We start from the raw sequence: 56,104 nt of genomic DNA on the forward strand, positions 1-56,104 counted from the left end.
GAAAGCTGCCCGGCCAAATATTGTCCCTCGGGCTCATCAACACCGATCACCGCCCGATCCGGCCCGCCTTCGGCAAAGAGCCGTCTCTTGGCCGCGAAATACCCTCCCATGCCGCCATGTCGGTCCAGATGATCGGGGCTGAGATTGGTGAAAACCGCAATATCGGGCGTCAGGCTGCGCGCCAGTTCGGTCTGATAACTCGACAGTTCCAGCACCACCACTTCACCATCATGCGGCGGCTCCATGTCCAGAACACCACGCCCGATGTTGCCGGCAAGCTGACAAGGCCGGCCTGCTTCCTGCAGGATGTGATGGATCAATGCGGAAGTGGTCGATTTACCATTGGAACCGGTAACAGCGATCACGCGCGGCAAGACGTCAAAACCGTTCCAGGCAGCCGTGGCGAAGGACTGGAAAAACAAGCCGATGTCATTGTCCACCGGGACACCCGCAGCCAAAGCGGCAGCAACAACCGGGTTGGCCGCGGGGTACAGATGCGGAATGCCGGGGCTGACGATCAGGCAGGAGATATCGTCGAAATCACGCGCATCGCGAAATGCAAGGCATTCGAACCCTTCTGCTTCGGCATGTTCCCGTGCGGTTGTAGTGTCGTCCCAGCAAAGCGGCACCGCACCACCAGCAACCAAGGCGCGTGCTGCACTCATTCCCGAGCGTCCCAAACCCAGAACGGCCACCTGCTGCCCCTGCATCCCCTGAACCGGAATCACCTGCTATCTCCTTTTGGAAACCTTGTGCGACACTGGCGTTCCATCGCGAAGAGAACAAGCAGCATCCGTTGATCGTGAGCCAGTTGCATGAGAGTCCAACGAAGGGCGCTTCACGCCTTTCTACCGTACTTTCAGGGTGGCCAGACCAATCATCGCAAGGATCAGCGAGATGATCCAGAAACGGATCACAATCGTCGATTCCGCCCAGCCCTTTTTCTCGTAGTGGTGATGGATCGGTGCCATCAGGAACACCCGTTTGCCAGTGCGCTTGAAATAAAGCACCTGAATGATCACGCTCATGGCCTCGACCACAAAAAGCCCACCCACAATCGCCAAAACGATCTCGTGTTTGGTTGAGACGGCTATGGCGCCGAGCGCGCCGCCCAAGGCGAGGCTGCCAGTGTCACCCATGAAAACCGCAGCGGGCGGGGCGTTATACCACAAAAAACCCAGCCCCCCGCCGAAGATACCAGCTGTGAAGATCAGGATTTCCCCGGTACCCGCCACGTAGTGCACGTCCAGATATTCGGTGAAATCGACCCGGCCGACGGCGTAGGAAATCACCCCCAACGTTCCTGCCGCGATCATCACCGGCATGATGGCCAATCCGTCCAGACCGTCCGTCAGGTTGACCGCATTCGCTGCCCCTACGATGACGATGATGGAAAACGGCACAAAGAAATACCCCAGATTGAGCAGCGTGTCTTTGAACACCGGCAGTGCGAGGCGGTTCTGCAGCGGGTCAGGGTGATATTGCGCCGCCCAATATGCGGCCACGGCTGCGATGGCGAACCCCAAAAGCAGGCGCACACGTCCCGGCACGCCGGCGCTGCTTTGCTTGGAAACCTTGGCATAGTCATCCATGAAACCGATGGCGGCAAAGGACATGGTAACGAACAAAACAATCCAGATGAATGGATTGTCGAGCCGCGCCCAGAGCAATGTGGAGGTCAACAGTGCCCCGACGATCAGCAACCCCCCCATGGTCGGCGTGCCCGCTTTGACAAAATGCCCCTCGGGCCCATCGTCGCGAATGGGCTGTCCCTTGCCCTGCCGCTTGCGCAGCACAGCGATCAAGGGCCTGCCGAAGAGAAAGCCGAACACAAGCGCTGTCAGAAATGCGCCCCCAGCGCGGAAAGTGATATAGCGAAAGAGGTTGAAAAAATCGCCCCCGTCCGACAGCAGCGTAAGCCAATAAAGCATCCGTTATCCTTCTTCGACGTCGAGCGGGGCATGTCCCATTTTACGTATGGCGTCAACGATAAGCGCCAGTTTTGTGCTGAGTGACCCCTTGGCGAGCACGACATCACCGCTGTCGAGATGCCGCTTCAGGTGCGGTGCAGCCTCTTGCGCGGTCGCATACCAGTCACCCCGCTGCGCATCCGGCAGCAATTCATAAAGCGACCGCATCAATGGCCCGATGCAATGGATCACGTCGAGTTTTTGAGTGGCAGGCAGATGCGCGAGCCCTGCATGCAGGGCGATCTCATCGGTCCCCAGCTCTTTCATATCGCCCAGATAGGCTATCCGGCGTCCCTTGGAGACACGTCCAATGTCATTTGTCACAGGTGCCGCCGCCAGAACCTCGATCGCTGCGGCCATGGACGTCGGATTGGCATTGTAGCTGTCATCAATCAGATCGAGCGACAGACGTGTGTCCACGGCGTCCAGATATATGCGCTCCCTCTGCCCCCGCCCCTTGTAGGGCTTCCAGCGGCCCAGGGCACCGACGGCCAGCGCCATATCACCCTTCAGTGCGGCCACAACGGCGAGGGCTCCGAGCGCATTCATCGCAAAATGCCGCCCCGGCGAGGCGATTTTGAACAGGAGCGGCGCGTCGCCCATCTGCGCCTGAACGACCGTGGTCTCATCGCGCAAATCCGCGCGGATCAGTTTGAAATCATAACCTTCCGTGCCAAAACTGATGTCTCGCAACTTGCAGTCCAGCGCCTTGGCCATGACGATGGCAGCCGTGTCCATATCGGCGTTGAGCACTGCCACGCCACCCGACTCGACCCCCTCAAAAATCGACGCTTTTTCAACCGCGATCCCGGTGATGTCGTCAAATGCTTCCAGATGCGCCGCCGCCACAATTGTCACAAGCGCGACATGGGGCCGCGCCATTTTGGCCAGCGGTGCAATTTCACCGGGATGGTTCATGCCGATCTCGATGACCGCAAATTCAGTGTCTTCCGGCATCCGCGCCAAGGTCAGCGGCACACCCCAATGGTTGTTGTAACTGGCCACGGAAGCATGGGTGCGCCCCTGGGCTGAAAGCATTTCAAGCAGCATTTCCTTGGTGGAGGTCTTGCCCACACTGCCGGTCACGGCTGCAACCTTGCCCGACATGCGCGCGCGCGCCGCCCGGCCCAAAGCTTCCAACCCCGCCAGAACATTCTCGACAATCAGCAGGGGTGCATCTGCGGCCAGCCCCTCAGGTAAATGATCGACAAGGGCAGCTGCGGCACCCTTTTCCAACGCCTGAGCGACAAATTCATGACCGTCGCGCTGGTCTTTCAGGGCGACAAATAGATCGCCGGGTTGCAAGCTGCGGGTGTCGATGGACACGCCCGTTGCCGCCCAATCGCCTTGCAGACGCCCGCCGGTCGCCTCGGCAGCAGCGCTGGCTGTCCACAAACTCATGGCATCCTCCCGTCAAGAGCCGCGACCGCAACGCTGGCCTGTTCGGCATCATCGAACGGCAGAATATCACTGCCGACGGTCTGCCCGGTTTCATGGCCTTTGCCGGCAATCAACAGCGCGTCGCCCGGCCCCAACGCGTCGACACCGCGCAGGATCGCCTCCGCCCGGTCGCCCACTTCCAGCGCGTCAGGCGCGCCCAGCAATACCGCCGCGCGGATGGTTTCGGGGTCTTCGGTGCGCGGATTATCATCCGTCACAATCACCATATCCGCGTTTTCATCAGCCGCCTGCCCCATCAACGGGCGTTTGGTGGCATCGCGGTCACCACCGGCACCGACAATCGCAATCAGCCGGCCCAGCACATGCGGTCTGAGTGCCTTGAGCGCAGTCGCAATCGCATCCGGCGTATGCGCGTAATCGACGAAAACCGTCGCGCCATTGTCGCGCTTGGCGACCAGTTGCATGCGTCCCCGCACGGTTCTGAGATCCTGAAAAGTGTCAAAGACGTGATTGGGTTTTTCGCCGCAGGCAATCACCAGTGCCGCCGCGAGCATCACGTTTTCGGCCTGAAAATCGCCAATCAGGTTCAGGCGGCGCACATAGGATTTTCCCAGATGCAGGAACCGAACGGTCTGGCCGGTAGCATCCACCTGAATATTGCCCAGATGAAAATCACCGATCTGACGCCCCACACTGACCACCGGACATCCACGCGCCGTGGCAATCGCGGCCAAATCGACGCCGCGTTCTTCTTCGATATTGATGACGGCTTTGGCGTCTTCGGGCAGAACCCGTGCAAAAAGCCCCGCTTTGGCATCGAAATAAGCCTCGAAACTGTCGTGGTAATCCAGGTGATCCTGCGTGAAATTCGTGAAACCGGCGGCCTTGAGCGTCACCCCGTCGAGCCTGCGCTGATCCAGCCCGTGGCTGGAAGCTTCCATCGCCGCATGGGTCACACCGTGGTCTGCCGCCTGCGCCAAAGCCCGGTGCAGGGTTATCGGTTCCGGCGTGGTATGCATCAGCGGCGCGGTCCAGGCACCTTCCACCCCGGTTGTGCCCAGATTGATCGCGTTATGCCCCAGCAAGGTCCAGATCTGACGCACGAAGGTGCTGACGGAAGTTTTGCCATTGGTGCCCGTGACGGCGATCATGACAGGCGGCTGACGCCCGAACCAGAGCGAAGCCGCGCGCGCCAGAGCCTCGCGTGGTGCGGTGGTGACAATCAGGGCAGCATCACTTTCAGCCAGCACGTCCGCCGCGATCCGGGCACCTTCCGCGTCCGTCAGGATCGCTGCCGCCCCCATCCGTAGTGCATATTGAATGAACTCGGCCCCGTGCATTTTCACGCCCGGCATCGCCGCGAAAAGAAACCCCTCCTCCACGTCGCGGCTGTCCACGGCAAGACCGGTGATGTCGGGGTTCCGGCCCCCGATCGCGGTGAGCCCCAAGGATGAAACTGTCTTTACCTGATCGCTCATTGCCCCCGCCTTTGTCGGCTTAGTTCTTGGTGAGCTTTATATCGGTCAATTCCTGAGGTTCAACGGTTGGTCGCAACCCCAGAAGGGGTGCCACACGCTTGATCATCTCTGCCGCCACGGGCACGGCGGTCCAGCCTGCCGTGCGGCGCGGCTTGTCGCCGATGGTATCCACCGGCTCATCAAGCGTGACAATCAGGACGTATCGCGGATCATGCGCGGGGAAGATCGAGGCAAACGTCGCGATAACCTTGTCGTCATAATACCCCCCCTGCGGGCGCGGTTTGTCCGCCGTGCCGGTCTTGCCGCCCACCGCATAACCCGCCACATCGCCAAAGCTGGCGGTGCCATCCGTCACCACGCGCCGCAACATCTTGCGCGCGGCTTTGGAGGAAGCTTCGGAGAACACGCGCTGCCCAAGCTGTGGGCCATCCTGTCTCAGGATTGTCGGCTGGACCTTCAGCCCGCCATTTGCAATCGCCGCATAACCTGCCGCCAGATGCATCGGCGAGGTCGACAGCCCATGACCGTAGGAGATGGTCATGGTGCTCAACTCGGACCAGTTGCGCGGCAAAAGCGGTTTTCCTGTCGCCGCCTCGACGATTTCGAAACCCGTCGCCTCCAGCATGCCCAACTCTTTGAGAAAACCGCGCTGCCTTTCGGCACCGATCTGCATGGCCAGACGCGCCGTGCCGATATTTGACGATTTTTCTATGATCTTCGAGACGGTGAGCGTATCGCCGTAGTTGCGGAAATCACGAATGCGGAATTTGCCCCAACGCAGCGGGCCTTTGGTGTCGATCACCGTTTGCGGGTTCACCAACCCCAGATCCATCGCCTGTGCGACCGTGAATATCTTGAAGGTCGAACCCAGTTCATAGACGCCCTGAACCGAACGGTTGAAAAGCGGGCTGTCGGATTGATCCCCTTTGGTCGCCGGGCGGGGCCGGTCGTTGGGATCGAACGTCGGCAAGGAGACGACGCTGATCACCTCACCGGTGTGGACATCCATCAGAATTGATGTGGCCCCTTTGGCGTTCATCAGTCTCATACCGCCATAAAGCACACGCTCAGCAGCTGCCTGCACCGTCAGGTCAAGTGATAACGCCAAAGGTCTGTTACCATTGGCCGGATCGCGCAGATGATCGTCGAAATATTTCTCGACCCCCGCCACGCCGATGACTTCGGCGGCATGCACGCCTTCGCGACCGTAGCTGGCGCCGCCCAGCACATGCGCCGCCAGACGCCCGTTCGGATATAGCCGCATGTCACGTGACCCAAAGAGCAGACCGGGATCGCCAATTTCATGTACAGCCTGCATCTGTTCCGGGCTGATCTTGCGCTTGATCCAGATGAATTTGCGCGCACCTGTGAAATCTTCGAGCAGTTCCTTTTCTTCCAAATCGGGGAAAATTGCTGCGAGTTCGCGCGCCGAATGGGCCGGATCAATCATATGGGGCGGTTGCGCATAAAGCGAATGGGTTTCGAAGTTCGTGGCCAAAAGGCGGCCCTGCCTGTCCACGATGTCGGCGCGCGAGGCGTGTATGCGACTGCCAGGCGCTTCGACCTGCGGCTCTACCGGTTCCGCCGTTGCCAGCATGCCCATACGCGTGCCAACCACACTGAAGGCAACCACGAAAAACAGCCCCAGGACCAGCAAGCGGCCTTCGGCGCGCTGACGGGCTTGATCGCGCATCTGCTCATGGCGGATGCGAATGTTTTCGCGCTCGATAGCGTCGGGGTTTTCCCCCTTTGCGCGGGCCTCCAGAATGCGGGCCAGCGGACGAAGCGGTGTGCGGATCATGGGCGGGCCTCCCCGGTCAGGTTGATCACATCTACCGGATTTGTGATCGGCAGCAGAGGATCAGGCGGATACGCCACCTGATCGACATATCCAAATTGTTCCGGATGCAATTCCAGCAAACCGAGCCGGTCGTAGTTGATTTCCGCCAGATCACGCAGCCGATCAGGACGGTTCAGATAAGCCCATTCAGCACGCAGCACCGCAAGGCGTTCATGCGCCGCGCGAATTTCCTGCCGCAGGTCTCTGGTCTCGGAAAGAGCTGCCTGCGTGGCGTAGTTTTCACGGTAGGCCCAAAATGCCAGGCTGATCACGCTCAGCGTCGTGAGAATATATAATAACGTGCGCATCAAATAACCTCTTTCACCATCGGCATGCCAATGGCTTTCGCTTCTATATCTTTCGCCGGTGCGTCCGTGCGGATCGCCACGCGCAGCTTGGCAGACCGCGCGCGCGGATTGGCGGCAATTTCTTCTGCATCCGCCACAATCGCCTTGCGCGATTTCAGGGCAAATGCCGCCGGTTCCTGCTTGGCCTGCGGCGCGTACCGATTTGCGTTTCCGCCTGCACCGGCCCGTTGGGTCAGAAACCTTTTCACCATCCGGTCCTCAACAGAATGAAACGTGACAACGGCGAGATAACCACTCGGTTTCAGAGCGCGCTCCGCCGCCATAAGCCCTTGGAAAAGCTCACCATATTCGTCATTCACAGCGATTCTCAACGCCTGAAAACTGCGCGTGGCCGGATGCGACTGACCGGGTTTGACGCGTGGCAAACAGCTCTCGATGATACCCGCCAACCGCAAGGTGGTGGTGATTTTTTCGGATGCCCGTTCCCGCAAAATCGCTTTGGCGATGCGACGGCTTGCGCGCTCTTCCCCGAACTGAAAAAGGATATTTGCGATCACCTCTTCGGAGGCTTCATTCACGATATCCGCCGCCGAAATGCCCTCCTGACTCATGCGCATGTCCAGCGGACCGTCGCGCATGAAGGAAAACCCGCGCTCTGCCAAATCGAGCTGCATGGAAGAAACGCCAAGATCAAGCACCACACCATCCAGAGCGCTGGCATAGCTGTCCATTTGGGAAAACACCCCAGGCTGCTGAACCAGACGCGCACCGTAGTCGGCCGACCAATCCGCCGCCATTTCAAAAGCCAGAGGATCACGATCAACAGCAATGACAGTCTGAGCCCCCGCATCCAGCAGTCCCCGCGTGTAACCACCGGCGCCGAAAGTGCCGTCCAGCCATGTGCCTGCTACCGGACCAACCGCTTTCAGGATCGCGGACAACAGGACGGGAATGTGGGGGGCAGAAGGGTCGGAGGAGGCCGCAGCAGCCATGGTTTACGCCCCCTGTTTGCCGTCCAAAAACGCCATGGGATCAAAATCTTCCGGCAGATCATCGAGCCAGGCTTCGGTCTTGGAAGCCTCTTCCGCTTCATAGGTTTCCGGCCGCCATATCTGGAACGTGTCGCCTGCGGCGATGAAAAACGCTTCCTTGTCGAGGTCGATCTTCTGGCGCAGTTTTGCAGGCAGAACGAGCCGACCGGTTTCATCCACCGACGTCGGAAAGGACTGTCCGTGAAACAGCCTCTGGAGCATCTTGCGCTCCATTGATCCCCGCGGCAGGGCGTCGATCTTGTCGTCCACCTCGTTGATGGCTTCCATGGTGTAGCATTCAAGGTAGTTGCGACGGTGGTCCCCATAGACGATGACCAGTTCCGGTGCATCTCCAGAGGTCCAATTTGGATCAGCAGCCTCGATCACACGCCGAAAAGAGGCCGGGATAGAGACCCGCCCCTTTGTGTCGACCTTATGATGGCTTTCGCCTCTGAACCTGCGGTTCACTGCCTTATCCCAATCTTTCGCGCCACATTAGGTTTGACGCTTATCCCCCTGCCGTGAAATGGAAACGGCGGGTTGATCTGCTGCCACTGATCAACCCGCCGCCCTCGTCCCGCACTTGCGGGGAAGTCCAGCTGCGCGCGCCACCTGGGGGGATGTCTGCTCGCTCGCGCGCCGGATCTCTTGGTCTGATGAAAGCGAGGTGCCTGTATGAAACCTGCTAGAGTTTTTTGTCTTGCCTGGGGTCGTTTGGTGCCCCTGTCTCGTTCTCATCTGATGCCATAAGGTATAGCGTGGGAATTCATGGTACAGCAAGGGATTTTTAGTTACCAAACCTCTAACTCTCAATTCATGCGTTAAGAAATGCTGTGTTTTCTGCAAGAAATCGCCGAATATCGAGAACAAGTTGTATAAACTGCAGCCAGAACTACTAAATATAGACAACGCCTTAGAGGCATTGGTTTCCCCCGATTTCCCAAATTATTTCCATATTCTTTGCAAGCCAAGCATATGTTCTCTCTACGTTCCAAAAGCCAAGCGGCTATTCAAACGCATTACTTGCCAAAAATTCGGAGTTTGATTCGTTTTGAACCTTTGTTCATGGCATCTCGCCGCACATAAAGCCGGTGCGTCCCATCATTTCCCATGACCGGTAGCCGAAAGAGAATCTTCATATGGGTGTGTCACCCACAGGGATTACGCGATACAGCAGTCGGCAAATCAAATCGGAAAGTTACGAATCTGTGAGTAAACCCATCGATATCCTCGGCCGATCCTTCAGGCTCATCTTCGCTGAACCCGGTCGGACGCTGAAAGTCATCGCGCCGGGCGTGGCCCTTGTTGCCGTCGCCACAGCCTTTTTGTTCGGCAGCCTTGCCAATATGTCAGACAATGATTTGACGCCTCCTGAACCGGTCAGCTGGCCCCTCGTTGTTGTGGCCATCATAGTGGGGCTTCTGGGCGCGATGGTCTTCGCAATTTTCTGGCACCGCCACGCTCTTTTGGAAGGTGACCAACGTGAAGACGTCATGCGACCGACCTCCGCGATCTATGGTGCGTATTTCAAATGCGCCTTGATTGTCGGTTTCGTGTTCTTCGTCGTGGCCTTGCTGGGATCAATCGCGACCGGCTTTGTCGTGGCAATCCTCGCCGCCGCAACGGGCCCCGTCGGCGCCGTGATCTCTATCATCCTGTTCCTCGTTCTGGCGATCGTCTTGTCCTGGGTTTTGCTGAGGATCAGCCTGATCCTTCCGGCTGCCGCGACAGGGCACATCATGACGTACTCAGAAAGTTGGGAAGCAACCCGAGCATCGTCGCGGGATATTTTCTGGACGGCCGTTCTGCTTGGCGTGATCAATGTGGTTCTGGAGCAACTGGCCCAGGGATTGATACTCGCCGTTCCCAACCTCGCGATCTTCTTCGCCGTCTTGCAGGGGTTACTTCAATCCCTGATCTACGTCAGCGTATTGAGCACGTTATACGGTCATTTGGTTCAAGGTCGCCCTTTGACGTGACAACGCTTGGGCGGCACTAGGCCATGCCGCCCTTGATCAACCGATCAGCAATACGGGCATAGGCTTCGGCCATGGGACCTTCACCCACCGCAATGGGCGTACCGCCATCCCCGGCAAGGCGCGTTTCGAGGTCAATCGGTAGCGCCCCCAGAAGCGGCACACCCATTTTCGCGGCCTCGGCAGCGACCCCACCCTGACCAAATATCTGATGCTCTGAGCCGCAATCGGGGCAGATAAACAAGGACATGTTTTCGATCAGCCCCAAGACAGGCGTCTTGAGCGTGGCAAACATATCAAGAGCCTTGCGCGCATCAATCAGAGCCACATCCTGAGGGGTCGAGACGACAATAGCACCGGTGAGTTCTGATTTGGTGCACAGGGTCAGTTGCACATCACCCGTGCCGGGGGGCAGGTCGACGATCAGCACGTCAAGCTCGCCCCATTCCACCTGCCCCAGCATCTGCTGCAGCGCGCCCATCAGCATCGGCCCGCGCCAGACGACGGCCTTACCCTCCTCCAGCATGAACCCGATCGACATCAGCGTCACACCATGTGCGTGCAGCGGGATAATCGTTTTGCCATCCGGCGAAGCCGGACGTTTGTTGACCCCCATCATGCGCGGTTGCGACGGGCCATAGATATCCGCATCCAGCAACCCTACTTTTCGGCCAGCCTTCGCCAAGGCGACGGCAAGGTTGGAGGAGACAGTGGATTTGCCCACACCGCCCTTACCTGACCCGATGGCCAGAATGCGCTTCACACCACTGGGCTTGCTGGGCCCGTCCTGCGGTTTAGGATGACCGCCGATTTTCAGACTGGGCGGGGCTGGTTTTTCGGCGGGGCCGTGCGCCGTCAACGCAACCGACGCCTGCCCAACACCTGGCAGTTCCGATACCAACTTCTCTGCGGCATCCCGTATCGGGCCCATTTGGCGCGCCACTTCAGGTGTCGGGGCCTCTATCACAAAGCGCACCTTATCGCCGTCAACGGTCAGCGCCCGAATCAAATCATGCGCCAGCAGGCTTTTACCGTCCGGCAACGAGATCCGTTCCAGCACGGCTTCAATTTCGGCCTTTGTCACAGACATGCTCAATTTCTCCTCATGCGCGCCGATTTTTCCGGCATGCGCTTCCGCTAACACTAGTTAGTGCGTCCAACTGCCTAACCCTATAGCGACACGCATAAATTTACGCTAGGTCGCCCATGCAATTGCTGCATAGCAGCATTGACGAGCTATCTATTGTGCAGATGCAGCATAAACCTACATAACGATCACAACACGGTAACGAACGAAAGTACGAGGCACCAAGATGGCCTATTACACACAGACAAACACAGCATCCGCCAGCCTGTTCGAACGGGCTCTGGCTTTCACCGCATCGCTGCTGAACGCAGCGGCCCAACGCTACGCAACCCATCGCGTCTATCGCCAGACATATGATGAACTGGCCGGTTTGAGCGAGCGCGAACTGAATGATCTGGGCCTCAGCCGCTCGATGATCAAAGGTTTGGCCTGGGAAACTGCGCAATCCTATACGGGCAAATAAGCCCGTCAAAGATCACACGCCCACCTCCTCCCTAGGGCGTGTGTGACCCCGCGGCGGCATCTTCTCCTCCCCTGATGTCGTCGCAAGAATTCCAGCCCGCCGAAAATTACGGGCACCTGACCGAAACTGGCCAGGGAAACGAAATCAGACGCGCCTTTCCTCCTCCCTGGGGCGTCTGTGGTAAGGCGGTGGCATCTATCCTCCTCCCGGATGTCACCGTCCCTTTTTATTCGAGCCGCAGGCTCAATGTCATACGTCCAAGGGCCTCCTCCTCCCTGACCCGGCAGACGAACGCGAAAGGCGGCTTCCTCCTCCCGGAAGCCGCCTTTTTCTCTTTTCGTGATCCAGAAACAGTTTTTGAAATCGGATGACGGATCAAAATTCTCTGCTTCAATTCGATGCATTTTGATCAATTCTATGGCCCATCAACCCTGCGCTGGCGCATTCTGGGCTAAAAGCGGCTCAAATTGTCAGGGTCCATATGACCTTGGGTCAGATCATGTTATGAAATCATCAGACGGCGCGGGCTCGAAACAAACCGATTGTGGAACCCGCTTTCCCACGTCAATCGAAAAAGACGAGCGTGTGGCATGCCAGTATTCATCAGATTAACAAACGCAAACATTACCGATCCATCTTTCTGGGCAGGCCTTGATATAGGGCCCAACAGCACGATTGATGCCCGTGGCATCAATGATCGCTTCCAAATCACTCTGAACGCCAATTCAATTACGTTCACGGATACCGAAAATGGCGGGGTCACGACATATCTGGACACTGACATCGCAGGTGGTTCATTCAGCGAATTTGTTGAATTCAGAGGCAATGATGCGAACAACAATGTCAGCGGCTCCGTCGGCCTGAACGCACGTGGCTACAGAGGTGGCTCTGGCGATGACACGTTCACTGATGATGGCTCGTTGGGCGGCACGATCCGCGGGGGACGTGGCGATGATGTCCTGATCGGGGGCACAGGTAATAACAACATCAGGGGCGGCGCAGGCGATGACATTCTGCGCGGCGGATCGGGAAACAACAATCTCAGAGGGGGTTCAGGCGATGACATTCTCTTTGCAGAAGACGGCAGTGGCAATCTGGAAGGAGAAGGCGGCGACGACACCATTTTTGCCGGACTGAACACGACATTCGTGCGTGGCGGGTCCGGCGACAATTCGTTGACGGTTCCCGCCGGCTCCACCGTCACACCGTTTTTCCCCGGATCAGACGGCGGGGAAGTGCTTCTGCCAAATGGCAATCAGTTTACCTATCTCGACATATCGAACGTTACAGTCGCCTGTTTCGCGGCAGGCACAATGATTGATGTGCCTGGCGGAGCCACGGCCATTGAAAACCTCGCCGTGGGTGATCTGGTTGAAACACTGGATCATGGCCCCCGCGCCATCCGTTGGATCGGGTGCCGAACCGTGCCGGGATTGGGCGGATGCACGCCCATCACCTTCATGCCCGGCAGTATTGGCAACCGGCAAAAGATCAGACTGTCGCCACAGCACCGTGTGCTATTGTCAGGCTGGCGGTGTGAGCTGATGCTTCAGACACCAGAAGTTCTGTGCAGCGCAAAGCACCTCTGTGACGGAGATCAGATTTTTGCCGCACCCTGCCAAATGGTCACGTATTTTCATTTGATGTTCGACAAGCACGAGATCGTCTTCTCTCAAGGCGCGCGACTAGAGAGCTTTTTTGTCGGCGAATACATCTCGCGTGAGGATCGGGCGACATTCAACGAATTGGTCGCAATTTTCCCTGAGCTTGGCGCGGGCAGCGGTCGCGGGCATCGCCCAGCACGTCCCATCGTCAAGAGCTTCGAAGCAACCGCCCTTTTAGGCAATGAAACTTACTAAAAGGGTATATCGTCACACCCGGTCACGAACTTCGCGACCACCTTTTTCACGCCAGCTTTCTCAAAAGCAATCTCCAGCTTGTCACCCTCGATACCCTGGATGGCCCCGTAGCCGAATTTCTGGTGAAAGACCCGCTCCCCCATAACAAAGCTCGACACGGCGGACATGTCGATAACCGTATTTTTATGCTCACGCGGCTGACTGACCGGGCGGTCCTGGCTGCGGGCCTGCAAGCGCCGCCAGCCGGGGGAGTTGTAGACATTCGCCTCTGCCGCAGCCTCGTGCAGGTTTGAACTTGGCGCAGCCGCCCCATAGCTGCCACCGTAAAGGCCGGGCGGGGTCAGAACTTCGACGTGCTCTTCGGGCAGCTCATCAATAAACCGGGATGGCATGGCGCTTTGCCACTGGCCATGTATCTGGCGGTTGCCCACAAACGAGATCGTACAAACCTGTTCGGCGCGGGTGATCCCCACATAAGCCAACCGGCGCTCCTCTTCGAGCCCCTTCATGCCGCTTTCATCCATAGAGCGCTGCGAGGGAAACAAGCCATCCTCCCACCCCGGCAGGAAAACAATCGGAAATTCCAGACCTTTGGCGCCGTGCAGCGTCATGATGCTGACTTTCTGTTCCTCGGCCGCGCTTTCATTGTCCATGTTCAGGCTGACTTCTTCTAGGAATCCCTGAAGGTTGGTGTAATCTTCAAGACCACCAACCAGTTCTTTCAGGTTTTCGAGCCGTCCTGGGGCTTCGGGCGTCTTCTCGTTCTGCCAGAAAGCGGTATAACCACTTTCATCAAGAATGCTTTCGGCGACTTCGATATGGCTGATGGTGTCGTCCTTGAGCATACGGTGCCAGCGCGCAATATCAGTGACAAATTGCTTGAGCTCCGCGCCGCCTTTTCCTTTGATCAATCCGCCATCAACCGCCAGCCGCGCCCCTTCAATCAAACTGACACCGTTGGCACGGGCAGTTAACTGAATGGTCTGTTGCGCTTTCGGGCCAAGCCCCCGTTTGGGCACATTGACGACCCGTTCAAAGGCCAGATCGTCTTCGGCGCTGACAACCAGACGGAAATAAGCGATCGCATCGCGACACTCCAGCCGCTCGAAGAAACGCGGCCCGCCGATCACCCGATAGGGCAAGCCAATCTTGAGAAACCGGTTTTCAAGAACCCGCATCTGATGCGACGCGCGCACCAGAACGGCCATCTGATCCAGGCCAAAGGCAGGCATTCCACGGGTCCCACGTTGCGCAGCCTCGATCTCTTCGCCGATCCAGCGGGCTTCCTCTTCGCCGTCCCAATGGCCGATCAGGCGCACCTTCTCGCCGTCATTGACCTCCGTAAAGAGGGTCTTTCCAAGACGGTTTTCATTGCCTGCTATCACGCCGGAGGCCGCGGCCAGAATATGCGGCGTCGAGCGGTAATTCTGTTCCAGCCGCACCACATGCGCGCCCGGGAAATCCTTTTCAAATCGCAGGATATTGCCCACTTCTGCCCCGCGCCAGCCATAGATCGACTGATCATCGTCACCCACGCAACAGATGTTCTTGTGCCCCCCGGCCAACAGGCGCAGCCACAGGTATTGCGCCACGTTGGTGTCCTGATATTCGTCCACAAGGATATAGGCAAACCAGCGCTGGTACTGCGCCAGAACATCCGGATGGGCCTGAAAGATCGTGACCATATGCAAGAGCAGATCGCCGAAATCTGTTGCGTTGAGTTCTTTCAGGCGCTGCTGGTATTGCGCGTAAAGCTCAGTGCCACGATGATTATAGGCCCCGCCGTCGCTGGCGGGCACTTTATCGGGTGTAAGAGCGCGGTTTTTCCAACCATCGATGATGCCCGCAAGCTGCCGGGCGGGCCAGCGCTTGTCGTCGATCCCGTCCGCCGCAACAAGCTGCTTGAGCAGCCGCAACTGATCATCCGTGTCCAGAATGGTGAAATTGGATTTCAACCCGACAAGTTCCGCATGGCGGCGCAAGAGCTTCACACAGATCGCATGAAACGTGCCCAGCCACGGCATCCCTTCGATCTGATGACCCAGCATCTGACCAACCCGGTTTTTCATCTCCCGCGCGGCTTTGTTGGTAAAAGTCACCGCAAGGACTTCATTCGGACGGGCGCGACCAGTATTGAGCAGATGCACTATTCTTGCCGTCAACGCGCGGGTTTTGCCAGTGCCCGCCCCTGCCAGCATCAGCACGGGGCCATCCAGTTGTTCCACCGCCGCCCGCTGCGCCGGGTTCAACCCGTCCAGATAGGGTTGGGGCCGCGCCGCCATCGCGCGCGCGCTCAGCGATGCTCCCTCGAAAGCGTCCATTTCATCAAAGCTGCTCATTTTCGAGAGCATAGCTCTGGCAAGCGCGAAAGAAAAGATATGTTCGACTTCTGTTCTATCATGAAACGCCTGTGACATTTGATCAGTGGCGCCTTTGCTGTCTCAACGATCGCGGTCGTCGATCCTGAGCGGCATTGGACCTTCTGCGCAACCAGCTTGCACCACACAGACCACGCTTCTAGGGTGCCGTGGATCATCGCACAAAAACGGCTGAAATGACCGATCTTCACTCGAAATACCCTGCGATCAGCGATTTGAGAGACGCAGCGTATCGGCGCATTCCCCGTTTCGCCTGGGAATATCTCGATTCCGCTACCGGCACCGAAGCCACAAAGCAGCGTAACCGCGCCGCCTTGGATCGAATCGGACTGGTGCCATCGATCCTTCATGGGGAAATCGAAGTCGACTTGAGTGTCAATCTGCTCGGACGCGAAGTACCGCTTCCATTCGGTGTCGCGCCCGTGGGCATGTCCGGTCTGATGTGGCCGGACGCGGAAGGCCATATTGCGCGGGCAGCGGCCAAGGCTGGCATTCCCTACACGCTCTCCACCGTCGCCAGTCAGTCGCCCGAAGACCTCGCCCCGCATCTGGGTGCCGAGGCATGGTTTCAGATGTACCCGCCGCGCGATGAAGATGTCCGTCGGGACATGCTGGCGCGCGCGCGCTCGGCAGGATTTCACACGCTGGTGTTAACCGTTGATGTCCCCGTGGCGTCGCGCCGTGAACGGCAGACGCGTTCGGGGTTGACGCAACCGCCGCGCCTGACACCGCGCCTGCTGGCGCAGGTTGCCGCCTGCCCCGCATGGGCCCTGGGGATGGCGCGGCGCGGGATGCCGCGCATGCGGGGGCTGGACAAATACACTGCCAAGACCGCCACCGCGCTGTCATCGACACAGCACGCCGGTTACCTGCTGCGCACCTCGCCGGATTGGGATTACGTCAAATGGCTGCGCGACGCCTGGGAAGGCTCTTTTGTGATCAAGGGGGTGTTACGTATTGAGGATGCCGCAAAACTGGAAAACCTGGGCGTTGATGCGCTGTGGGTTTCCAATCACGCCGGACGGCAATTTGATGCAGCCCCTGCAGCCATTGACGTCTTGCCCGGCATGCGCAAGGCGAGCAAACTCCCGTTGATCTTCGATTCCGGTATCGAAGGCGGGTTGGACATTCTGCGCGCCATCGCATCGGGCGCCGATTTCGTGATGCTGGGGCGGGCATTTCACTTTGCGCTGGCCGCACTTGGACCAACGGGCCTCGACCATCTCATTGACCTGCTGAAGAAAGACCTGGAGGCAAATATGGGCCAACTGGGAGCCAGATCACTGGCGAATCTGCCCCCAACCCTGCGGTTCGACTGACAAAATACAAGGCTGACACGCGCATAATCGCCCGAAAAATCTCGGCGTCCTTGCCGCAAGGTCACTTTACATTTCCGCCTCAAAATGCTGCGGTGCGGCGGAAAGCTCGGGTTCCTACCCAATACTACGCGTTTACGTGGCGCAATAATGTTTCTACACAGGCGCAACTGCCCAACAGCGACGAGGCCCTTCATGACCGAATTCCGCAAAATCCTGATCGCCAACCGTGGCGAGATTGCCATCCGCATCATGCGCGCCGCAAATGAGATGGGCAAGAAAACGGTCGCGGTCTATGCGGAGGAAGACAAGCTTGGCCTGCACCGTTTCAAGGCGGATGAGGCCTACCGGATCGGCGAAGGTCTGGGGCCGGTAGCGGCTTATCTGTCGATTGACGAAATGATCCGGGTCGCCAAAGCCTCCGGCGCGGATGCCATCCACCCCGGCTATGGTCTGCTCTCCGAAAACCCCGATTTCGTGGATGCCTGCGATCAGAATGGCATCACTTTCATCGGGCCGCGCGCGGAGACGATGCGCGCGCTGGGTGACAAGGCAAGTGCGCGACGCGTCGCCATGGAGGCGGGTGTGCCGGTGATCCCGGCTACCGAAGTGCTGGGCGATGACATGAAAGCCATCCGCGCTGACGCCAAGGAGATCGGCTATCCGCTGATGCTCAAAGCCTCCTGGGGTGGCGGCGGACGCGGCATGCGCCCCATTGAGGCCGAAGCGGAGTTGGAGGAAAAAGTGCTTGAAGGCCGCCGCGAGGCTGAGGCCGCTTTTGGCAATGGCGAGGGCTATCTGGAAAAGATGATCCTCCGCGCGCGTCACGTCGAAGTGCAGATATTGGGCGACAAACACGGCGGGATGTACCATCTCTATGAACGTGATTGTTCGGTTCAGCGCCGCAATCAGAAGGTCGTCGAACGCGCGCCCGCGCCCTATCTGACCGACACACAGCGCACCGAAATTTGCGATCTGGGCTACAAGATCTGCAAACACGTGAATTACGAGTGCGCCGGCACCGTCGAATTCCTGATGGATATGGAGACAGAGAAATTCTACTTCATCGAAGTCAATCCGCGCGTTCAGGTCGAACATACTGTCACCGAAGAAGTGACCGGCATCGACATCGTACAGGCGCAAATCCTGATCGCTGAAGGCAAAACCATCGCCGAGGCCACGGGCAAGCCGACGCAAGCGGATGTGCATCTGACCGGGCACGCCCTGCAAACGCGGATCACCACCGAAGACCCCCAGAACAATTTCATCCCCGATTATGGTCGTATCACCGCGTTTCGCGAAGCAACCGGTATGGGCATCCGTCTGGACGGCGGCACCGCCTATTCAGGCGGGGTCATCACCCGCTATTACGACAGCCTGCTGGTCAAGGTCACGGCCAAGGCGCAAACCCCTCAAGCCGCGATTGCGCGGATGGACCGGGCCTTGCGTGAATTCCGCATCCGGGGGGTCAGCACCAACATCGCTTTCGTCGAGAACCTGCTGAAACACCCGACGTTCCTCGACAATACCTACCACACCAAATTCATCGACCAGACACCGGATCTGTTCCAGTTCACACGCCGCCGTGACCGGGGCACCAAGGTGTTGACTTATATCGCGGACATCACCGTTAACGGACACCCGGAAACCAAGGATCACCCGCGCCCCGGCGCGCATGTCAAAGACCCCAAACCACCAGCCCTCAAGGCGGAACCCATGATGGGCACGCGCAATCTGCTGGAGCAGAAAGGTCCGCAGGCGGTTGCCGACTGGATGAAAGGGCAGCGCCAGTTGCTGATCACCGACACGACAATGCGCGACGGGCATCAATCCTTGCTGGCCACGCGGATGCGCAGCCACGACATGATTAAAGTGGCCCCCGCCTATTCCGCCAATCTGCCGCAACTCTTTTCGGTCGAATGCTGGGGCGGTGCGACCTTTGACGTGGCTTACCGTTTCTTACAGGAATGCCCCTGGCAACGCCTGCGCGATCTGCGCGCGGCCATGCCTAACCTGATGACACAGATGCTGCTGCGCGCCTCTAACGGCGTGGGCTACACCAACTATCCTGACAACGTTGTGCAGGAATTCGTGCGCGTGGCCGCGAACACCGGCGTCGACGTCTTCCGCGTGTTCGACAGTCTGAACTGGGTTGAAAACATGCGCGTGGCAATGGATGCGGTCATTGAGAGCGGCAAGGTCTGTGAAGGCTCGATCTGCTACACCGGCGACATCAATGACCCTGATCGCGCCAAATACGATCTGAAATATTATGTCGATATGGGCAAGGAGCTGCGCGACGCAGGCGCGCATGTGCTGGGCCTCAAGGACATGGCGGGACTGCTGAAACCGGCGGCGGCCCGGCAGTTGATCAAGGCGCTGAAAACCGAGGTCGGCCTGCCGATCCACTTTCACACGCATGATACCGCTGGGGTTGCCTGCGCCACGATCCTCGCGGCGGCTGAGGCTGGAGTAGATGCCGTCGATTGCGCCATGGATGCGCTCTCGGGCAATACCTCTCAGGCGACGCTTGGCACCGTTGTCGCGGCACTTAAAAACTCCGACCGCGATACCGGGCTGGACATGGCGGCAGTGCGCGAAATCTCCGATTACTGGGAAGAAGTACGCGGCCATTATGCTGCATTCGAGACCGGCATGCAGGCCCCATCATCGGAAGTTTATCTGCATGAAATGCCGGGCGGCCAGTTCACCAATCTCAAGGCGCAGGCGGCCTCTCTGGGCCTCGAAGACCGCTGGCCGGAAGTGGCCCGCACCTATGCGGATGTGAACCAGATGTTTGGCGATATCGTCAAGGTAACGCCCTCTTCCAAGGTGGTGGGCGACATGGCCCTGATGATGGTAGCGCAGGGCCTCACCCGTGATGAGGTGGAAAACCCCGAGACCGAAGTGTCTTTCCCCGACAGTGTCGTCGACATGATGCGCGGCAATCTCGGCCAACCCCCGGGCGGGTTTCCGGAAAGCATCGTGAAAAAAGTTCTCAAGGATGAGAAACCCAACACCGCGCGCCCCGGCAAACATCTGGCCCCGGCCGATCTGGAGGCACTGCGTAGCGAAGCATCCGACGCCATGGAGGGGCGTGTCGTGGATGACGAGGACCTCTCCGGCTATCTGATGTATCCCAAGGTCTTTCTGGACTATATGGGCCGGCATCGCATTTATGGTCCGGTGCGAACGTTGCCGACGCGCACGTTTTTCTACGGCATGGAACCCGGTGAAGAGATCGCCGCCGAAATAGACCCGGGCAAGACGCTCGAAATTCGCCTGCAGGCTGTGGGCGACACAAATGAAGATGGCGAAGTGAAGGTATTCTTTGAACTCAATGGCCAACCGCGCGTGATCCGGGTGCCGAACCGTCTGGTCAAAGCCACCACCGCACAACGCCCCAAGGCTGAGGTGGGCAATGCCAACCATATCGGCGCGCCAATGCCAGGCGTCGTGGCCTCTGTTGCCGCAACGCCAGGTGCCAAGGTGAATGCGGGCGATCTGTTGCTGACCATCGAAGCCATGAAGATGGAAACCGGCCTGCACGCGGAACGGGACGCCATCGTTAAAGCTGTGCACGTGGCACCCGGCGGCCAAATCGATGCAAAAGATTTGCTGGTCGAATTGGAATAGCAATTCGTTCGCGCCGGGAAGTTGCGTTGACGGGCGAACCGGTGGTGATGATGACGCATCTAACAATGAACCGGGCGGGGCCTGTGCGCCCCACCGACCATGAGGAGCCGGAGTTATGAAAATCGCTTCATTCTCCTTCATCGTGCCGGAATATGATCCTGCAATCCGGTTCTTTTGTGACGTGCTCGGATTTGAGTTGATTGCCGATATTCCTCAAGGCCACAAACGTTGGGTTGAAGTCCAAGCGCCGGGGGCCGAAACTTCCGTCATACTCGCCCGCGCCGACGGCAAGCGCCAGGAAACGATGATCGGGAACCAGGGCGCCGGCCGGGTCTGGCTCTTCCTTGAGACACATGATTTTGATCGAGATCATGCACGATTGCAGGACAAGGGCATCGTATTTGAAGAAGAGCCCCGCGCCGAAACTTACGGCAAAGTGGCGGTTTTCCGCGACCCATTTGGCAATCGTTGGGATTTGATCGAGAAATACATGTGACCCGGCCAAGCCGCCGATGAAACGGGAACAATCCGTGAGAAGTTTTTTACCTAATTGCGGTTTTTCCTCTTGCAGGGCGGAGACCGCAACGCTATCTCACAGCCACCGAAGGAAGCGGGCGTAGCTCAGGGGTAGAGCATAACCTTGCCAAGGTTAGGGTCGGGCGTTCGAATCGCCTCGCCCGCTCCAATCGGTTTCCTGCAAAATCAACTATGCAGACAGATGCTGCCATTCTTGTCAGCCTCAAAAACAATAACCCAATTATCCCCAACAGCTTGGCAAGTGAGCTCCGAAAGGCGGGGCCGCTGGCGGGTATGATGTGCGTGAATGACTTTCAGTCGTCGGCATGAGATCAAGTGTCGCTTGGCCAGCCATGGGCATCAATGTCAAATCATCAGCAGTCAAGATATCTTTGCTCTCCTAGGTCACGCCGCAAACCTCTGCTTGTCGTTAAGGAAACGGAAGTAATCTGCTGTTTAGACTGCGGAATGCGTGAAATTGAAAACGCGTCCGATCATTGTCTGATAACGGCCCCGAATTTGCCACTATACCGGTTCATACGATCATCAACCAGTCCTGTGGGCCCCAAGTACCGATCTCCGTTGGGTTACCCACAATAGAAACTGGCGCAGCAACGGTTAAGGGATGAGGTGCCGCGAATGAAAGATATGGATGTAAATTCGGAGTGGTTGATCGAAGACGCCGCCTGCCCGATGTGCGGCGGTACGGAGGCTGGGGAGACGCCTTATTCTCAACCCCCGTTCAAAGTTAAACGTTGCAAATCCTGCACGCTCAACTTTCTCAGCCCCCGTCTCGCGGCCGAAGAAGCCAACAGGTTTTACCAGAGTGACACCTATTTTTCAGGCGGCGACGGCGTATCCGGCTATGATGACTACGCAGTTCAGGAGCAGAGTTTGCGGGCAACTTTTCGCAAACTGCTCGATACAATTGAGGCTCAATGCGCGACAGGCGGCTCGCTTTTGGAGGTCGGCTGCGGACCTGGATATCTGCTGGACGAGGCACGCGACCAGTTCGACACCCTGTCAGGTGTTGAGCTTTCCGCCAGCGCTGCGAAAAGCGCGCGCCAAAGGACGTCTGCCCGGATTTACCTGAGTATCGACGAGATCGAAGACGCCCCGGCTTTCGATTGTATCGTAGCCACACATGTCATTGAGCACATTTATGAGCCCGTAGCGTTTGTCGAAAGCCTCGCCAAACGTTTGAAACCGGGTGGCAGCGTTATCCTTGCGGCCCCCCATATGGGAAGCATTTTCCGACGCATCATGGGGCGACACTGGCCGTCGTTCAAATACCCGGAACATGTCTCCTTCTTTGACGAAAAAACCCTACCGGATCTCTTTCGTCGCGCCGGGCTCGACGTGGTGGAACGCGTCCCTTACCCCCATGTTTTCCCCTTGTCGCTCGTGCTCGCGAAGTTTGGCCTTCGCGGTCCACGCTGGACAGACAGGATTAATGTCACCCTACCAGCAACAACCATCAGCTTCCGGGCACAGCATCGGAGCAATGGATGACAGATACGCCGCTGCTATCTGTCGTTATTCCTGCTTATCATGAGCAAGAAGGGTTGGTTGAAGCGCTTAATACCATCCGCCGTTTTGCGGATTCGCTGGGCTCGGTTGAATATATCATTATCGATGACGGCTCTACGGATGCGACCTGGCAGGTAATCCAGCAGATTTCATCTGGGCAAAGCAGTGTAACGGGCCTGCGCCTGTCCAGGAATTTTGGCAAGGAAGCTGCGATTTCAGCCGGTCTGAAAGCCGCCACTGGTGCCGCAGTCATCACGATTGATGCCGACCTTCAGCATCCGCCCGATATGATCCCGGAAATGTTCAGATGTTGGCAAGCCGGCGCCAAGGTCATTAACACAGTCAAACGCACGCGCGAAAACGAAGGGCCCCTGAAGGCCTGGATGACCCGGCGCTACTTCGACCTGTTCCACCGGCTCGCTGGCATTGACGTAGGCAATGCCTCAGACTTCAAGATGCTGGATCGCGAAGTGGTGGATTGTCTGAACGCCCTGCCGGAGAGAGAGCGATTCTATCGCGGCCTCGTCGGATGGCTTGGATTTGAACAGCGCACCTTGCTGTTTGATGTCGCCCCACGCGTCGCGGGTAGTGGCAAGTGGTCATCGACCAAGCTCATCCGTCTCGCACTGGATTCCATCGTCTCCTTCAGCACAACGCCCATGCATCTGATGACGTTGTTGGGGGCGGGCTTTGCGATCCTGGCAGCGGGCCTGAGTTTGCGCACTTTCTGGCTCTGGATGGCCGGGACCGCTGTCCCCGGGTTTTCCACGGTCATCCTGCTTCTAATTGTGGTTGGGTCGATCCTGATGATCGGCCTTGGCATCATTGGTATCTACATCGCGAAAATCTACGAAGAGGTCAAACAGCGCCCGGGCTTCATCGTTCAGCAGAGAGCGCAGTTTCCGGCGGCGCTGCCTCATAGCGATAAAGATCAAACGGACCAAGCCGAACCGGTTCCGCCGAGCGGGCCTGTACTTGTTCGAGAAGTGTCGCGCTGAGCGGCGTGAGATATTTATCCTTTCGCCTATGGACGACGTAAATTGGTGCAGCATCATCGAGTGCGCCCAACGTAGCGTGAACGTCCTCGTCCGAGCGTAGCCCCAACGGTGTGCCGTAGTACCGAACAGGGCTTGCACGCCCGGTCATAAAATTCAGCTCTGGATTCATCGGCAGTGTCATCAACAGCTCGTCAGGCTGTGCGTTGGTTTGGATAAAGTCGATGACCTGGCGATAGAGCGCTGCGTCATCGGGTTGAATGCGAAGACTGACGCCGGGTAGATCCGCCGCGACGTTCGATCTGCTTCGATACCCGTTCACAGTACCCGCCACGCCGCGTTCGAGCGGTTGCCCGGCTTGAAATATGAGCGCCCAGCCTGAAATGGCACCCAGGAAAATCAGGACAACCGGCGTTGGCCGTATCAAAAGCACGGCAAACAAAATCGCCGGAAGCACGAAGAAGAGATAGATCGGGATCTGGTAGTGCAAGGCCCCGAGGCCCCAGAAGATAGCCAGCATCACACTGGGCGCTACGGGCCGTCTGAGATAGAGGTTCAAACTCGCGACAATACCAAGGGATGGCACGCACAACACCAGAGCCAGCCATGCCGCGCCTGACAGGATCGGTACAAGATTCCCCGGCTCCGCTATGTTCTGCCAGGCCAGTTGTAGTATCGCCAGGAAACTCGCCTGTTCGATGAACGCCTGACCATTGATCAGCAGCGCGGTGAACAAGATATCATTCACCCAATGAGAAAACGCATCCTGAGACAGCGCGACAAGCGCAAGCGGTGCCCCGGCGGCCAGAAACCCCGCGACAACAAGCGAGACCGTCCGCCCGGTAAAAGACCAAGAGAACTGTGCACGCATCATGCCGATCATGAGAAGCAAGATTGGCCAGATACCAGCCCAGAGCACACCGAACAACTGCTGCTTGGAGATCAGGTAAACGGAGAGGCCCGCAACCGAGATGCACCCGATAACGAATGCAGGCAGCCGGGATTGGCCGGTCTCTCTCGAGGCTTCGCTTAGCAATACGGCAATCAACCCAAGGGCCAGGAAAACACCGCTCAGCTGCCTGGTAAAAAAGCAAACCCCAACGATGGCACCTGCCATTAGCAATCGCTTGGCCGACGCTTTCGGCATTTTTTCCAAGCATAGACACAGGCAGAAAAAGGCTCCGAGAGCGTGCCAATTGGCACTGGGGTTCGGGAATTGCACAAAGGAAAATGCCGCTACTGTGACGGTCCCGACAAGCGCAACCCAATTGCCGTGAGAACGGAGCAAAATGTAAACGATCATGCATTGCACGAAGCTGATGAACACCAGCGGGTATCGCAGGCTCAGCAAATCCTCGCCAAACATGCGAAATGCCCAGGCATTCAAAAGGTTGCCGTAGCCACCATGCAGATCAATGATGTCACGATGAATGATTGCGCCTGCATTGGCGCGTTGGGCGACATAGGCATAAACCCCCTCATCCACAGGCCACCAGAATTGGTCATGAAAATTGATCAGGATCGCAGAAACACCCGTCAAGGCAACCGCAAACGCAGCTAAATCGAGACGCGATTCACCCATTCTCGCCAGCTTGCGTAGCACCAAAAAGGCTGAGAGTGGCTGTTCCCAGTCCCGCCGCGATAACCTGGGTGAGCCCGAACAATAACGCCATCGCAATCGCCATTGATGCTGGAAGACCAATCATCGAGAAAGCTGCGACAGCGGCGATCTCCCGTGTGCCCCATCCGCCTACCGACACCGGAATCGACGCTGCCAGCAACACTGCCGGAAACAGGGCTAACAACTGAGCAACCGTCACCGCTAGGTCTTGATCTAAAATGAACGACCAGACAATTGCGATGGAAACAAGATGAGCGGCCACGGAAAGAGCCATGGAAGCGAAGAAAATGGGGCCATTGGTGGATGGCGCTACTGCATCTCGCATGTTGTCGCGCGGGGGGGCGAGACCACTTCGAGGGTAGGCCAACACGGCGACGCCAGATAGTAGCAAGCATGTTGTTACCACGATCCATAATGGAAGTATGCTTGGTTCGAGCAAGGCCCCAATCAACACGATAACGCCGAGAGATATCAGCCCGATTATCCGATCAAAAACTCCCACACGCATGGCAGATTTCAGCGTCAGGCCAAATCTGCGTACGAGCCAGATACGCCCTGCATCTCCCATCAGCGAGGTCGGCAATAGCATATTCGCCAACGTGGAGGCGAATGTGAGACGCGTTGCGTCCATGCCGCCAATTTTAGCACCCGAAGCACGGGCAATGATAATGAACCGCCATGATGCCAGCAAAATGATCACGACATGCAGTATGATCATCACAGCAAAGGTGGACCATGAGACAGCAATAATATGCGCCCGGACTTGTTTGAGATCGACCAAACCTGCGGCCAGAAACGCCAAGCAGGCGAGGCTGGCCAGTCGCAGACCGACACCAAATCGTTTGCTCTTTATGTCGGTGTCAGCGCGCGGCTGAAGTCTTTGCGCAAAGTTTGGAAGCGGCAATTCGTCTTGCCGCGATCCACCGCCTGCTGCGCCTTCAGACATAAGCCGCGCCTGTGTCATTCGATCAGCCTTCTAGATCGAGTGTCTTTTGCATCTTGGGTTTGCGCAGCTTCCAGATTTTGCTGTCGACCATATAGTGATGGAAATTGACAATCTGATAGAGCACGATCGTTGCCGACAGCCCTGCAAAAAACAACCAGTCGATGGTCCTTAAAACACCCCAATAGACAACACCGGTGATCGCCACGCAGGTCAGAAGGTAGAGCCACAGGCGCCCGGATTGGGAAATGTAGGACAAGAACTTGGCATCTGGATCAACGCCGCCGCTAAAACGTTTGTTGTTATACATCCAGACGAAGAGAATGTATTGCGCGTTGTGCCAGATATTGATCATCAACCAACCCAGGGTGATGTCGCTTGTCGCGATATAGGCGAGATAGAAGATCGCAAAATGCGTCATCATGTACATGGTGTGCACAATCGCCAGACGTCCTTCCGCGGTCGCTCTGACTCGCGCGATGAGCCAATAGATCAATAGCCCCATCGCGACATATCCGGAAAGATTCGCCAGAAGGGGAGGAACCGGAAACGACCAAAGCTCCATGCCAATGAATGTTGGATGCTGCTCCGCAGATCGGCTCAGAATACCAAATACCGGCACCGCGTAAAAAATGGCCTGATCCAGCCAACCGTCCTCATAGCTGGCCTCTCTATCCTTGCCGCGGTAAGCTCTTGAAATTCCCCAGCTTTGCCGAGTGTAGTGATACCACTGCCAATAGAAATAGATGGTCACGACGACCCAAAGCCCCGCAATCCAGACAACCCCCAGCGTGGCGACAATCACAATCGGCAACAACCCGACCATCAAGAACCGGTGTTCCTGGAAACTCTCTTTGTCGAAACAAATCCGCGTAAAGGTGGAGATGACATGGTGATACCCCAAAAACCACAGATCGATCACGAGGATGGGATAGAAAAGGCTTGGTTCAACCAGAATGACGAGGGCCGTTATACAGGATAAAGCCAGAAGCCCGAAGATGAATCCGGTATCAAATCGGGCGTTACGTATCCACGGTAATTCCGCGTATGATTGGGTGGGGACTGCCGTATCGGTCACTGCTGCTTTCCTCAAAATTTATTATTGTTAGCCTGACAAAGGTTTCGTTTTCGTATCCAAGGAAAATGGCAAGTTTCAGGCATTTAAACGGCAATTGTCATGTATTGTTCAGTCGTGTTGCGCGGCCCCGAGAGAGGCCGGTCGATAGAGCGATGCAGGAGTATATGCGAGCCCGAAAACCGCCCTGCGCCGCGTTTGGGAGGGTATTTCCGGCAGCGACAGTTTGTCCGACGACGGCCTTTGAAAGACCCTATCCACGAACGAACAAAGCACCGAAAATCAACCTTAACTTGATTTTTATGCGGAAAATTGGCAATATCTGGCTTTTTTTAAGGAGGATTTTTCATGGCCAGGTTTGAAATTGTACCGCATTTAAATTTTTTCAGCAGAAAGGAATGGGTCACGAATAACGTGTTACCCAGACTGGGTGGCAAAGTTGACCGCAATGATCGCACACATGTGTTCATCCACCACACGGTAACGCCGGATTCAGATAGCACACCCAACATCTGGGAAACGGAAGACGAAATTTTTGATCGGATGCGCAAATTGCAAGTCATCCGACCCACGCTTGGTCTGGATATTCCCTACAATTTCGTGGCCTTCATCATGGATAACGGTGATCTGAACATTTGCGAGGGTCGTGGCGAAGATCGCACCGGCGCTCATACAAAGGGTCACAACACACAGGCGATTGCGGTGTCTTTCGCAGGGAATTTTGAGGATCTCTCCGTCGATGGTGCTGATCTCAAAGGTAAGATGAGGCTTCTGTCTTTCTTCCTCGGTTGGCTTAAGTTCGACCCCAGTCACCCGGATTACGGACAGTTCAAGGAAATGAAAAACCTCGGCTCTCTTGCACCCAGCGGCAGAAAAGTATTTGCTCACGGCGATGTAAAGGCGACGGCATGCCCTGGTAGGAAAATCGTGCGCCACTTGGACGAGGTAGATTTTCTTGATCCCAAAAACGCGTAAATTTTTCGGCTGGGTCGTGTGCAGCGTCGTCCTGGGCACCGGTAGCATTCTCGCCGCAGACACCGACGTACTTGACGGTTACCGGGTTGTGGCCTTGCCGCAGATTGATCTTTCCAGCCAAACACCGCTGGCACTGGCGGATGATTTCCTAAGCTTTGTTGGCGTCGATATCGCCGAAACAGAAATGTCGTTGAGCGTTGAGAAGACGCCCAAAGGCTATCTCTTCGACTTCCATCTCAGAGGCTATCTTGACGACAGTCTTGCCGGCGAGAACTACCGGATGCTGGTGAAAAAACACGCATCACGTTACTTCGTCTCCCACGCCGGAGTTCAATATATCTGCGCGCGTGGCGCAAATACGACGGAACCGCAGGTGGCATACTGCCCCTAGACTCCCAATCCGATCAGCGCAGGCCCCGCAACGCGTCCGCCAAACGGTCCGCTGGTTCCACGACCGTGTTGAATTGAAGACGCGGATTGCCCTCAACATATTGCGGATCAAATATCGCAACATTGAAGAAGCAGGCGGGCAATGGGCCCTCGCCTGACGCCCCGGCGCTTGCACAGGAGGTGCTGCTGCCTGCGCGCACATTGAATGACGCACCAGACCCGATTTCGACCGCTACAACGCTGTTGGGGTCGGAGGCGTTTGCCCCGCCGATGCGCAGCTCAGAATCCTCGGCCCGAATGACCGATCTGACCAGAACCAATCGGAACGCCTGGTCCCGCGGGCGCAACAAGACATCCGGATCGGTGCCTTCTGTGACCATTTCAGTGACGTAGTTTGCCAGGGCGGTGACGAGGTTCTTGTAATCTTCACGTACCGCCGATTGCGCGGTGAACGCTGCCTGCGCTCCGACCTGCGCGCGAACCAGATCCTGATTGCTGCCAACCGGAATACCGCTGAGTTCGATTGCGGAAACATTTGAAGATGAGATATTGGCAGGTGCCGGGCTGCCGCCAACCGGCGTAAGGTTCAGCACGTCGAGAAAGCTTAACTCGTTGGTCGCCGTATTCCATAAAAAGAGCGAACCCGGCTCGAACAATCCAGCATTTTGCGTCCCCAAACTGCCAGCGTTCGAATACTGGAAATTGGCTGTGACGCGTTCTGCGGTCGTGCCGCACGCCCCCAGAGCCGCAAGAAGAGTAAGAAATCGCAAACTTTTGATCATGGAAAATTCCCCCTAAAATAGAACAACCTTAGGGTACATCTCCCGCGTCTGTCTAGAAAAACCGCGTTTGGGGCCCGTGTCGAAGCGACCGATTGCCCCCTACCCGCCAATCAATTGATTGGAAACTGCACAAGACACTGGTTGGCATAGCGTTCGAAATCCTCGAAAGTCTCAATAACATCGCGCCGGTCCCGCACGATCCGCAGCGCTTCCTTTTTCTGCCGCCACGTCCCGCTGACGTGACGATCCAGAATGCGGACCGTAATATCGAGCATGATCTCTTTTTCCGTTTCACCCAGACGACCCGACGATTCCAGCGCCACGGCCGTGAAGGCCAGCGTATTGGCACAGCGCAAAGCCGCGGCTTCCTGACCGCTGTAGGTTCGCTGCTCGGCGCTAACCGCACCGGCCCCGACCAACAATACCGTCAGGCCTGAAAGGAGGGCGCGTCTCAAAAGACTTTGAACGTCATGGTCGTCAAGGACCGTTCGATTCCTGTGATATCAAGCAATTTGTCGTTGATGTACTTGCCCACATCCTCCTCCTTGGGGATGTAGAGTTTCATAAGCAAATCGAAATCTCCACTCGTTGAATATAGTTCGGAGTGGATTTCGCGCAGCGCGATTTCTTCGGCCACACGGTAGGTTTTGCCGGGCGTGCAACGGATTTGAATAAAGACGCAGGTGGCCATGAATGCTCCTCGAACGGGCCTTGCGCCCTGCCCTTAAGCTGACATATCCGGCACAGGGGCTGCAATCCCGAATGTCGCGTCTTGGCCTGCTGTGACAGCCTGCTATAAGAGCGCGCGACAGCACTTGCCCGGAGGCTTACATGCGTAGCCACAAACTGACCCGCTCGACCGCCGAGACAGAGATCACCGTTGCGATCAATCTTGACGGGACGGGCACCTATGACAACCAGACAGGTGTTGGGTTCTTTGATCACATGCTGGACCAGCTGGCGCGCCATTCCCTGATCGACATGACCATTCGTGCAACCGGGGATCTGCACATCGACGACCACCACACTGTCGAAGATACGGGCATCGCATTAGGACAGGCGCTGAGTGCCGCTCTCGGCGACAAACGCGGTATCCGCCGGTACGGATCCTGCCTGTTGCCGATGGACGATGCGCTGGTGCGCACGGCGCTGGATTTGTCCGCGCGTCCCTTCCTGATCTGGAATGTGGATTTGCCGACACAGAAAATCGGCAGCTTTGATTGTGAGCTGATACGAGAATTCTTTCAGGCATTGAGCACCCATGGCGGCATCACGCTACATGTCGACCTGCTGCACGGGCTAAACAGTCACCACATCGCCGAGGCCGCGTTCAAATCCGTTGCGCGGGCATTGCGGGACGCGGTTGAAGTTGACCCGCGCAAAGCAGATGACATCCCCTCCACCAAGGGCGCTCTCTGACGTGCTTACCGCCATTATCGACTACGAAAGTGGTAACCTTCATTCCGCACATAAAGCCTTTGAACGGATGGCGCGTGAAACCGGAGCCGGAGAGGTTATCGTAACCGGAGACGCGGATGTCGTTGCCCGCGCCGACCGGATCGTTCTGCCCGGCGATGGCGCTTTTCCGGCCTGTATGGCGACGCTCAAGGGACACTCCGGCCTCTATGCGGCCATGATCGAGGCTATTGAAAACAAGGGCCGCCCGTTCATGGGTATCTGTGTGGGCATGCAATTGATGGCCACGTGGGGTCGCGAATATCGCGACACACGAGGGCTCGACTGGGTCGCGGGCGAGGTGATCAGAATAACACCGGATGACCCCAGCCTCAAAGTGCCGCATATGGGATGGAATGATCTGATCCTCGATACCGATCACCCTGTATTTGAAGGTATCAGCACTGGGGATCATGCCTATTTCGTCCATAGCTTTCACATGGCCGTCACGTATGCATCACAAAGGCTCGCGCATGTCGACTTCGGCACCGAGGTCACGGCGGTTGTCGGCACAGGAACCATGATCGGCTTACAGTTTCACCCCGAAAAAAGCCAGGCGACCGGCTTGCGCATGATCTCAAACTTTCTGAATTGGAAGCCGTGATCGCGTTCTTTGCAGCTCGAGCTAATCCACCGCCCGGGTGGGTGTCACCACCGGCGGGGCACCATAGGCCACGGAATTGCCATGCTCGTCCCGCAATGACCATCGCGCGGCGAAGAGGTAATAGCTGCGCGTTTCCCAACCGGCCTGATCACGTTGGAACCGTGGCCGCCAGGCCCCTTCGATCATCACCGGCAGGCGCACAGCATCGATGTCTGGTTTCTCTTCACCCATTTTTGCCGCAACACTAACGGCATGAGTGCGCAGGGCGCGCAATTGTCCCTCAAGCGGTCCGATCTCTTTCGTACGGCGACCGGCAAAACAAACTTCTATCTCGATATTGCCCTGAACGAATCCGCGCACGACAAGATCGTTGCGCGAGTTCCGCGTGGTCTGTGGGACGAGTTCCACAGCAATCTGACCGACCTTGTTCTTGAACAGGCCCGCGTCTTCATACTCTGGCGTCACTTCAGAGGCTGGTTTGCGTCGATGCGGCATTTATTGGCCCGGTAAGAGTTTGGACAATTGACCCCAGCAACCGCAAACGGCCGATGAGGCTTCGCCAATGTCTTAATGCATGACCTCTTAATGAAGCGTTGAACGCCGCATCATCATCATCGCCAACCGGACCCTCCCCAAAGCGGTCGGCTACTTCACCCGCGCCCAAGTCTGTTTGGAACAAAGCAGACCGCCGGCAATACAGCCTGACAGCTTCATCTGATCACCGTTCAAAGCAATCTTGCCGATATAGATCTTGTCGTTCGACGGGCGCCAGACCTTGCCGGTGTATTTGCCATTGCCCTGTGCTGCCATATCAATCACCAGGGTCTTGCCAATGTTGGGGGACGCATATTCGCCCGCCTCATTGAATGTACGGTCAATCTTGCCGCAGAAATTCGGGCCGCAGGGCGCGATCTCGACCAGCGCGAAAGCCCCTTCGTCTGCCTGGGTCTGCCAAGTGCCCTCAATGGGGTCCGCGAAGACGGCACCTCCCAGTGTCGCGAAAAGCGTCGCCATTATGATGTTTTTATTCATGATACATCCTCCTGTTGCGCGCAGCTTTGGAGATACTGTTTCCCGGCGCAAGTATGACCCTGCGTCGCGTTGCACTTTGGCATTTTAGCGTGCATGAAGCAGCCCATGTTCCGAGACCCTGCTATCGACTGGAAGCCCGATGATCCTCTACCCCGCCATTGATCTCAAAGACGGACAGGCCGTGCGGCTTGTGCATGGCGACATGAACAAGGCAACCGTTTTCAATGATAACCCGGCGGCGCAAGCAAAAGCATTTGTCGATGCCGGATGCGAATGGCTGCATCTCGTTGACCTCAATGGGGCTTTTGCCGGTACGCCGGTCAATGCCGCGCCCGTCGAGGCCATTTTGAAGGCCTGCCCGGTCCCGACGCAGCTCGGCGGTGGCATCCGCGATCTTGCAACCATCGAAGGCTGGCTCGACAAAGGATTGGCTCGTGTCATCCTTGGCACAGTAGCGGTCGAAAACCCCGATCTGGTTCGGGCTGCCGCCAAAGCCTTCCCAGATCAAGTGGCCGTGGGAATTGACGCGCGCAATGGCTTTGTAGCGACCAAGGGCTGGGCGGAAGAGACAGATGTTCAGGTCACCGATCTCGCCAAGTCCTTCGAGGATGCCGGCGTCGCCGCCATCATCTACACCGACATCCTGCGCGACGGGGCGATGGGCGGGCCCAATATCCAGTCGACAGCAGATCTGGCGCGGGCCGTAACGATCCCCGTCATTGCCTCTGGCGGCGTGTCGTCGCTGAAAGATCTCATCGCCCTGCGCGATTGTGGCGCAGATTTGAATGGCGCAATTTCCGGCAGAGCGCTTTATGATGGGGCGATCGAACTCGAAGAGGCGCTTGCCGCCCTGAAAGCGTGACCCAAAATGGCACCACAGGTTAACAAAACAAATCTGCCGACGGAAAGCCCGCTGCACAGACGGGTTGCTCCGGGCGATTTTCTGGATTGCTACAAAGTCGTCAGCAATCTGACGGCACCAGAAGCCGCTGAGATCATTGTTAACTTCCCAAGTTGGGCAAAAGCCCTTGTTTTGCTGCGCAATATCGTCGTCGCCCCTTTCGGCCTTCTGAACGATGGCCCCGGCGCCGTTCAGAAGTTCGGCCCCTTCCCGGTCGAAAGCATGTCCGAGAGCTCGGTGGTTGCGGGATTTGACGACAAGCACCTCGATTTTCGGGTCAATATTCTGAGTGTGAAGGGCGACGTTTACCTGGCCACCTGGGTTCATCCGCACAACATCGGCGGCCGCCTTTATCTGAAAGCGATCATGCCATTCCACATCCTGATCGCACGAAACGCTTTGATGCGTGTTGCGACCGTCGACAATCGAGACCAATATGATCCCTTGCCCGAATGATCTGACATGCTGAAAACCCGCATTATTCCCTGTCTCGACGTCGCTGACGGACGTGTGGTCAAAGGCGTGAATTTCGTCGATCTGCGTGACGCCGGCGACCCAGTGGATGCCGCCATCGCCTATGATGCGGCAGGCGCAGACGAGCTGTGTTTTCTCGACATCACCGCCACCCATGAAAACCGCGCCACGATGTTCGATGTGGTCACCCGCACCGCTGAGCATTGTTATATCCCCTTGACCGTGGGCGGTGGCGTGCGCACGCCCGCCGACGTCCGTGCCCTGCTTTTGGCGGGCGCTGACAAGGTTTCTTTTAACTCTGCGGCCGTGGCCAACCCGGATGTGGTGGCGCAGGCCGCGGATCAGTTTGGCAGCCAGTGCATTGTGGTCGCCATTGATGCCAAAACGGTCGCCCCTGGAAAATGGGAAATCTTTACCCACGGCGGCCGCAAGCCAACCGGCATTGATGCCGTGGCCTTTGCCCGAACGGTTACAGAAAAGGGGGCAGGCGAAATCCTCCTGACGTCGATGGACCGGGACGGCACCCGTGCGGGTTTCAACCTGCCCCTGACGCGCGCGATCGCGGATGCGGTGCCCGTTCCGGTGATCGCGTCAGGTGGCGTCGGCACCCTGGATCATCTTGTCGAGGGCGTGACCGAAGGCGGTGCTTCGGCGGTGCTTGCCGCTTCGATCTTTCACTTCGGCGACTACACAATCGCGCAGGCCAAAGAACATATGGCCGCCGCGGGTATTCCCATGAGGCTGACATGACCCTTGAAGATCTGTTCCAGACCATTCAGGCGCGCAAATCTGCCGATGCCACAAGCAGTTGGACCGCGCAGCTTTTGGCCAAGGGACCAGAAAAATGCGCGGAAAAGTTTGGAGAGGAAGCTATCGAGGCGATCATTGAGGCGACCAAGGGTGACAGGCAGGCACTGACATCGGAAGCCGCCGACGTTCTCTACCATTTGCTGGTCATGCTGGCATCGCGAAATGTCCCCCTGGCAGATGTCATGACCGAACTTGGACGCCGACAAAACCAGTCCGGGCTTGCCGAGAAAGCCGCCCGGGATTGAGCCCTTACAACTTGGACGAAATGATCCCAGTCGCAAATCCGCCCATGCGCAACTCCCCAAAGAGCCGCTGATACTCGATCTTTGGGCACCGGTCCTGAATGACCGTCACGCCACGTGCCTGCGCTTTTGAGGCGGCGTCGGCATGGGCCACCCCGATCTGCATCCAGATCGTTTGCAAGGACGGAAACATCTCCAGAGCCTCATCAACAATCGGAGGAACGGCCTCGGAGCGTCGGAAGATGTCAACCATATCAATCTCTTGATCGACCTCTGACAAGCTGGCATTCACCGTACGCCCGAAGAGTTTCTTACCGGCATGACCCGGGTTGATGGGAAAAACCTCGAAGCCCTTCAAAGTAAGATAGCGGGCCACGTAGTAACTTGGCCGCACGGGATTCATGGACACCCCGACCACGGCAATCCGCCGGGTTTTTGTGAGCACGTTTTTTAACAGATCGTCAGGATATTGCATGGGGTCGACCCTATCACTGTCACTCTATGGAAAAAAAGAGCGCCCGATGCTTTGAGGCAAGGGGCGCGAAGAGGTACGGAACGAGGGACAGTCTTGAAAATCAACGAGCGTTCCGGGCTCATTGATGTATCTCGTAAGTAAGCGCTCTGGAGCGCATATCCAGACTGTCTCGCAAATCTGTGAACGAAGCGTTAATTGAAGCGGGCGAATTGCCCAAACATCGTCAGTCAAAGATGTCCTCGATGACGTCAAAAGCCTCTTCCATCAGGTGCTGCATAAAACCCTTGCGTCGTTTCCGGTATTTTTTGTGGGATTTGTGTTTTTTGTATTTTTTCCGGGTGTCGCGCAGCTCAGTATTGCGCACGGCCGAGGGTTTCACCAATTCCTGCTTGCCGGGATGTGATTGCGGCAGGCGTTTGAGTTCATGCAAAGGGGCGCCACAACTAGAACAGGTCAGTTCATGGCGATTCCTGCCCAGCACCAGAGCAGCGCGTGTTCCGCAATAGCAGCAAGTGGCGATCTTAGTGGAATAACCCATTCAATGTCCTTCGTCCCAGCACTTACAAAGATGCTCTACTAGCATATAGGGCAATTGCTGCGGCATTTGAGACGTTGAGCGATCCGAATTGCCCTGCCGCGTCAATCCGCACCAGGGCATCGACCGTTTCCTTGGTTTTTTCACGCAAACCTGGCCCTTCTGCGCCAAGAACAAGTGCCACGGGGTGGTCGCGTTTGCCGTCAACCGCCGCCTCGATCGACTGGGTGGCCTCCCCATCCAGGCCCAGCACCAGATAGCCCATGCCCTGCAAAGACTTGATCGCATCCGCAAGATTACGAACCCTCAAATAGGGCTGTCGTTCCAGCGCGCCGCTTGCCGTTTTCGCCAGTGCACCCGTCTCCGGAGCAGAATGATGGCGCGTTCCGATGACAGCTGACGCACCGAGGACTTCTGCGGATCGCAAAATCGCACCGACATTATGCGGGTCCGTGACCCGGTCCAGCAATATCACGCGCGGCGAACGCGCGCCGATGCAAACATCCTCCAGACTGCCCCAGTCAAGCGGCTTCACTTCAAGGGCGGCACCCTGATGTACCGAACCGGGATCAAGAGGCGCATTGAACTTTCTGGGATCAACCACCTCGGGCGTCACGGCGGCCGTCTCGATGGCATCCAACAGCTTATTTTGGGCGTTCAGCGTGACGATCAGGCGTAGCTTTTCGCGGGTTGGATTGACCAGAGCATCCCGTACCGCGTGCAATCCGAACAGCCAGACCGTCTCACGGGTCTGGGCTTTCTTGCCCTGCTCTTTTTGAACAACCCACTTTGGTTTTTTCATCTTTCAGGTCCCAATGCTGCCCGCGTCAAAAAGGTGGTGATTTCGCCTTGACGCCTCTTGGCACCGCTTGTAATCACGCCACCACCGCTGATGCAATGCAAAGCGGCGTGGGCGACAGGCCGCAAGGTGTGGCAGGGGACTGTAACTCCCTCGCGGAGACGCACGCCTGGTTCGATTCCAGGGTCGCCCACCATTTCTTCAAAACCAATGACTTAGGCTGCATGGACCGCCGGTGGTCCACAATGGTGGGACACATAATGCGCCTTTCATCCTATACCTATGCCTCTCGCCACAGAATTTTTACTTCCGTTTTCCGCAACCAAGTGGAACTACACCCAGCCAGACAGCGATCCCACTTGAAGGTTTCGATGGGTACTCGCAGCCCAGTTGCGGCAAGGTTTGTCGCTGCACGTGCCGTATCATCGGTAAGACGCTTCTTGCCGGCTTCGAGGAACTCCTTGGAGCAGCTGTAATACAAGCTCTGGGCAATAGCCTCACGACGGCACAGCTCGGCAATGCAATACTCACCCTTTAGGCCACCCAACACGATCCTCATCTTCTCTTCGGCAGAATACTGTTTGCGCGTCACAGGGCGAATATCTTTGACCACTTTCTCGCTGTGGCTCTTTCGTGTCCCGGGCTTCTGTCTCATCTCCACTCATTGGTCGTTACGATGTGCCAGAAACCTTCTCTTATCAAATCGCCCTAAACTGTCCCATTGGTGCTGAGGTCAGACAAGGCGCCGATTTCTTCTGCGAGCACGATGACCATTGATACATCTGTGCACCAACCGGGCGAAGCAGCAAAAAAAATAGAAGAACACACGGGCCTTTAGCATCGATTACTGCATATCATGAACAAGTTTCAGTGCCAGCTCTTCGAAGAGCGCTTCATACTTTTGAAACCGAGGCAAGTTTTCGTGCCAGAGTGCTTAAGGACAGCTACAGGCACACAAATGGATTTGTCAAAATCCCGTTGGGAAGCTCGTCGGATACTGAGATCGAATTAAGGCTTCATGTCTGGCTACGGGCAGTCCAAGCTTGCCTGCCTCCTGTTCGGTGACGAATTGGACCGCCGTCTTCGGGCGTCCAGGAAGGTGATGAAGTCGCTGACGGTACATCCCGGCGGGTCCGATTCCGGTTTGTTCCAGGATCTGGACGACGCCTCGAGCGAGGCGATGAAGGCGCGAGTCGAGCAACTGCTGCATTCCAACGAAGACGCTGCCAAGCCGTCTCTGATCGCCGCCCTGTCTGATGAAGTCGGAGGCGGGGATTACTTTGGCCCGACAGGTCCCGAAGAGAAGAGTGGCAAGGTCGGCGTCGCAATCCGTAATCCAATCTGCGACGATCATGATGTGGCCAAGCGTCTCTGGTTGCTCTCGGAAGAGATGACCGGTCAGGCATTTCCTGTCTGAGGGCGAAGCCATGCATGACAATGGAAAGAGAGTTGCCCTTGTGACTGGCGCGTCCAGCGGCATCGGCAAGGCCACTGCAGAAGCGCTCGTCAAGGAAGGGTACGTCGTCAATCCGGTCGCGCGCCGGGTCGAGATCATGGACGATCTGAAAGCGCTCGGATGCACCCCGATCAAGATGGATGTCACCAAAGAGGAAGACGTCGTCGCAGTGGTCGAGCAAATCACGCGCGATCATGGCGGCGTCGACATTCTGGTCAACAACGCGGGTCTGCCGGTTTATGGATCGGTCGAGGAGATCGACATCGAAAAGGCGTGTGTGGATGGCTCCTGCATTGCAAGAGATTTCTGTGGTTGCGATGGTCTGTCAGTACAGTCGTGTGTCCGGCCTGTTTGCGTGGCGGTTGCCACTGGCCCTGATGAGTTCCGCAAGTAAGGTTCCTATCGGCTAATCGACGTCGTAGGCCGCGGCCTTGGTCGGAGTGTCCTTACTCTTGGTTGACTTCGTTTCGCATCATCACATCAAACGTCTTGCATCTCTTGGCAGGATCAACCGATCGGCTGCCGATATTCTTCTCCCTTGGTGAGAATTGCCCAGATGATCCGGGCGGATTTGTTGGCCATTGCGACGGTGGCGAGCCTGAAGGGCTTCTGGTCGAGTAATTTCGCGGTCCAGATGTCAGCCTTCTCAGGCTTGTTCCTGGCCATGAGCGCGCGCGAGGTCATTCCGACGATCAGCAGCTTTCGGATGTACCGGTCGCCTTTCTTGGTAATGCGCCCAAGACGTTCTTTGCCGCCGCTGGATTTGTTCAGCGGCGTAAGGCCCAGCCATGCCGCCAGATCGCGCCCGGTTTCGAACTGTTTCGCATCGCCAATGGTGGCGACAATGGCCGAGGCCGTAATTGGTCCGACCCCTGGTATGCGCATCAACCGCCGTGCATCTGCATCTAGCCATGCGTGCTGCTCGATCAATTTGCTCAGCCCGTCGATACGCGCATTGAGACCATTCAGCTGATGGCACATCACACCGAGAATGCCGTCCGCGATCTCGGGCATTTCCAACTGCTCTTCAGTGCCGTGGTCCCGGGCAAACTTGGACACAGCCTCAATGCCCGTTGGCAGGATGTGACCGAACTCACGGAGTATGCTTCGGATCATGTTCACGACCTGAGTGCGCTGTCTGACGACCAGATCCCGCGCTCGATGGATTGCAAGAACCGCCTGCTGGTCTTCGGACTTGATCTCGACAAAGCGCATGGTTGGTCGACGCACAGCTTCACAAATCGCCTCGGCATCTGCCGCGTCAGTCTTGCCGCGCTTCACGTACGGTTTGACATAGGCTGCTGGCATGAGCCGAACGTCATGGCCGAGTTCGCGCAGCTTGCGTCCCCAGTGGTGAGATGATCCGCAAGCCTCCATTCCCACCACACAGCGCGGCAACGTCTCGAAGAATGCGACCAGCTTCGCGCGTTTGATCTTCTTGTTGATTATCTTGCGTCAGGTGGCTGAAACACAGTGCACCTGAAAAACGTCCTTGGCCAAATCCAGGCCTACGGTCTTTACTGTCATTGGGTGGCTCCTTTCCTAGCAGTCGTTGACAACTGCACTTTGGCACGTTCGATGCCGGTGGAGCAGGAGCCATCCACCTCATCCGCTATCAGTTCGACGTCAATTTCTTCGGGCTTGGCCGCTTAACCCAACTGGTCCTGCACCACATGCGCGAGCAGGGGTGGGGCAAGATTATCAACGTCTCGTCCGGCGAGGGAAAGGTGCACGCACCGCCGACAGCCTGGTACGTCTCAAGCAAGCTTGCGCTCGAAGGGTTCAGCGATTGTCTGCGTGCCGAGACAGCCCAGTTCGGGATTGATGTGGCGATCGTTCGACCCGGCGCCATCGATACTGAGATCACAGGCGGTTTCATCGATCCGCTTTTGGAAACCTCCGGTAGCGGGCCATATAGCGCCATTGCGCGGAAGATGGCGGATTAGTTCCGCAATATGGGTGCGGAGAAGGGCACAGCTTCTCCACCCAGTGTGATCGCCAATGTCATCGTTGGGGCGATCAAAGCCCGCAAACCCAGAACGCGCTACGCGGCAGGTGTCGGCGTCAGACAGGCCATTTTCTTTCGCCGCATTCTGAGCGACCGAATGTTTGACCGGTTCATGATGCGGATGTTGGGGTGACCGCGATGATGACATTCATGGACCGTATCTCGCAAGGCTTCGAGTATCTGATCGTGCTGGCATCGGTTGTCATGCTCGGCTGGGGACTGCTTGGCTTTCTGGAGTATTTCACCGGGCTCGCTCCGCTGATGCTGTTGCAAAATGCGACCTTTCCGGTGGGCATGCAGACCCTCCACTGGATCCTGATCACCGCATCTGGGGCCACATTTCTGATCGGGTACTTCCTGCGCTGGAGCTTAACGCCGATTGCCATGCTGGTCATGTTCACAGCACTTGCCACGATGTGCGCCGTGCAGACTTTCGACATGCTGGAAAGCCCGGATCGCTACCGGAACTTCGTGCAGGAGTGCATCAACTATATCGTCATCTCGATCTATCTTTTTCGATCCAATCGCATGCGGAATCGGTTCGGAAGGATCACAGTTCAAGGCAGAGATGGCCCGTCGCCAATCAGTGTCTGAGACGTAAGAAAGAAAGTCATGGAAAACGGATCATCGGAAAAAGTGAGCTTCTCGCATCACAGGATTCACATCGACATTGCGATCGATGCGCCACTAGAGGTGGTCTGGTCCGTGCTGACGGACACGGCCAACTACGACAACTGGGCGGCGTTCCTAGTGGGCATCAAGGGAGAGATCAAGGACAGATCGAGGGTCACCGTCAGCTTTCAACTTGATGCATCAAAGGAGAAGCTGACCACGCTGGACCACACGATCACAGTCGTGGATGGGTCAGAGTTCTACTGAGCCGAGAAAGGACCAGGCGGCGTTCGCGACAATCACCACTTCCGTGTCGCGCCTCAGAAAGAAGGAAGGTCCCGTTTCGTGCAATCCGACGAGATCATGGGTGGCATCACCTTCCTGATGGGCGGTCGTTTGGCCAAGATGTACGTGGGTGGCTACCAAGCCTTCAATCGCGGTCTGAAGGCCGAGGCAGAACGACGTGCCCAATCCGACTGATAAGACACCTCGACCACTTGGGCGGGTTCTGCTGACCGGCGCGACTGGGATGGTGGGGTCGTCGGTCCTCGCGGCATTGCTGACCGATGAAAACGCCCGCGAGGTCGTTTCGCTTGGGCGCAGGCCGACGGGCCGAGTTCATGGAAAACTCACGGAAGTCTCGTTCACAGATTTCGGCGACACCCAAGCCATTGAGCCATATCTCATGGGAACAGACACACACGGTCTTCCATTGCCTTGCCACCTATTCCGCGCGTGTCAGCCGGCAGGAGTACGAGGAAATCACAGTCCACTGGCTGCGGGTTTTGCTGACAGCTTGTGAAACGGCGGTACCAAAAGCGACGTTTTGCTTGTTCTCTGCACAAGGTGCCCGGCCAGACGGCGGCGGCATGTCGTTTGCATTGAAGGTCAAGGGAGAGGCGGAGAGCGCACTGTTCGCGTCTGACCTCGAACGGAAGTTCGCATTCCGTCCGGGTTACATTTCACCGTCCGGGCCGAGGAGCAGTTGGAAACCGGCAGACTATGTCTTCAAACCGCTCCAAAGGCTCGTGCCGACAATTGGCGTGACTTCCGACGAACTGGCTCGTGCGATGCTTGAAACAGCTATGCGCGATTCTCGTGATAGTGCGGTTCTCGAAAATGGCGACATGCGCACACTGCTTGGATGACTTTGCCTTGGCGCCACCAAGCAAGCGCGTCATCATTTCCAACCGCACTTACTTTGTCTGGATCAATGTCCGCTTCGTAGAATGCTGCGGTGCAGCAGTCTCTGGTAGACTGGATGTCCGATTGATGCCGTCCTTACGTACGCCAATGTCGGCAGTCAGCGCTTTGCGGCTACTCGTGCAAAGCGCAGCATTCGGAACTATGGGCTCTTCGCAGACCTTAGCCGCGCGACGCACCAATGACTGCGGCCAGCCCGAAGCCGACATTGGATTTGAGCGGTAATGGCCGGAGTCGCGGACCTAAGCCGCCTTTCGCTGCATTTGCACCGATGACCGCTTTCAGGAAAGGGTGCCACTTGATCGAGATTGGGGAGCCAGCGGTGTTCGCCACCTCCCTTGAAGCAAATGAAAGTGACTTGGGACTGTCAATTAGACACATAAACTGATTGCCGGACCATACCTTCCAATTCATGAAAGAGATAGCCCAGCAATTCAATGCTACTCGGCTTTCATCTCTGTAGATATATCAAACGCCAAAGTCCCGACGGGCAGAGCAAAACCGAAAGGTGTGGTATCGATTTCAGCGGAGGCATGGAACCCCAACCAGTCCCCTTTGTAATAATCGAGAAACTGCGCAACGGGATGCTTGCCCTGGTGAATCAATTCGACTTTCAGAGTGGCAGGCACAGTCACACCTCGCAGCGTCACATCGCCGGCAACGTCAGCGGTTGTCTCACCAGTACGTGTGATCGAGTTTGAGACGAACTGAATGTTTGGGTGCTCATCGACTTTCAAAAAATCTGCGTTTTTTATGTGATCGTCAAGCGGACCGAACCCGGTTGAGACTGACGCCGCATCAATCGTCACTTCCAGTGTTGCGGAAGTTGGATCATCAAGGTCGATGGACAAAGTGCCACCGGCACGGTCGAATTCGCCATGTTGCCGCGTGACACCTGCGTGGTCCCAGCCGAAGCGCACCTCGGTATGGCCAGCGTCTGTCTTAAATGTGCGGGTCTCGGCGAATGCCGGAAGGGCGAGCGCTGTCACAAGCGTTGTAGCTAAGATAATACGCATAGAGGAACTCCCAAAGTTGAGTAAATTATTAGTTGACGACATCATGTAATTTGATAGCAGCGGGTAATGCTAGGAGGAAGTATGAGTGATAACGCAGACGTGAAAGCCGCAGCAGCCGAAGACGATGCCATGCCAAATCCTGACCCTGCTCATGTAGCGGTCTGGATTGCGCTAAACCGGGCAAGGTTGTCGTTGATGCGAGGGGTTGATCGGAGGCTGCGAGAGGAAGGGTTGCCGCCGCTCACCTGGTACGATGTTCTTTGGACTATCGAAAAACTGGGAGGAGCAGCGCGCCCCGCTGTGATCATGGAAGAGTTGCTATTCGAGCCATCTGCGCTTTCTCATATGGCCCGACGAATGGAAGCTGCTAGATTGCTAAAGACTTGTGTTGCCAAAGAGGATCGACGTGGGAGAATGTTGCGCATCACCTCGAAAGGTGTGGAAGCCCGCGCTGCGATTTGGCGAATTTACGGTTCTGCGCTGAAGGCGCGTCTTGCTCCACTTAATGAACTTTCGGACATCGATTCAGTTGCCAAGCTATTCGAAAACATAGCTGACGTTCGTTTCGATCAACCACCTAACGCCGCCAAGTGTAATCAATGAGTTGAGCTCAGCAGACATTCGACAAATCACAGTCTTCGGTAGATTTAGGGCTCTTCGCCGACATTAGCCGCGCGACGCACCATTAATTGCGGCCAGCCCAAAGCAGGTCCTTCTGCTTTTCGCGATGATCGAGCCAAAGGTTCGTTTTGGCCGCTACAAGTGTGGCCAACGGAGTTCGTCGCAGACACCGACGACTTCATTCTGAGGTAACCTGTTGAAACAAAGGGGACGTCAGCCCATCGTCCGCTTCTCTATGAAGAGCGCGAGGAGATTTTAGCCCGCGTCACGCATGTCTTTGCGCGGTTCGGTATCCTCCCTTAGCGGATCGACTTGCCACTCGCTCCATTTGGTTTCCAACAACCAGCCAACTTGCTCGGCGGGAACCGCCTTTTCGAACAGGAAGCCCTGACCCAGTGAACAATCGAGCGACTGAAGATATCCAAGATCGTCGCACGATTCGATACCTTCTGCGGTCACGTCAAGCTCAAGCCCGTTTGCCAACGCCATAATACCGGTAACAATTTTCTGGTTTTGCGGTTCCATCGCGATGTTTGTTACAAAACTCCGGTCAATCTTAATCCTGTCAAAAGGCAGTTGCCGAAGGCTTGCTAGACTGGAATATCCAGTGCCAAAATCATCAAGCGCAACCGAGACACCCAGTTTCTTCAACGCATTCAGTTTTTCCCGCGCAACCTCAAAATCATGGATAACAGAGCTTTCGGTGACTTCTATTGTCAGCCGCCTCGCATCAAAATTGCAGCTTTCCACGATATCTTTGATCTGATCGACAAGTTTGGGGTCATGAAACTGGTAGGGAGAAACATTGAAAGAAATCAGGAGACTTGGATCCCAGTTCTTCGCTGACATACAAGCCTGCTGCAATATGCTGATGCCAAGATTTCCGATCTGGCCGCTGTCTTCTGCAATCGAAATGAATACATTGGGGGGGATGTTACCGCGCGTTTTATGGGTCCATCGTGCAAGAACTTCGAATCCAACGAGTTTATTCGATTCAATTTGGATGATTGGTTGAAACCAGGGTTCGATTTCTGACCTCTGAATAGCCTCCCGAAGGTCAGCTTCGATTTCTGCCCGCTCATGAGATTGTTTGTCCAACTCCGCATCATACCAGGCAAACTGACCTCTGCCTTCGCTCTTCGCCATGTACAATGCCTTGTCAGCTCGGCGCATTGCCTCGGCATAAGGCGTTGCAGTGCTCCACATTACCAGTCCGATGCTACTGCTGATGAAAATCTGACTGCCTTCAAAATCCACAGCCTCTTCCATGGCGTGCAGAATGCGTCGAACGGCACGTTCTGCGCTCTTCGCGTCGACTGCGCCCTCAAAGACAACCGCGAACTCATCGCCTCCAAGTCTGGCGAGGTTACCAACACCATTGACTTCGTTCTTGAGTCTTTGGGCAACTGTTTGGAGCGTCACGTCCCCCGCCGCATGACCGTGCAGGTCGTTTACAGGCTTAAACCTGTCCAAATCGACCATCGCGACGACCAATTCGTCTGGCTCTCGATGCCCGTTTTCGATTTCTTCAAGTAGGGACGAAAACGCCCGACGGTTCAAAAGCCCGGTCAACGGATCATGGCTGGCATTTTTTTCTGCGCGTTGGCGTTGGAACTCGCGTTCAGTTGTGAGTTTTTTCAATCTGCGCCACTGGAAAAAGACTGAGAACAACAGAGCAATCGTCAAGTTCACGATAAGCAATGCCAACTCGTCCAGATCCCAGTCTTCATGAGCTCGACTGTATTCGTAAAACCGTTCGAATAACTCCATCTCAGCCAACAGTAACCAGGTGGCGATTGCAGTAACAAAAAATGCGACGGGTATGCCAGTCGCCTTGACAAGGTCACGGAATGAAAACGGAGAACTTGAAGCCATGTTGTACTCTTGGAAGCGGGAAATTCATTACGGAATACCGAATGCTCATCAGAGTTTGATGAACGAACGGCGCGAAATGTGTTTAGAAATTTAGCAAGTGGCTGAGTTTAGAAATGACAAAAAGGCAGCCATTTGCGATAAGTATGGGCTAAAGAATTATTGTCTCGAAGTTGCTATCGCCGACACTTTGCAAAGCCCACTCTCTGCGCCTAGCGGAAGCTCACGCGCTATGCAGTGAAGGTCAGCTTCGTACCCTGCATTGACCTGTTCCTCCCGGTTAGCCATGCAAATGGGACAAAGCGTAACCTGCCTGTTGAGCGGTTGCAGTCAAATGAATGGTTTGTCGGTCTGGCAGGCGATCTAGGATCGCCCACCATTCTTTCCTGAGCAGTAGTTTTTGGCATTGCTGGATATCAACGATCGAACGATCGTATGTGCTGCCCCGCGGCTAATGAAACGATAAGCCAGGCTGCGCAACTTCGCCAACCTGCTTAGCCTTTCGGCATTCTCAAAACGAGATTGCGACCGCTTTTCTGGTATCTCAATTCGCTGTCTCCGATGGCCGAGATGCGACCGCCGTCTATTCTATCTCCGACCTGAACTTTTTTGTATCTACCGTTTGCGAGGCGCACCAGCGCGCGTCGGTCAGACGGAGTGCCATAGACCCCGATCAAGTTCACCTTTCGCAGGTTTATCGCGTTGCGCACCGTAGCTTCACGCGTCACCGATGCGCTTGAAGGTATCTTGGGCGTGACCGTTCTGGGCGCGATGCTGGCCGCACCAACAGTGGCAGCGGAACTGGCGGTCTTTTGCGCCCGCGCCACGATCTGATTGAAGTTACTGGGGCGCGCATCGGGGCGCAGCGAGGCCGTGACAGCCAATTCATCGCTTGCTTGCCCACTCTGCGTATCCTGTTCGGCCAGCGGCGTGGCGCTATCGCTCAAAGGCACCAGGCTTGCTGCGGCGGCGGCTGCCGCGGTCTCAACTTCCGAGATCGGCCGGATGGGAGGTCGGAACTGTGCCAACTCGGCGCGCGTCAATCCATCAAGTGTGGCCCGCTCGGTCGTTTCCTGAAGATCCCCTGGACGTTGGCGCGGACGAAAACCCGCAAGAAGGGCAATCGCCGGATCAACCTCAACAGCTGGCGCACCCCTCTCAGGAATGGCATCAGGGCGTGAAGGAGGTGCACCAGCAAACACCTCAATGCCGTCAGGAGACAGCGTTCCCTGCGCGCTCGGCACCACTAGACCCCTGTTATCAAGAGAAAATTTTGTTCCAGCGGCGGCTGGCGAGCCGGGATCATCGAACATGAGATCGCTTTGCGTATCGGAAACAGGAGGCAAGGCGACCGCGTCAAATGCGGGCTCGATCGGATCTATGCTTGTCACGTAAAGGTCTTCAATATCGACCAATGCCGGTGGCTGTGGCACCTGGGGTGCCTGCGGCCAGATACCTGTGACTGCGTAGCTGGCGCGCGCATCCTCATCCCTTGGAGATGCCGCATCGTCTGGATCTTCGATCAGAGGCGTCCGCAACGCGTCGAGGACCGCTGCGTCTTCATCGGAAAGGCTCGCTTCTTCAACGCTCCCGGTCGCTGTATCGAGGGCGGCAGGGACATCGGCGGGAGCCGGTTGCAGTCTCGGGGGCGAAACCTGCACGGCTTCCGTTTCAATACTTGCTCGCCCACTCCGGTCAAAGAGCCCGGCCAATCCTTCCTGGACATATCCCGATGCCCAAGCCGCTATGCCCGCGAGAAACACCAACAACGCGACGGTCAGCAAAAACGCCACGTATAAGGGTGCCCCTTGTCGCGGTTTTTGTTCACGAGCGCCAAAGACGGTCAGCCGTTCCATGTCGGACTGCGGGGCAGTCTTTTTTGCTTTTTCAAGAACTGGTGGCACCCGCACTGAACGGGCTTTGGGTGCTACCAAAGGCGGTGCCGCGGTTTCTGCGAACCCGCGTGTCAGCACTTCGGTTGGCGGTTCGGAAAACCGCTGGTTTGGTGCGGAAACGGGTGGCTCTGCGAAACCCCGGGTCATTTCTTCGGGACGGGGCGTGATTGGGTGTTCTTTTGGCTCTGGCTCAGCCGTCAGGACCAATACATCTTTTGCCACCGTTTCTCGTGGTTTGCGGCGCGAAGCAAATGCAGCCGTCTGAGAAATGACGTCGCGAGGCGGCAGACCCGGGTCTGCAACATCAAAAACCGGTTTGTCAGCAAAACCATCGCTTCCAACAAATTCCGCAGGTCCGACCTGTAGGGACGTCTCATCGGCAGGCTCGATATGAGGCGACGTGACTGACGCTGGCGTCGTCTCGACCGGTTCAGTTGCCGACTTGGAAGAAGGGACTTCCGCTTCGCCGATCACGACGATCGAAACGCCATCCGGTTCAACGACCTGACCGGCAGTCAGCAGAGTACGCGCCGCCTTGGAGGGGCCGAAAAAGGGCTCACCCAAATAGGTGTTATCCCCGGGAATCGCCACGAAACTGACGGGGTGAAATCGATGGGTTTCCGCAAACGCCTCTGCTTCGTCCAAAGTCTCGTAGGCCACCGCAGCAATATGGGTAGCATCACCATCTTCCGAGACATCAAACGCCAAATCGTCCACGGCGTAAGGTGTTGCTCCATCCAGTGCCTGACGGGCTGCATCGCGCCGTTCAAGAGGTGTCATTCCCGGTGTCTGGATCGTCAGATACCGTATCTGTTCATTTGGAATAACAAGCTTGCAGCGCAGACCGTCAGGGGCCAGGGCGGTTGCCGTTTTTCGCATAACGGCAAGCTCATCCTCAAAGCCCGACGTGCTCGGCATAACTTCGCCGACCAAGCGCCACCCCCCCGCTGCGCGCAACAGCAGGCGCACACCTTCTAGGGAAAGGGAAAGCGCAAAGTTTGGTTTCATGCCTTGGGTTTAACAGCCTCTTGAGGGCTTGGACAGAAGGATAAACGTTATACCACCGATATAGCAGGTCTTCGCCGAGGAGTGGTTAACGAGAGGTTTACCGCTTGCTCTTGGCGGTTGTGCGGTATCTGCTGAAGGAAGAATGAGGAGAATAACGATGAGATTTTTTTTTGCGACTTTTTTGCTGATTATCTGCGCCTCCGGCATGGCTGTGGCAGATCAGCCGCGGATCATCAGCACCACCGGACAAGGCAACGTTGAGACGGCACCCGATATGGCGACGCTCAGCCTTGGCGTGACCCATGAAGCAGCAGAGGCCGCAGCGGCGATGGCCGCCACGTCGCAGGGTGTAAGCGACGTTCTGTCGCGTCTTGAGGAAGCGGGCGTTGCCCCCCGCGACATGCAAACCGATAATGTCTCATTGCAACCCATCTGGTCCGGCCGGGGATCAAACAACAACACGCCCCCCAAAATTACCGGATTTGTCGCCAGCAACTCACTGACCGTAAGGGTCCGAGATCTGGCAGCCTTGGGGGGGCTTCTTGATCTTGTGGTTCGTGACGGTGCCAATACGTTCAACGGGCTGTCTTTTGGCTTGCAAGAGCCCAGGCCAGCCGCTGATGAAGCCCGTGCCGAAGCCGTTCGAGATGCCATCGACCGGGCCCAGCAACTTGCATCGGCAGCGGGGGTTGCTTTGGGGCCAATTCAATCCATCAGCGAAAGCGGCGGATTTGCCCGCCCGCAAATGCTGGAAATGGCTGCCGCCCGGCAAATGGATGCGCCGATCGCCGCGGGTGAGTTGACCATCAGAGCCCAGGTCAACATCGTTTTCGCCATCGCCGACTAACATCGGCAAACATCCGATATGACGGGGCGCTCGTGAAAGCGCCCCCTTCGTTTAGCTAGTCGCCTTGGCAAGTGCCTGATCAAGATCGGCAATCAGATCATCGGCATTTTCCGTCCCGATAGACACGCGAACCACGCCCGGACCAGCACCCGCAGCTTCCTGCTGCTCTGCTGTCAGCTGACGGTGGGTCGTTGACGCAGAATGGATCACCAGGCTGCGCGTGTCACCGAGGTTGGCCACATGGCTGAAAATTTCCAGGGCATTTACAAATTTAACGCAGGCATCGTAGCCACCCTTGATCGCGAAGGTGAAAAGGCCGCCTGCCCCTTTGGGACAGATTTTCTGCACCCGCGCGTTGTAGGGAGAAGATTTCAGCCCGGCATAAGTAACATACTCAACACGCGGATCGTTTTCGAGCCAGCCCGCCAGTTTCTCGGCGTTTTCCACATGGCGCTCCATGCGCAAAGACAGCGTTTCTGTACCCATCAGCGTGTAATGCGCCGCCTGCGGGTTCATCGTCATGCCCAGATCGCGCAGACCGATGGCGATAGAATGGAAGGTGAAGGCGAGCGGGCCAAATGTCTCGTGAAATTTGAGACCGTGATAGGCGGGTTCGGGTTGGCTGAGCGATGGGAACTTGTCATTGGCAGACCAGTCGAATTTACCTGAATCCACCACACAACCGCCCGTCACCGTGCCGTTCCCGGTGAGGTACTTTGTGGTGGAGTGCACAACCAGCGTCGCACCATGCTCAATCGGACGACAGAGGTAGGGCGTGGCTGACGTGTTGTCGACGATCAGCGGAATGCCAGCGGCATCAGAGATTGCCGAGATGGCATCGAGGTCGGTGATATAACCGCCGGGGTTGGCAATGGCTTCGCAGAATACCGCGCGGGTGTCGTCGTTGATCGCGGCTTTGACAGCATCCAGATCATCGAAATCCACAAAGGTCGCTTCCCAACCAAACCGCTTGATCGTGTGGGAAAATTGCGTGACCGTGCCACCATAAAGACGGGTGGAGACAACGATGTTCTTGCCCGGTCCCATCAATGGGAACAGCGCCATGATCTGGGCCGCATGACCCGAAGAGCAACATGCTGCCCCAACACCCCCCTCAAGCGTCGCGATACGTTCCTGCAGGACCGCAACCGTTGGATTGGTCAGGCGCGAATAGATGAACCCGACCTCTTGCAGATTAAACAGAGCCGCTGCGTGATCGGCGTCGCGAAACACGTAAGCCGTCGTCTGGTAAATGGGTGTCTGGCGTGCGCCGGTCGCGGGGTCAGGGCGTGCGCCTGCGTGGATCTGCAAGGTGTCAAAGCCGTAGCTTGGGCCGTCTGTCATTGGGTTCCTCCTGAGGACTTCATTGCCCGTATCGTTAGGCCAAGGGTGCACGCCGCACAAGAGCAGCCCCCGGAATAGCCCGGTTCACCGCATCCAGAACCCGGCGGATTTGATCCGGTTGCGGATCGCGGCTTCCCGTCGCGGCAGATGATCACGATCAAAAAGTGCGCGCACTTTTGCGCCCCGGCCCTGATAGACCATGCGCTTGATCGGCTCATATGATTTCAGCACTTTCTTGATCTTGTTGGGCGCGCAAACCGCTTCAAGCAGATCAATGACGGCATCACTTTCACGGGCGTAAAGCAACGGAAAGACCCGGTAGTGGCAACTGATCGTTTCATCCAGCAGGCCATCGGGCAAAGCATCCCGCCCCCCTCCCAAGGCGTGGATGACGAGCGGCAGCGCGATCTGATCAAGCCAGGGGTTCATTTCCTGCGCGCAAAGCGCTTGAGGCGGATCATCCCTGATGCCCAGAGCGTATTTCTCGAATAGGGTGCCGAACTTTCGCGGACAATTGTAAAAGAAATAGCCCGCGTTGAAGTATAGGTAGCGTTTCCAATAATCGTCTGGCTGACTCAGATCGAGTGAGCTCTCGAAATCCAGGCCAAACTTGTCATAGAGCGACCGCCAAAGACCGCTGTACCCAGGCCCGTAGAGTTCCGGCTTGGGCCATGTGCCCTCGCAGCGCAGCGAGGCACCGGGGTGGTCGAAATCGAAAGGAACATCGCACAGATCACCCGTGATCAGCGTGTCAGTGTCAAAAAACACAAAAGGTTCGTTTTCGGGCAGGTTTTTCAGCATCTCGATTTTATTGCCATATGGATAGGCGGCACCAAAATGCTGGCTTTCAAAGGGTATGATCTCAGCCCCCAACTGCTCTAGCATATCACGTGCTGCGGTATCGGAGATGCGCGGGTCCTTTGGCCATAGAGGACCCGGTTGCGGCTCGGCAACGACTACGCGGCCAGCAAAACCCGGGCTTGAATGACGCAGAGATGCGACAAACAACAATGCCTCGTAGGTCAGGCGACCGCGCTGAGCGACGATCACCACATTGAAGCTGCTGGGCGTTTGTACCATCCTGCCTGTCCCGGTTCTGGGTTTTCCCGGAACTATAGGGGTATACCCGCTCGGGCAAAAGCGCTTTGGCGCCCGCAGGGGTGCCGGTTGGTGCCCTGCGTGGCTCAGAGCGCCACAGCAGGCGCGGACACTGCGCGATGATCTGTGGCAGAGCACCGATGGGTGCCAGTCAATCTCCGGAGAGCCGACCGGTACCCGTCGTATATAGCGCTCGCCTTAAAAGCCAAGGGATCACTCAGCCGCAAGCTCGCCGTTGTCAATCTGCTCTTGTTCAATACTCTCGAACAGTGCTTTGAAGTTCCCTTCGCCGAAACCGTCATCACCCTTGCGCTGGATAAACTCGAAGAAGATCGGGCCGATGACCGTTTTGGAGAATATCTGCAGCAGAATCTTCGTCTCGCCACCATCAACAACGCCTTCACCGTCAATCAGGATGCCGTGTTTTTTCATCCGGTCGAGCGGTTCTTCATGGCCGACAACGCGGTCATGGCTGAGCTTGTAATAACTGTCTGGCGGACCTGGCATGAACTTCAGTCCACGCGACGCAATCTCGTCGGTGCTGTCGTAGATATCGCTGGACCCAACGGCAATGTGCTGGATGCCCTCGCCCTTGTATTTTTTCAGATAGGACACGATCTGGCCGGTCTCACCTCTGTCTTCGTTGATCGGGATGCGGATGCGCCCGCAGGGCGATGTCAGCGCGCGGCTCAGAAGACCGGTGAACTTGCCCTCAATGTCGAAGAACCGAATTTCCTTGAAGTTGAAGAGATCACCATAGAATTTGAACCACTTGTCCATGTTCCCCTTGTGGACATTGTGAGTGAGATGATCGAGATAGTAGAAGCCGACACCGGCAGGTTTGGACTGATCGGTCCAATCGAACTCCGTGTTGTAGGGGCTGGTGTCATAATACTGATCCACGAAGTACAGCAGCGACCCGCCGATGCCGACGATGGCGGGAACATCCAATGCCTTGCCCGGACCCTCATATGGCGTGGCCCCTTTGGAGACCGCGTGATCGAAAGCCTGCTGGGCATCTACCACCCGCCACCCCATGGAAGGCGCGCAAGGCCCGTGGTCCTCAACGAACCGTGCAGCAAAACTGTCAGGATCAGCGTTCAGAACATAGGTGATATCGCCTTGCTGCCAAAGCTCTATCTGCTTGGTTTTGTGATTGGCAACATGGGCATATCCCATCCGCGCAAAAAGATCGCGCAGCTCTTGCGGGTCAGGGTGGGCAAACTCGACAAACTCAAAACCGTCGGTGCCAGCGGGGTTTTCTGCGGTGATGGTCGATTTTGGGGCGTCGTGCGGAAAGGGACCCATGGTGTTGCTCCTGAATGCGGTGAGTCGCGATATGTCGCGCAATTTGAGGCACCATACCGCTAATTCTGCGCGAATTCCGCGCAAAGAGCCCGTGAGTTCTGGTAATTTGCGCGGAATTCGCGCACCATCAGCCAAAATACTGGAAAAGGCACGCATGATGTTGGACGCCGTGGACACCCGCCTGTTGTCAGCGCTTCAAAAGAACGCCCATCTGACCGCGCAACAACTGGGGGAGATGTTGCACCTTTCCCCGAGTCAGGCAGGACGCCGTCGTCAGCGGCTCGAAAGCGACGGATACATTCAGGCCTACGTCGCACGTCTTGATCCGGGCCATCTTGGGTTACATGTGCAAGGCTTTGTGCAGGTCCACCTGGGCACACATGGGCCTGATCACTCCACAAGTTTCGCGCGGCTGGTCAATACACGCCCAGAGATCACCAGTGCATGGACAATGACCGGTGATGCAGATTATCTATTGAGGGTCTACTGTGCTGATTTGCCCGCCTTAAATGCATTGATACACGACGTACTCCTGCCCCATCCCGCCGTGGCCCGTGTTCACAGCCAAATCGTGATGGATCAACTCAAGACCGACGGGCCTTTGCCAACCTGACGCCCCTAAAGGAGACCGCGCCGACATGGAAAGCTTCCTTTTCCAAGCCTCTATTTACCTTGCTGCCGCCGTAATCGCAGTACCCATCGCGGCGCGGCTGGGTCTGGGCTCCGTGCTTGGGTATTTGGCTGCCGGGATCATGATCGGCCCGGTGTTGGGGCTTGTCGGCGCGGAAACCGAAGACCTGCAACACTTTGCAGAATTCGGCGTGGTCATGATGCTGTTCCTGATCGGTCTGGAGCTGGAACCCCGCGCGCTTTGGGATATGCGTCACCGGTTGATCGGGCTAGGCGGCCTGCAGGTTGGGCTGAGCACACTTGCAATCATGGTCATCGCGATGGCCTATCACCAGCCTTGGGGGGTGGCGCTTGCCATTGGTCTGACCCTTTCGCTGAGCTCTACCGCGATCGTTCTGCAAACCCTGTCGGAAAAAGGGTTGATGCAGACCAGCGGTGGCCGGTCGGTCTTTTCGGTCCTGCTGACCCAAGACATTGCCGTGATTCCAATCCTTGCCTTCCTGCCTTTGCTGGTTGCTGCCATGCCCGCGCATATGGCCTCGGATGGCTCGATCCTGCGTGCCGGAGAAAAGGCGCATGGCTCAGGTCATCACAGCCTGTCGCTTGTGGAAGGGTTGCCCGGCTGGGGCGTGACGCTGGTCACCATCGCCGCCATCGGTGCCGTCGTGCTGGCGGGCGTGTTTCTGACCCGGCCGCTCTTTAGATACATCCACTCCGCGCGTCTGCGCGAAATGTACACAGCCCTTGCGCTGCTGATTGTCGTGGGGATTTCATTCCTGATGATGCTTGTGGGGCTCTCACCAGCACTGGGCGCATTTCTGGCGGGCGTCGTCCTTGCAAGCTCGGAATTCCGTCATGAACTGGAAACTGACCTTGAGCCCTTCAAGGGTTTGTTATTAGGACTCTTTTTCATTACGGTCGGGGCCGGGATCAACTTTAACCTGCTGTTTGACAACATGCCTGCGATCATCGCGATGTCGCTGCTGGTGATCATCGTGAAGGGGCTGATCCTCTATTTCCTGGCCCGCGCTTTCAAGCTGAAAGGCAAAGACCAATGGCTCTTTGCGCTGGCTCTGGCGCAGGCTGGCGAGTTCGGCTTCGTGCTGGTGTCATTCTCGGTCGTGCAAGGCGTCATTCCGGTGGATGTGGCGGAAACGCTGCTGTTGGTGATCGCCATGTCGATGCTGATCGCGCCGCTGCTCTTCATGCTCTACGACCTGTTGTCCAAAAGGTCAGCCGACGCCAAAGAGCAGCATCCCGAAGATGAGATCGACATTGAAGGTCCGGTCATCATCGCAGGCATCGGCCGCTTTGGTCAGATCGTCAATCGTCTGGTGCAGGCCAACGGCTTTAACACGGTTGTTCTGGATCATGACATGGAGGTCATCGCGGTAATGCGCCGGTTTGGCTTCAAGGGGTTTCTCGGCGACCCTACCCGCCCGGACATCCTGCGCGCGGCAGGGCTCGAATCCGCACGCGTGCTTGTGGTGGCTCTTGATGATCAGGATGCCGCCATCAAGCTGGTCAAATACGCCCGAAAACTCCGGCCTGATATGCACATCGTGGCGCGCGCGCGTGACCGGACCCACGTTTACCGCCTCTATCAGGCGGGTGCCGACGACATCGTTCGGGAGCTGTTTGACAGTTCTCTGCGCGCAGGCCGCTACGTACTGGAGAACATGGGGCTCAGCGAATATGAAGCCGCCGAGGCAGAGCGGATATTCTATCATCATGATCGCCATTCCGTGCAGGAACTGGCGCAGCTTTGGGACCCGGCAGTGCCCGCCAGCCAGAACCCGGCTTATCTGGCGCGCGCCAAGGAACTGCAAAAAGAGCTGGAGACGGCATTTCTCAGCCGCGACAGCGAAAAAAAACGCGCGTGACGTAAACGCCGCCGCCGTCTGCATAAAACAGACCGCGGCGCTGGTTTTCAGCCTTCCGATACGCCTGCTTCGGCAAATGTCGCCATATCACTCAGACAGGCAACGGCGGCCTTGAGCACCCCCAAGGACAAGGCACCACCCGACGCTTCGCCCAGACGCAACCCCAGGGACAGCAACGGCTTTTTGCCCAAAGCCTCAAGAAGCCGCCCATGCGCGCCTTCCGCACTCAAATGTCCGGCCATGCAATGATCGAGCGCGCCTTTTTCCGTTTTTTCCAGACAGGCCGCCGCAGCACAGCAAATGAACCCGTCAAGCAGGACAGGAATGCGCAGGCTGCGCGCGCGGGCGATGGCCCCGGCCATGCCGGCCAGTTCGCGCCCGCCCAGCCGCCGCAGCATTTCCAGAC

At 56.9% G+C, this 56,104-nt stretch carries 56 protein-coding genes, 2 tRNA genes and 2 pseudogenes (2 of these 60 cut by a window edge); 31 read left to right on the forward strand and 29 right to left on the reverse strand.

The features are described from left to right. The 8 genes from murD to mraZ form a co-directional block, all read right to left on the reverse strand. Nucleotides 1–728, reverse strand: partial view of a UDP-N-acetylmuramoyl-L-alanine--D-glutamate ligase gene (gene murD / locus Q0802_RS02490; protein ID WP_298913052.1) — the 5' portion only. It extends 664 nt beyond the left edge of the window; only the first 728 of its 1,392 coding nucleotides appear in the window; its start codon is at nt 726–728; its stop codon lies off the left edge, out of view. A 120-nt stretch (nt 729–848) separates the two neighbouring features. Beyond that, on the reverse strand, nt 849–1,931 hold the full coding sequence (gene mraY / locus Q0802_RS02495; RefSeq protein WP_298913054.1) for a phospho-N-acetylmuramoyl-pentapeptide-transferase: 1,083 nt from the start codon (nt 1,929–1,931) through the stop codon (nt 849–851). A 3-nt stretch (nt 1,932–1,934) separates the two neighbouring features. Beyond that, entirely contained in the window at nt 1,935–3,371 is a 1,437-nt protein-coding gene (gene murF / locus Q0802_RS02500; protein WP_298913056.1) for a UDP-N-acetylmuramoyl-tripeptide--D-alanyl-D-alanine ligase, read from the reverse strand. After that, nucleotides 3,368–4,849, reverse strand: a complete 1,482-nt coding sequence (locus Q0802_RS02505) for a UDP-N-acetylmuramoyl-L-alanyl-D-glutamate--2,6-diaminopimelate ligase (RefSeq protein ID WP_298913059.1) — start codon at nt 4,847–4,849, stop codon at nt 3,368–3,370. Before Q0802_RS02505 ends, murF begins: the two co-directional genes overlap by 4 nt. Nucleotides 4,850–4,868: 19 nt before the next feature. Further along, on the reverse strand, nt 4,869–6,650 hold the full coding sequence (locus tag Q0802_RS02510) for a penicillin-binding protein 2 (RefSeq protein WP_298913062.1): 1,782 nt from the start codon (nt 6,648–6,650) through the stop codon (nt 4,869–4,871). Continuing rightward, a complete protein-coding gene (locus Q0802_RS02515) occupies nt 6,647–6,997 on the reverse strand; it encodes a cell division protein FtsL (protein ID WP_298913065.1) in 351 nt (116 codons plus the stop codon). Before Q0802_RS02515 ends, Q0802_RS02510 begins: the two co-directional genes overlap by 4 nt. Then, a complete protein-coding gene (gene rsmH / locus Q0802_RS02520; protein WP_298913067.1) occupies nt 6,997–7,989 on the reverse strand; it encodes a 16S rRNA (cytosine(1402)-N(4))-methyltransferase RsmH in 993 nt (330 codons plus the stop codon). The genes Q0802_RS02515 and rsmH overlap by 1 nt, the downstream gene beginning before the upstream one ends. A gap of 3 nt (nt 7,990–7,992) precedes the next feature. Next, the gene (mraZ, locus tag Q0802_RS02525; RefSeq protein WP_298913070.1) at nt 7,993–8,496 is read right to left on the reverse strand and encodes a division/cell wall cluster transcriptional repressor MraZ; all 504 of its coding nucleotides are present in this window, start codon (nt 8,494–8,496) and stop codon (nt 7,993–7,995) included. 740 nt (nt 8,497–9,236) lie between these two features. On the opposite strand from mraZ, the gene Q0802_RS02530 reads away from it, so the two are divergent. Then, nucleotides 9,237–10,007 carry a hypothetical protein gene (locus Q0802_RS02530; RefSeq protein WP_298913073.1) on the forward strand — a complete coding sequence of 257 codons (771 nt, stop codon included), beginning with the start codon at nt 9,237–9,239 and terminating at the stop codon, nt 10,005–10,007. A gap of 16 nt (nt 10,008–10,023) precedes the next feature. Here the strand turns inward: Q0802_RS02530 and Q0802_RS02535 are convergent, their stop codons facing one another. Next, on the reverse strand, nt 10,024–11,094 hold the full coding sequence (locus tag Q0802_RS02535) for an Mrp/NBP35 family ATP-binding protein (protein ID WP_298913076.1): 1,071 nt from the start codon (nt 11,092–11,094) through the stop codon (nt 10,024–10,026). A gap of 223 nt (nt 11,095–11,317) precedes the next feature. Here Q0802_RS02535 and Q0802_RS02540 point away from each other — a divergent pair, with 223 nt between their 5' ends. Both Q0802_RS02540 and Q0802_RS02545 read left to right on the forward strand, forming a co-directional pair. Further along, complete coding sequence (locus Q0802_RS02540) at nt 11,318–11,554, forward strand: DUF1127 domain-containing protein (protein ID WP_298913080.1); 237 nt, start codon at nt 11,318–11,320, stop codon at nt 11,552–11,554. Between the two features lie 590 nt (nt 11,555–12,144). After that, nucleotides 12,145–13,413 (forward strand): Hint domain-containing protein, encoded by a 1,269-nt coding sequence (locus Q0802_RS02545; protein WP_298913083.1) that lies wholly within the window; start codon nt 12,145–12,147, stop codon nt 13,411–13,413. Here the strand turns inward: Q0802_RS02545 and Q0802_RS02550 are convergent. Beyond that, a complete protein-coding gene (locus Q0802_RS02550) occupies nt 13,410–15,752 on the reverse strand; it encodes a UvrD-helicase domain-containing protein (protein WP_298913085.1) in 2,343 nt (780 codons plus the stop codon). The genes Q0802_RS02545 and Q0802_RS02550 overlap by 4 nt on opposite strands. 215 nt (nt 15,753–15,967) lie before the next feature. On the opposite strand from Q0802_RS02550, the gene Q0802_RS02555 reads away from it, so the two are divergent. From Q0802_RS02555 to Q0802_RS02580, 6 genes are all read left to right on the forward strand, one after another. After that, nucleotides 15,968–17,110 (forward strand): alpha-hydroxy acid oxidase, encoded by a 1,143-nt coding sequence (locus Q0802_RS02555; RefSeq protein ID WP_298913088.1) that lies wholly within the window; start codon nt 15,968–15,970, stop codon nt 17,108–17,110. A 192-nt stretch (nt 17,111–17,302) separates the two neighbouring features. Then, nucleotides 17,303–20,743, forward strand: a complete 3,441-nt coding sequence (locus Q0802_RS02560) for a pyruvate carboxylase (protein ID WP_298913091.1) — start codon at nt 17,303–17,305, stop codon at nt 20,741–20,743. Nucleotides 20,744–20,858: 115 nt separating this feature from the next. Next, nucleotides 20,859–21,239, forward strand: coding sequence for a VOC family protein (locus Q0802_RS02565; RefSeq protein ID WP_298913094.1), 381 nt, complete (start codon nt 20,859–20,861; stop codon nt 21,237–21,239). 114 nt (nt 21,240–21,353) lie between these two features. Then, nucleotides 21,354–21,428 (forward strand) — tRNA-Gly (locus Q0802_RS02570). 470 nt (nt 21,429–21,898) lie between these two features. Continuing rightward, the gene (locus Q0802_RS02575; RefSeq protein ID WP_298913097.1) at nt 21,899–22,771 is read left to right on the forward strand and encodes a class I SAM-dependent methyltransferase; all 873 of its coding nucleotides are present in this window, start codon (nt 21,899–21,901) and stop codon (nt 22,769–22,771) included. Beyond that, complete coding sequence (locus Q0802_RS02580) at nt 22,768–23,787, forward strand: glycosyltransferase family 2 protein (RefSeq protein ID WP_298913100.1); 1,020 nt, start codon at nt 22,768–22,770, stop codon at nt 23,785–23,787. Before Q0802_RS02575 ends, Q0802_RS02580 begins: the two co-directional genes overlap by 4 nt. A gap of 1,571 nt (nt 23,788–25,358) precedes the next feature. On the opposite strand, the gene Q0802_RS02585 is transcribed toward Q0802_RS02580, so the two are convergent. Together Q0802_RS02585 and Q0802_RS02590 are read right to left on the reverse strand one after the other, a co-directional pair. Continuing rightward, entirely contained in the window at nt 25,359–26,369 is a 1,011-nt protein-coding gene (locus Q0802_RS02585) for a lysylphosphatidylglycerol synthase transmembrane domain-containing protein (RefSeq protein ID WP_366523292.1), read from the reverse strand. A 4-nt stretch (nt 26,370–26,373) separates the two neighbouring features. Beyond that, a complete protein-coding gene (locus tag Q0802_RS02590) occupies nt 26,374–27,426 on the reverse strand; it encodes a hypothetical protein (RefSeq protein WP_298913106.1) in 1,053 nt (350 codons plus the stop codon). 345 nt (nt 27,427–27,771) lie between these two features. On the opposite strand from Q0802_RS02590, the gene Q0802_RS02595 reads away from it, so the two are divergent. Both Q0802_RS02595 and Q0802_RS02600 read left to right on the forward strand, forming a co-directional pair. Then, the gene (locus Q0802_RS02595; RefSeq protein WP_298913109.1) at nt 27,772–28,398 is read left to right on the forward strand and encodes an N-acetylmuramoyl-L-alanine amidase; all 627 of its coding nucleotides are present in this window, start codon (nt 27,772–27,774) and stop codon (nt 28,396–28,398) included. Continuing rightward, nucleotides 28,379–28,789, forward strand: coding sequence for a hypothetical protein (locus Q0802_RS02600; protein WP_298913112.1), 411 nt, complete (start codon nt 28,379–28,381; stop codon nt 28,787–28,789). The genes Q0802_RS02595 and Q0802_RS02600 overlap by 20 nt, the downstream gene beginning before the upstream one ends. Before the next feature lie 13 nt (nt 28,790–28,802). Here the strand turns inward: Q0802_RS02600 and Q0802_RS02605 are convergent, their stop codons facing one another. From Q0802_RS02605 to Q0802_RS02615, 3 genes are all read right to left on the reverse strand, one after another. After that, entirely contained in the window at nt 28,803–29,570 is a 768-nt protein-coding gene (locus Q0802_RS02605; RefSeq protein ID WP_298913115.1) for a hypothetical protein, read from the reverse strand. 110 nt (nt 29,571–29,680) lie between these two features. Further along, a complete protein-coding gene (locus Q0802_RS02610) occupies nt 29,681–30,025 on the reverse strand; it encodes a hypothetical protein (RefSeq protein WP_298913118.1) in 345 nt (114 codons plus the stop codon). After that, nucleotides 30,022–30,261: an Lrp/AsnC ligand binding domain-containing protein gene (locus tag Q0802_RS02615; protein ID WP_298913120.1), complete on the reverse strand. Its 240-nt coding sequence runs from the start codon at nt 30,259–30,261 to the stop codon at nt 30,022–30,024. Before Q0802_RS02615 ends, Q0802_RS02610 begins: the two co-directional genes overlap by 4 nt. 140 nt (nt 30,262–30,401) lie before the next feature. Here Q0802_RS02615 and hisB point away from each other — a divergent pair, with 140 nt between their 5' ends. Both hisB and hisH read left to right on the forward strand, forming a co-directional pair. Continuing rightward, nucleotides 30,402–30,989: an imidazoleglycerol-phosphate dehydratase HisB gene (gene hisB, locus Q0802_RS02620; RefSeq protein WP_298913122.1), complete on the forward strand. Its 588-nt coding sequence runs from the start codon at nt 30,402–30,404 to the stop codon at nt 30,987–30,989. Nucleotide 30,990: 1 nt separating this feature from the next. Then, the gene (gene hisH, locus Q0802_RS02625; RefSeq protein ID WP_298913566.1) at nt 30,991–31,629 is read left to right on the forward strand and encodes an imidazole glycerol phosphate synthase subunit HisH; all 639 of its coding nucleotides are present in this window, start codon (nt 30,991–30,993) and stop codon (nt 31,627–31,629) included. Between the two features lie 21 nt (nt 31,630–31,650). Here hisH and Q0802_RS02630 read toward each other — a convergent pair whose 3' ends face one another. Further along, nucleotides 31,651–32,124 carry a hypothetical protein gene (locus Q0802_RS02630; protein ID WP_298913124.1) on the reverse strand — a complete coding sequence of 158 codons (474 nt, stop codon included), beginning with the start codon at nt 32,122–32,124 and terminating at the stop codon, nt 31,651–31,653. A gap of 150 nt (nt 32,125–32,274) precedes the next feature. Beyond that, nucleotides 32,275–32,661, reverse strand: coding sequence for a DUF2147 domain-containing protein (locus tag Q0802_RS02635; protein WP_298913127.1), 387 nt, complete (start codon nt 32,659–32,661; stop codon nt 32,275–32,277). 139 nt (nt 32,662–32,800) lie between these two features. Between Q0802_RS02635 and hisA the strand changes: the two genes are divergently transcribed. From hisA to Q0802_RS02655, 4 genes are read left to right on the forward strand one after another with little or no spacing between them, the layout of a single operon-like run. After that, entirely contained in the window at nt 32,801–33,523 is a 723-nt protein-coding gene (gene hisA, locus Q0802_RS02640) for a 1-(5-phosphoribosyl)-5-[(5-phosphoribosylamino)methylideneamino]imidazole-4-carboxamide isomerase (RefSeq protein WP_298913130.1), read from the forward strand. Between the two features lie 6 nt (nt 33,524–33,529). Next, nucleotides 33,530–34,018, forward strand: a complete 489-nt coding sequence (locus Q0802_RS02645; RefSeq protein WP_298913133.1) for a DUF2867 domain-containing protein — start codon at nt 33,530–33,532, stop codon at nt 34,016–34,018. A gap of 6 nt (nt 34,019–34,024) precedes the next feature. Beyond that, on the forward strand, nt 34,025–34,786 hold the full coding sequence (gene hisF / locus Q0802_RS02650; RefSeq protein ID WP_298913137.1) for an imidazole glycerol phosphate synthase subunit HisF: 762 nt from the start codon (nt 34,025–34,027) through the stop codon (nt 34,784–34,786). Beyond that, entirely contained in the window at nt 34,783–35,091 is a 309-nt protein-coding gene (locus tag Q0802_RS02655) for a phosphoribosyl-ATP diphosphatase (protein ID WP_298913140.1), read from the forward strand. Before hisF ends, Q0802_RS02655 begins: the two co-directional genes overlap by 4 nt. Before the next feature lie 4 nt (nt 35,092–35,095). Here the strand turns inward: Q0802_RS02655 and Q0802_RS02660 are convergent, their stop codons facing one another. The 3 genes from Q0802_RS02660 to rlmB form a co-directional block, all read right to left on the reverse strand. Continuing rightward, nucleotides 35,096–35,563 carry a CoA-binding protein gene (locus Q0802_RS02660; protein WP_298913143.1) on the reverse strand — a complete coding sequence of 156 codons (468 nt, stop codon included), beginning with the start codon at nt 35,561–35,563 and terminating at the stop codon, nt 35,096–35,098. A 223-nt stretch (nt 35,564–35,786) separates the two neighbouring features. Next, the gene (locus Q0802_RS02665; RefSeq protein ID WP_298913146.1) at nt 35,787–36,101 is read right to left on the reverse strand and encodes a hypothetical protein; all 315 of its coding nucleotides are present in this window, start codon (nt 36,099–36,101) and stop codon (nt 35,787–35,789) included. A gap of 22 nt (nt 36,102–36,123) precedes the next feature. Further along, nucleotides 36,124–36,900: a 23S rRNA (guanosine(2251)-2'-O)-methyltransferase RlmB gene (rlmB, locus tag Q0802_RS02670; RefSeq protein ID WP_298913149.1), complete on the reverse strand. Its 777-nt coding sequence runs from the start codon at nt 36,898–36,900 to the stop codon at nt 36,124–36,126. A 109-nt stretch (nt 36,901–37,009) separates the two neighbouring features. Here rlmB and Q0802_RS02675 point away from each other — a divergent pair. Next, a tRNA-Tyr gene (locus tag Q0802_RS02675) sits at nt 37,010–37,093 on the forward strand. 207 nt (nt 37,094–37,300) lie between these two features. Here Q0802_RS02675 and Q0802_RS02680 read toward each other — a convergent pair. Continuing rightward, a pseudogene (locus tag Q0802_RS02680) lies at nt 37,301–37,552 on the reverse strand (IS3 family transposase); the annotation flags it as partial. 447 nt (nt 37,553–37,999) lie between these two features. On the opposite strand from Q0802_RS02680, the gene Q0802_RS02685 reads away from it, so the two are divergent. Beyond that, on the forward strand, nt 38,000–38,314 hold the full coding sequence (locus Q0802_RS02685) for a hypothetical protein (RefSeq protein ID WP_298913152.1): 315 nt from the start codon (nt 38,000–38,002) through the stop codon (nt 38,312–38,314). Nucleotides 38,315–38,324: 10 nt separating this feature from the next. Then, nucleotides 38,325–38,747, forward strand: coding sequence for an SDR family NAD(P)-dependent oxidoreductase (locus Q0802_RS02690; protein ID WP_298913155.1), 423 nt, complete (start codon nt 38,325–38,327; stop codon nt 38,745–38,747). Nucleotides 38,748–38,860: 113 nt separating this feature from the next. On the opposite strand, the gene Q0802_RS02695 is transcribed toward Q0802_RS02690, so the two are convergent. Next, a complete protein-coding gene (locus Q0802_RS02695) occupies nt 38,861–39,802 on the reverse strand; it encodes an IS110 family transposase (protein ID WP_298913569.1) in 942 nt (313 codons plus the stop codon). A gap of 158 nt (nt 39,803–39,960) precedes the next feature. Between Q0802_RS02695 and Q0802_RS02700 the strand changes: the two genes are divergently transcribed. From Q0802_RS02700 to Q0802_RS02725, 7 genes and pseudogenes are all read left to right on the forward strand, one after another. Further along, entirely contained in the window at nt 39,961–40,299 is a 339-nt protein-coding gene (locus tag Q0802_RS02700) for an SDR family NAD(P)-dependent oxidoreductase (RefSeq protein ID WP_298913572.1), read from the forward strand. 9 nt (nt 40,300–40,308) lie between these two features. After that, nucleotides 40,309–40,494: a hypothetical protein gene (locus Q0802_RS02705; RefSeq protein WP_298913158.1), complete on the forward strand. Its 186-nt coding sequence runs from the start codon at nt 40,309–40,311 to the stop codon at nt 40,492–40,494. A 5-nt stretch (nt 40,495–40,499) separates the two neighbouring features. After that, entirely contained in the window at nt 40,500–40,955 is a 456-nt protein-coding gene (locus Q0802_RS02710; protein WP_298913161.1) for a hypothetical protein, read from the forward strand. Between the two features lie 18 nt (nt 40,956–40,973). Beyond that, nucleotides 40,974–41,240: an SRPBCC family protein gene (locus Q0802_RS02715; RefSeq protein ID WP_298913164.1), complete on the forward strand. Its 267-nt coding sequence runs from the start codon at nt 40,974–40,976 to the stop codon at nt 41,238–41,240. A 78-nt stretch (nt 41,241–41,318) separates the two neighbouring features. Next, nucleotides 41,319–41,453, forward strand: a complete 135-nt coding sequence (locus tag Q0802_RS02720) for a hypothetical protein (protein ID WP_298913167.1) — start codon at nt 41,319–41,321, stop codon at nt 41,451–41,453. Between the two features lie 49 nt (nt 41,454–41,502). After that, a pseudogene (locus tag Q0802_RS24710) lies at nt 41,503–41,568 on the forward strand (hypothetical protein); the annotation flags it as partial. 25 nt (nt 41,569–41,593) lie between these two features. Then, complete coding sequence (locus Q0802_RS02725; protein ID WP_298913170.1) at nt 41,594–42,121, forward strand: hypothetical protein; 528 nt, start codon at nt 41,594–41,596, stop codon at nt 42,119–42,121. Between the two features lie 495 nt (nt 42,122–42,616). Here Q0802_RS02725 and Q0802_RS02730 read toward each other — a convergent pair whose 3' ends face one another. Further along, complete coding sequence (locus Q0802_RS02730) at nt 42,617–43,192, reverse strand: YceI family protein (protein ID WP_298913173.1); 576 nt, start codon at nt 43,190–43,192, stop codon at nt 42,617–42,619. Between the two features lie 81 nt (nt 43,193–43,273). Between Q0802_RS02730 and Q0802_RS02735 the strand changes: the two genes are divergently transcribed. Continuing rightward, nucleotides 43,274–43,795: a MarR family winged helix-turn-helix transcriptional regulator gene (locus tag Q0802_RS02735; RefSeq protein ID WP_298913176.1), complete on the forward strand. Its 522-nt coding sequence runs from the start codon at nt 43,274–43,276 to the stop codon at nt 43,793–43,795. A gap of 273 nt (nt 43,796–44,068) precedes the next feature. On the opposite strand, the gene Q0802_RS02740 is transcribed toward Q0802_RS02735, so the two are convergent. Both Q0802_RS02740 and Q0802_RS02745 read right to left on the reverse strand, forming a co-directional pair. Continuing rightward, complete coding sequence (locus tag Q0802_RS02740) at nt 44,069–45,688, reverse strand: EAL domain-containing protein (RefSeq protein ID WP_298913179.1); 1,620 nt, start codon at nt 45,686–45,688, stop codon at nt 44,069–44,071. Between the two features lie 491 nt (nt 45,689–46,179). Beyond that, a complete protein-coding gene (locus Q0802_RS02745; RefSeq protein ID WP_298913182.1) occupies nt 46,180–48,588 on the reverse strand; it encodes a hypothetical protein in 2,409 nt (802 codons plus the stop codon). Between the two features lie 157 nt (nt 48,589–48,745). Between Q0802_RS02745 and Q0802_RS02750 the strand changes: the two genes are divergently transcribed. Next, complete coding sequence (locus Q0802_RS02750) at nt 48,746–49,435, forward strand: SIMPL domain-containing protein (protein WP_298913185.1); 690 nt, start codon at nt 48,746–48,748, stop codon at nt 49,433–49,435. Nucleotides 49,436–49,486: 51 nt separating this feature from the next. Here the strand turns inward: Q0802_RS02750 and Q0802_RS02755 are convergent, their stop codons facing one another. From Q0802_RS02755 to hppD, 3 genes are all read right to left on the reverse strand, one after another. Further along, on the reverse strand, nt 49,487–50,779 hold the full coding sequence (locus tag Q0802_RS02755) for an O-acetylhomoserine aminocarboxypropyltransferase/cysteine synthase family protein (protein ID WP_298913187.1): 1,293 nt from the start codon (nt 50,777–50,779) through the stop codon (nt 49,487–49,489). A gap of 84 nt (nt 50,780–50,863) precedes the next feature. Then, on the reverse strand, nt 50,864–51,859 hold the full coding sequence (locus Q0802_RS02760; RefSeq protein WP_298913190.1) for a hypothetical protein: 996 nt from the start codon (nt 51,857–51,859) through the stop codon (nt 50,864–50,866). Nucleotides 51,860–52,090: 231 nt separating this feature from the next. After that, the gene (gene hppD, locus Q0802_RS02765; RefSeq protein ID WP_298913193.1) at nt 52,091–53,185 is read right to left on the reverse strand and encodes a 4-hydroxyphenylpyruvate dioxygenase; all 1,095 of its coding nucleotides are present in this window, start codon (nt 53,183–53,185) and stop codon (nt 52,091–52,093) included. A gap of 157 nt (nt 53,186–53,342) precedes the next feature. Between hppD and Q0802_RS02770 the strand changes: the two genes are divergently transcribed. Together Q0802_RS02770 and Q0802_RS02775 are read left to right on the forward strand one after the other, a co-directional pair. Continuing rightward, nucleotides 53,343–53,798: an Lrp/AsnC family transcriptional regulator gene (locus Q0802_RS02770; RefSeq protein WP_298913575.1), complete on the forward strand. Its 456-nt coding sequence runs from the start codon at nt 53,343–53,345 to the stop codon at nt 53,796–53,798. 25 nt (nt 53,799–53,823) lie between these two features. Further along, complete coding sequence (locus Q0802_RS02775; protein ID WP_298913196.1) at nt 53,824–55,698, forward strand: cation:proton antiporter; 1,875 nt, start codon at nt 53,824–53,826, stop codon at nt 55,696–55,698. A gap of 47 nt (nt 55,699–55,745) precedes the next feature. Here Q0802_RS02775 and cobT read toward each other — a convergent pair whose 3' ends face one another. After that, nucleotides 55,746–56,104 carry the 3' end of a nicotinate-nucleotide--dimethylbenzimidazole phosphoribosyltransferase gene (gene cobT / locus Q0802_RS02780; RefSeq protein WP_298913199.1) on the reverse strand. The gene runs 655 nt beyond the window's last position, so 359 of the gene's 1,014 nt are visible here — the last part of the coding sequence; its start codon lies beyond the right edge, outside the window — the gene reads right to left on this strand; it ends in the stop codon at nt 55,746–55,748.

Source organism: uncultured Roseobacter sp. (assembly GCF_947495275.1).
GTDB lineage: Bacteria > Pseudomonadota > Alphaproteobacteria > Rhodobacterales > Rhodobacteraceae > Roseobacter.

Bases quoted from the DNA above. Each gene is read 5' to 3' on its own strand.
- Q0802_RS02660 (WP_298913143.1), bottom strand. From the start codon at position 35,563: ATGCAATATCCTGACGATCTGTTAAAAAACGTGCTCACAAAAACCCGG.
- Q0802_RS02515 (WP_298913065.1), bottom strand. From the start codon at position 6,997: ATGCGCACGTTATTATATATTCTCACGACGCTGAGCGTGATCAGCCTG.
- rsmH (WP_298913067.1), bottom strand. From the start codon at position 7,989: ATGGCTGCTGCGGCCTCCTCCGACCCTTCTGCCCCCCACATTCCCGTC.
- Q0802_RS02605 (WP_298913115.1), bottom strand. From the start codon at position 29,570: ATGATCAAAAGTTTGCGATTTCTTACTCTTCTTGCGGCTCTGGGGGCG.
- Q0802_RS02585 (WP_366523292.1), bottom strand. From the start codon at position 26,369: ATGACACAGGCGCGGCTTATGTCTGAAGGCGCAGCAGGCGGTGGATCG.
- Q0802_RS02555 (WP_298913088.1), top strand. From the start codon at position 15,968: ATGACCGATCTTCACTCGAAATACCCTGCGATCAGCGATTTGAGAGAC.
- Q0802_RS02710 (WP_298913161.1), top strand. From the start codon at position 40,500: ATGATGACATTCATGGACCGTATCTCGCAAGGCTTCGAGTATCTGATC.
- Q0802_RS02715 (WP_298913164.1), top strand. From the start codon at position 40,974: ATGGAAAACGGATCATCGGAAAAAGTGAGCTTCTCGCATCACAGGATT.
- Q0802_RS02690 (WP_298913155.1), top strand. From the start codon at position 38,325: ATGCATGACAATGGAAAGAGAGTTGCCCTTGTGACTGGCGCGTCCAGC.
- Q0802_RS02665 (WP_298913146.1), bottom strand. From the start codon at position 36,101: ATGGGTTATTCCACTAAGATCGCCACTTGCTGCTATTGCGGAACACGC.
- mraY (WP_298913054.1), bottom strand. From the start codon at position 1,931: ATGCTTTATTGGCTTACGCTGCTGTCGGACGGGGGCGATTTTTTCAAC.
- Q0802_RS02560 (WP_298913091.1), top strand. From the start codon at position 17,303: ATGACCGAATTCCGCAAAATCCTGATCGCCAACCGTGGCGAGATTGCC.
- Q0802_RS02580 (WP_298913100.1), top strand. From the start codon at position 22,768: ATGACAGATACGCCGCTGCTATCTGTCGTTATTCCTGCTTATCATGAG.
- Q0802_RS02510 (WP_298913062.1), bottom strand. From the start codon at position 6,650: ATGATCCGCACACCGCTTCGTCCGCTGGCCCGCATTCTGGAGGCCCGC.
- Q0802_RS02750 (WP_298913185.1), top strand. From the start codon at position 48,746: ATGAGATTTTTTTTTGCGACTTTTTTGCTGATTATCTGCGCCTCCGGC.
- hppD (WP_298913193.1), bottom strand. From the start codon at position 53,185: ATGGGTCCCTTTCCGCACGACGCCCCAAAATCGACCATCACCGCAGAA.
- Q0802_RS02505 (WP_298913059.1), bottom strand. From the start codon at position 4,849: ATGAGCGATCAGGTAAAGACAGTTTCATCCTTGGGGCTCACCGCGATC.
- Q0802_RS02730 (WP_298913173.1), bottom strand. From the start codon at position 43,192: ATGCGTATTATCTTAGCTACAACGCTTGTGACAGCGCTCGCCCTTCCG.
- hisB (WP_298913122.1), top strand. From the start codon at position 30,402: ATGCGTAGCCACAAACTGACCCGCTCGACCGCCGAGACAGAGATCACC.
- murF (WP_298913056.1), bottom strand. From the start codon at position 3,371: ATGAGTTTGTGGACAGCCAGCGCTGCTGCCGAGGCGACCGGCGGGCGT.
- Q0802_RS02685 (WP_298913152.1), top strand. From the start codon at position 38,000: ATGAAGTCGCTGACGGTACATCCCGGCGGGTCCGATTCCGGTTTGTTC.
- Q0802_RS02755 (WP_298913187.1), bottom strand. From the start codon at position 50,779: ATGACAGACGGCCCAAGCTACGGCTTTGACACCTTGCAGATCCACGCA.
- Q0802_RS02745 (WP_298913182.1), bottom strand. From the start codon at position 48,588: ATGAAACCAAACTTTGCGCTTTCCCTTTCCCTAGAAGGTGTGCGCCTG.
- Q0802_RS02655 (WP_298913140.1), top strand. From the start codon at position 34,783: ATGACCCTTGAAGATCTGTTCCAGACCATTCAGGCGCGCAAATCTGCC.
- Q0802_RS02540 (WP_298913080.1), top strand. From the start codon at position 11,318: ATGGCCTATTACACACAGACAAACACAGCATCCGCCAGCCTGTTCGAA.
- Q0802_RS02595 (WP_298913109.1), top strand. From the start codon at position 27,772: ATGGCCAGGTTTGAAATTGTACCGCATTTAAATTTTTTCAGCAGAAAG.
- Q0802_RS02735 (WP_298913176.1), top strand. From the start codon at position 43,274: ATGAGTGATAACGCAGACGTGAAAGCCGCAGCAGCCGAAGACGATGCC.
- Q0802_RS02770 (WP_298913575.1), top strand. From the start codon at position 53,343: ATGTTGGACGCCGTGGACACCCGCCTGTTGTCAGCGCTTCAAAAGAAC.
- hisA (WP_298913130.1), top strand. From the start codon at position 32,801: ATGATCCTCTACCCCGCCATTGATCTCAAAGACGGACAGGCCGTGCGG.
- Q0802_RS02535 (WP_298913076.1), bottom strand. From the start codon at position 11,094: ATGTCTGTGACAAAGGCCGAAATTGAAGCCGTGCTGGAACGGATCTCG.
- rlmB (WP_298913149.1), bottom strand. From the start codon at position 36,900: ATGAAAAAACCAAAGTGGGTTGTTCAAAAAGAGCAGGGCAAGAAAGCC.
- Q0802_RS02645 (WP_298913133.1), top strand. From the start codon at position 33,530: ATGGCACCACAGGTTAACAAAACAAATCTGCCGACGGAAAGCCCGCTG.
- Q0802_RS02740 (WP_298913179.1), bottom strand. From the start codon at position 45,688: ATGGCTTCAAGTTCTCCGTTTTCATTCCGTGACCTTGTCAAGGCGACT.
- Q0802_RS02550 (WP_298913085.1), bottom strand. From the start codon at position 15,752: ATGAGCAGCTTTGATGAAATGGACGCTTTCGAGGGAGCATCGCTGAGC.
- Q0802_RS02630 (WP_298913124.1), bottom strand. From the start codon at position 32,124: ATGCCGCATCGACGCAAACCAGCCTCTGAAGTGACGCCAGAGTATGAA.
- Q0802_RS02635 (WP_298913127.1), bottom strand. From the start codon at position 32,661: ATGAATAAAAACATCATAATGGCGACGCTTTTCGCGACACTGGGAGGT.
- Q0802_RS02725 (WP_298913170.1), top strand. From the start codon at position 41,594: ATGGAAAACTCACGGAAGTCTCGTTCACAGATTTCGGCGACACCCAAG.
- Q0802_RS02760 (WP_298913190.1), bottom strand. From the start codon at position 51,859: ATGGTACAAACGCCCAGCAGCTTCAATGTGGTGATCGTCGCTCAGCGC.
- hisF (WP_298913137.1), top strand. From the start codon at position 34,025: ATGCTGAAAACCCGCATTATTCCCTGTCTCGACGTCGCTGACGGACGT.
- Q0802_RS02775 (WP_298913196.1), top strand. From the start codon at position 53,824: ATGGAAAGCTTCCTTTTCCAAGCCTCTATTTACCTTGCTGCCGCCGTA.
- Q0802_RS02615 (WP_298913120.1), bottom strand. From the start codon at position 30,261: ATGGCCACCTGCGTCTTTATTCAAATCCGTTGCACGCCCGGCAAAACC.
- Q0802_RS02575 (WP_298913097.1), top strand. From the start codon at position 21,899: ATGAAAGATATGGATGTAAATTCGGAGTGGTTGATCGAAGACGCCGCC.
- Q0802_RS02565 (WP_298913094.1), top strand. From the start codon at position 20,859: ATGAAAATCGCTTCATTCTCCTTCATCGTGCCGGAATATGATCCTGCA.
- Q0802_RS02705 (WP_298913158.1), top strand. From the start codon at position 40,309: ATGGGTGCGGAGAAGGGCACAGCTTCTCCACCCAGTGTGATCGCCAAT.
- Q0802_RS02545 (WP_298913083.1), top strand. From the start codon at position 12,145: ATGCCAGTATTCATCAGATTAACAAACGCAAACATTACCGATCCATCT.